General features: G+C 43.2%; 62 protein-coding genes (2 of these 62 cut by a window edge). 45 read left to right on the forward strand and 17 right to left on the reverse strand.

Going from position 1 to position 56,511, the window contains the following annotated elements:
* The 7 genes from ilvB to A5882_RS10050 all read left to right on the forward strand — a co-directional run.
* Nucleotides 1-239, forward strand: partial view of a biosynthetic-type acetolactate synthase large subunit gene (gene ilvB, locus A5882_RS10020; RefSeq protein WP_016613086.1) — the end only. It extends 1,462 nt beyond the left edge of the window; the window shows 239 of its 1,701 coding nt (coding positions 1,463-1,701); the start codon falls outside the window, past its left edge; the stop codon is at nt 237-239.
* Nucleotides 240-243: 4 nt separating this feature from the next.
* Nucleotides 244-720 (forward strand): acetolactate synthase small subunit, encoded by a 477-nt coding sequence (ilvN, locus tag A5882_RS10025; protein ID WP_005229349.1) that lies wholly within the window; start codon nt 244-246, stop codon nt 718-720.
* Between the two features lie 50 nt (nt 721-770).
* On the forward strand, nt 771-1,760 hold the full coding sequence (ilvC, locus tag A5882_RS10030) for a ketol-acid reductoisomerase (protein ID WP_008381047.1): 990 nt from the start codon (nt 771-773) through the stop codon (nt 1,758-1,760).
* A gap of 11 nt (nt 1,761-1,771) precedes the next feature.
* Nucleotides 1,772-3,025: a threonine ammonia-lyase IlvA gene (ilvA, locus tag A5882_RS10035; RefSeq protein WP_254908479.1), complete on the forward strand. Its 1,254-nt coding sequence runs from the start codon at nt 1,772-1,774 to the stop codon at nt 3,023-3,025.
* Between the two features lie 166 nt (nt 3,026-3,191).
* On the forward strand, nt 3,192-4,241 hold the full coding sequence (locus tag A5882_RS10040) for a hypothetical protein (RefSeq protein WP_016613088.1): 1,050 nt from the start codon (nt 3,192-3,194) through the stop codon (nt 4,239-4,241).
* Nucleotides 4,242-5,501, forward strand: a complete 1,260-nt coding sequence (locus A5882_RS10045) for a lipopolysaccharide assembly protein LapB (RefSeq protein ID WP_086372703.1) — start codon at nt 4,242-4,244, stop codon at nt 5,499-5,501. It abuts the gene before it with no gap.
* A 9-nt stretch (nt 5,502-5,510) separates the two neighbouring features.
* Complete coding sequence (locus tag A5882_RS10050; protein WP_034872191.1) at nt 5,511-6,068, forward strand: YpiB family protein; 558 nt, start codon at nt 5,511-5,513, stop codon at nt 6,066-6,068.
* Nucleotides 6,069-6,112: 44 nt separating this feature from the next.
* On the opposite strand, the gene A5882_RS10055 is transcribed toward A5882_RS10050, so the two are convergent.
* Nucleotides 6,113-7,018 carry a YitT family protein gene (locus tag A5882_RS10055; protein WP_005237068.1) on the reverse strand — a complete coding sequence of 302 codons (906 nt, stop codon included), beginning with the start codon at nt 7,016-7,018 and terminating at the stop codon, nt 6,113-6,115.
* A gap of 136 nt (nt 7,019-7,154) precedes the next feature.
* Between A5882_RS10055 and A5882_RS10060 the strand changes: the two genes are divergently transcribed.
* From A5882_RS10060 to A5882_RS10075, 4 genes are all read left to right on the forward strand, one after another.
* Nucleotides 7,155-7,505 (forward strand): nucleotide pyrophosphohydrolase, encoded by a 351-nt coding sequence (locus tag A5882_RS10060; protein WP_008381054.1) that lies wholly within the window; start codon nt 7,155-7,157, stop codon nt 7,503-7,505.
* Nucleotides 7,492-8,706 carry a CCA tRNA nucleotidyltransferase gene (locus A5882_RS10065; RefSeq protein ID WP_086372704.1) on the forward strand — a complete coding sequence of 405 codons (1,215 nt, stop codon included), beginning with the start codon at nt 7,492-7,494 and terminating at the stop codon, nt 8,704-8,706. Before A5882_RS10060 ends, A5882_RS10065 begins: the two co-directional genes overlap by 14 nt.
* Nucleotides 8,707-8,713: 7 nt before the next feature.
* A complete protein-coding gene (locus A5882_RS10070) occupies nt 8,714-9,082 on the forward strand; it encodes a thioesterase family protein (RefSeq protein ID WP_086372705.1) in 369 nt (122 codons plus the stop codon).
* A 67-nt stretch (nt 9,083-9,149) separates the two neighbouring features.
* Nucleotides 9,150-9,608 (forward strand): hypothetical protein, encoded by a 459-nt coding sequence (locus A5882_RS10075; RefSeq protein WP_008381061.1) that lies wholly within the window; start codon nt 9,150-9,152, stop codon nt 9,606-9,608.
* Between the two features lie 34 nt (nt 9,609-9,642).
* Here the strand turns inward: A5882_RS10075 and A5882_RS10080 are convergent, their stop codons facing one another.
* The 7 genes from A5882_RS10080 to A5882_RS10110 all read right to left on the reverse strand — a co-directional run bounded on the left by A5882_RS10080 (nt 9,643) and on the right by A5882_RS10110 (nt 14,471).
* On the reverse strand, nt 9,643-9,918 hold the full coding sequence (locus A5882_RS10080; RefSeq protein ID WP_008381063.1) for a hypothetical protein: 276 nt from the start codon (nt 9,916-9,918) through the stop codon (nt 9,643-9,645).
* A 143-nt stretch (nt 9,919-10,061) separates the two neighbouring features.
* Entirely contained in the window at nt 10,062-11,456 is a 1,395-nt protein-coding gene (locus A5882_RS10085; RefSeq protein WP_005237054.1) for a Y-family DNA polymerase, read from the reverse strand.
* Between the two features lie 254 nt (nt 11,457-11,710).
* A complete protein-coding gene (locus A5882_RS10090; RefSeq protein WP_061053912.1) occupies nt 11,711-12,097 on the reverse strand; it encodes a VOC family protein in 387 nt (128 codons plus the stop codon).
* 64 nt (nt 12,098-12,161) lie between these two features.
* The gene (gene fosX, locus A5882_RS10095; protein WP_008381069.1) at nt 12,162-12,572 is read right to left on the reverse strand and encodes a FosX/FosE/FosI family fosfomycin resistance hydrolase; all 411 of its coding nucleotides are present in this window, start codon (nt 12,570-12,572) and stop codon (nt 12,162-12,164) included.
* 70 nt (nt 12,573-12,642) lie between these two features.
* Nucleotides 12,643-12,894 (reverse strand): hypothetical protein, encoded by a 252-nt coding sequence (locus tag A5882_RS10100; protein WP_005237045.1) that lies wholly within the window; start codon nt 12,892-12,894, stop codon nt 12,643-12,645.
* Between the two features lie 330 nt (nt 12,895-13,224).
* Entirely contained in the window at nt 13,225-13,374 is a 150-nt protein-coding gene (gene rpmG / locus A5882_RS10105) for a 50S ribosomal protein L33 (RefSeq protein WP_005229384.1), read from the reverse strand.
* A 137-nt stretch (nt 13,375-13,511) separates the two neighbouring features.
* Nucleotides 13,512-14,471, reverse strand: a complete 960-nt coding sequence (locus A5882_RS10110) for an ABC transporter substrate-binding protein (protein WP_086372706.1) — start codon at nt 14,469-14,471, stop codon at nt 13,512-13,514.
* Nucleotides 14,472-14,673: 202 nt separating this feature from the next.
* On the opposite strand from A5882_RS10110, the gene A5882_RS10115 reads away from it, so the two are divergent.
* The 9 genes from A5882_RS10115 to A5882_RS10155 all read left to right on the forward strand — a co-directional run bounded on the left by A5882_RS10115 (nt 14,674) and on the right by A5882_RS10155 (nt 20,930).
* Nucleotides 14,674-15,465, forward strand: coding sequence for an ABC transporter ATP-binding protein (locus tag A5882_RS10115; RefSeq protein WP_005237041.1), 792 nt, complete (start codon nt 14,674-14,676; stop codon nt 15,463-15,465).
* Nucleotides 15,462-16,442, forward strand: coding sequence for an iron ABC transporter permease (locus A5882_RS10120; protein WP_005237040.1), 981 nt, complete (start codon nt 15,462-15,464; stop codon nt 16,440-16,442). The genes A5882_RS10115 and A5882_RS10120 overlap by 4 nt, the downstream gene beginning before the upstream one ends.
* Nucleotides 16,442-17,419: an iron ABC transporter permease gene (locus A5882_RS10125; RefSeq protein WP_086372707.1), complete on the forward strand. Its 978-nt coding sequence runs from the start codon at nt 16,442-16,444 to the stop codon at nt 17,417-17,419. Before A5882_RS10120 ends, A5882_RS10125 begins: the two co-directional genes overlap by 1 nt.
* A 90-nt stretch (nt 17,420-17,509) precedes the next feature.
* Complete coding sequence (locus A5882_RS10130; protein WP_086299630.1) at nt 17,510-18,049, forward strand: 5-formyltetrahydrofolate cyclo-ligase; 540 nt, start codon at nt 17,510-17,512, stop codon at nt 18,047-18,049.
* A 12-nt stretch (nt 18,050-18,061) separates the two neighbouring features.
* Entirely contained in the window at nt 18,062-18,730 is a 669-nt protein-coding gene (locus A5882_RS10135; protein ID WP_005237037.1) for a rhomboid family intramembrane serine protease, read from the forward strand.
* A 30-nt stretch (nt 18,731-18,760) separates the two neighbouring features.
* On the forward strand, nt 18,761-18,970 hold the full coding sequence (locus A5882_RS10140) for a YqgQ family protein (protein WP_005229394.1): 210 nt from the start codon (nt 18,761-18,763) through the stop codon (nt 18,968-18,970).
* Entirely contained in the window at nt 18,970-19,941 is a 972-nt protein-coding gene (locus tag A5882_RS10145) for an ROK family glucokinase (RefSeq protein ID WP_086372708.1), read from the forward strand. Before A5882_RS10140 ends, A5882_RS10145 begins: the two co-directional genes overlap by 1 nt.
* Nucleotides 19,942-20,023: 82 nt before the next feature.
* Nucleotides 20,024-20,425, forward strand: coding sequence for a rhodanese-like domain-containing protein (locus A5882_RS10150; RefSeq protein ID WP_005237036.1), 402 nt, complete (start codon nt 20,024-20,026; stop codon nt 20,423-20,425).
* A gap of 148 nt (nt 20,426-20,573) precedes the next feature.
* Nucleotides 20,574-20,930, forward strand: a complete 357-nt coding sequence (locus A5882_RS10155) for a DUF488 domain-containing protein (protein ID WP_016613158.1) — start codon at nt 20,574-20,576, stop codon at nt 20,928-20,930.
* Between the two features lie 55 nt (nt 20,931-20,985).
* On the opposite strand, the gene A5882_RS10160 is transcribed toward A5882_RS10155, so the two are convergent.
* Nucleotides 20,986-21,153: a DUF3042 family protein gene (locus A5882_RS10160; protein WP_017144401.1), complete on the reverse strand. Its 168-nt coding sequence runs from the start codon at nt 21,151-21,153 to the stop codon at nt 20,986-20,988.
* 150 nt (nt 21,154-21,303) lie between these two features.
* Between A5882_RS10160 and A5882_RS10165 the strand changes: the two genes are divergently transcribed.
* The 10 genes from A5882_RS10165 (at nt 21,304) to argS (ending at nt 32,239) form a co-directional block, all read left to right on the forward strand.
* Nucleotides 21,304-22,461 carry a galactokinase gene (locus A5882_RS10165; protein ID WP_008381089.1) on the forward strand — a complete coding sequence of 386 codons (1,158 nt, stop codon included), beginning with the start codon at nt 21,304-21,306 and terminating at the stop codon, nt 22,459-22,461.
* Between the two features lie 41 nt (nt 22,462-22,502).
* Nucleotides 22,503-23,501 (forward strand): UDP-glucose 4-epimerase GalE, encoded by a 999-nt coding sequence (gene galE, locus A5882_RS10170; RefSeq protein ID WP_081118772.1) that lies wholly within the window; start codon nt 22,503-22,505, stop codon nt 23,499-23,501.
* A gap of 3 nt (nt 23,502-23,504) precedes the next feature.
* Nucleotides 23,505-24,989 carry a UDP-glucose--hexose-1-phosphate uridylyltransferase gene (galT, locus tag A5882_RS10175; RefSeq protein WP_086299629.1) on the forward strand — a complete coding sequence of 495 codons (1,485 nt, stop codon included), beginning with the start codon at nt 23,505-23,507 and terminating at the stop codon, nt 24,987-24,989.
* Nucleotides 24,990-25,021: 32 nt separating this feature from the next.
* A complete protein-coding gene (locus A5882_RS10180) occupies nt 25,022-26,002 on the forward strand; it encodes a LacI family DNA-binding transcriptional regulator (protein ID WP_061053918.1) in 981 nt (326 codons plus the stop codon).
* A gap of 264 nt (nt 26,003-26,266) precedes the next feature.
* On the forward strand, nt 26,267-26,992 hold the full coding sequence (gene tsaB, locus A5882_RS10185; protein ID WP_005237009.1) for a tRNA (adenosine(37)-N6)-threonylcarbamoyltransferase complex dimerization subunit type 1 TsaB: 726 nt from the start codon (nt 26,267-26,269) through the stop codon (nt 26,990-26,992).
* The gene (gene rimI / locus A5882_RS10190; protein ID WP_005237007.1) at nt 26,976-27,518 is read left to right on the forward strand and encodes a ribosomal protein S18-alanine N-acetyltransferase; all 543 of its coding nucleotides are present in this window, start codon (nt 26,976-26,978) and stop codon (nt 27,516-27,518) included. Before tsaB ends, rimI (A5882_RS10190) begins: the two co-directional genes overlap by 17 nt.
* Nucleotides 27,511-27,984, forward strand: a complete 474-nt coding sequence (gene rimI / locus A5882_RS10195) for a ribosomal protein S18-alanine N-acetyltransferase (protein WP_016613163.1) — start codon at nt 27,511-27,513, stop codon at nt 27,982-27,984. Before rimI (A5882_RS10190) ends, rimI (A5882_RS10195) begins: the two co-directional genes overlap by 8 nt.
* Nucleotides 27,977-28,996 carry a tRNA (adenosine(37)-N6)-threonylcarbamoyltransferase complex transferase subunit TsaD gene (gene tsaD / locus A5882_RS10200; RefSeq protein ID WP_016621244.1) on the forward strand — a complete coding sequence of 340 codons (1,020 nt, stop codon included), beginning with the start codon at nt 27,977-27,979 and terminating at the stop codon, nt 28,994-28,996. Before rimI (A5882_RS10195) ends, tsaD begins: the two co-directional genes overlap by 8 nt.
* A 136-nt stretch (nt 28,997-29,132) precedes the next feature.
* Nucleotides 29,133-30,146: an ornithine carbamoyltransferase gene (gene argF / locus A5882_RS10205; RefSeq protein ID WP_005237003.1), complete on the forward strand. Its 1,014-nt coding sequence runs from the start codon at nt 29,133-29,135 to the stop codon at nt 30,144-30,146.
* 401 nt (nt 30,147-30,547) lie between these two features.
* A complete protein-coding gene (gene argS / locus A5882_RS10210) occupies nt 30,548-32,239 on the forward strand; it encodes an arginine--tRNA ligase (protein ID WP_005237000.1) in 1,692 nt (563 codons plus the stop codon).
* Nucleotides 32,240-32,324: 85 nt separating this feature from the next.
* Here the strand turns inward: argS and A5882_RS10215 are convergent, their stop codons facing one another.
* A complete protein-coding gene (locus tag A5882_RS10215; protein WP_016613165.1) occupies nt 32,325-32,795 on the reverse strand; it encodes an arginine repressor in 471 nt (156 codons plus the stop codon).
* Between the two features lie 300 nt (nt 32,796-33,095).
* Here A5882_RS10215 and rpsB point away from each other — a divergent pair, with 300 nt between their 5' ends.
* From rpsB to A5882_RS10260, 9 genes are all read left to right on the forward strand, one after another.
* Nucleotides 33,096-33,884, forward strand: coding sequence for a 30S ribosomal protein S2 (gene rpsB, locus A5882_RS10220; protein WP_005229426.1), 789 nt, complete (start codon nt 33,096-33,098; stop codon nt 33,882-33,884).
* A gap of 110 nt (nt 33,885-33,994) precedes the next feature.
* Nucleotides 33,995-34,876, forward strand: coding sequence for a translation elongation factor Ts (tsf, locus tag A5882_RS10225; protein WP_005229432.1), 882 nt, complete (start codon nt 33,995-33,997; stop codon nt 34,874-34,876).
* A 147-nt stretch (nt 34,877-35,023) separates the two neighbouring features.
* Nucleotides 35,024-35,746 carry a UMP kinase gene (gene pyrH / locus A5882_RS10230; protein WP_005229433.1) on the forward strand — a complete coding sequence of 241 codons (723 nt, stop codon included), beginning with the start codon at nt 35,024-35,026 and terminating at the stop codon, nt 35,744-35,746.
* Nucleotide 35,747: 1 nt separating this feature from the next.
* Nucleotides 35,748-36,305, forward strand: coding sequence for a ribosome recycling factor (gene frr, locus A5882_RS10235; RefSeq protein ID WP_005229434.1), 558 nt, complete (start codon nt 35,748-35,750; stop codon nt 36,303-36,305).
* Between the two features lie 191 nt (nt 36,306-36,496).
* Entirely contained in the window at nt 36,497-37,297 is an 801-nt protein-coding gene (locus A5882_RS10240; RefSeq protein ID WP_086299628.1) for an isoprenyl transferase, read from the forward strand.
* On the forward strand, nt 37,294-38,100 hold the full coding sequence (locus tag A5882_RS10245; protein WP_005236992.1) for a phosphatidate cytidylyltransferase: 807 nt from the start codon (nt 37,294-37,296) through the stop codon (nt 38,098-38,100). Before A5882_RS10240 ends, A5882_RS10245 begins: the two co-directional genes overlap by 4 nt.
* Before the next feature lie 150 nt (nt 38,101-38,250).
* Nucleotides 38,251-39,519, forward strand: coding sequence for an RIP metalloprotease RseP (gene rseP / locus A5882_RS10250; RefSeq protein ID WP_005236991.1), 1,269 nt, complete (start codon nt 38,251-38,253; stop codon nt 39,517-39,519).
* A 69-nt stretch (nt 39,520-39,588) separates the two neighbouring features.
* Nucleotides 39,589-41,298 (forward strand): proline--tRNA ligase, encoded by a 1,710-nt coding sequence (locus tag A5882_RS10255; protein ID WP_086372709.1) that lies wholly within the window; start codon nt 39,589-39,591, stop codon nt 41,296-41,298.
* A gap of 108 nt (nt 41,299-41,406) precedes the next feature.
* A complete protein-coding gene (locus A5882_RS10260; RefSeq protein WP_005236975.1) occupies nt 41,407-45,756 on the forward strand; it encodes a PolC-type DNA polymerase III in 4,350 nt (1,449 codons plus the stop codon).
* A gap of 285 nt (nt 45,757-46,041) precedes the next feature.
* Here A5882_RS10260 and A5882_RS10265 read toward each other — a convergent pair whose 3' ends face one another.
* The 3 genes from A5882_RS10265 to A5882_RS10275 form a co-directional block, all read right to left on the reverse strand.
* Entirely contained in the window at nt 46,042-46,983 is a 942-nt protein-coding gene (locus A5882_RS10265; RefSeq protein WP_086299626.1) for an AEC family transporter, read from the reverse strand.
* Nucleotides 46,984-47,092: 109 nt separating this feature from the next.
* On the reverse strand, nt 47,093-48,019 hold the full coding sequence (yidC, locus tag A5882_RS10270; protein WP_086299625.1) for a membrane protein insertase YidC: 927 nt from the start codon (nt 48,017-48,019) through the stop codon (nt 47,093-47,095).
* A gap of 124 nt (nt 48,020-48,143) precedes the next feature.
* Nucleotides 48,144-48,422 (reverse strand): acylphosphatase, encoded by a 279-nt coding sequence (locus A5882_RS10275; protein ID WP_005236969.1) that lies wholly within the window; start codon nt 48,420-48,422, stop codon nt 48,144-48,146.
* 95 nt (nt 48,423-48,517) lie between these two features.
* On the opposite strand from A5882_RS10275, the gene A5882_RS10280 reads away from it, so the two are divergent.
* Complete coding sequence (locus A5882_RS10280) at nt 48,518-49,279, forward strand: RNA methyltransferase (RefSeq protein WP_086299624.1); 762 nt, start codon at nt 48,518-48,520, stop codon at nt 49,277-49,279.
* A gap of 124 nt (nt 49,280-49,403) precedes the next feature.
* The gene (locus A5882_RS10285) at nt 49,404-49,913 is read left to right on the forward strand and encodes an HD domain-containing protein (RefSeq protein WP_005236965.1); all 510 of its coding nucleotides are present in this window, start codon (nt 49,404-49,406) and stop codon (nt 49,911-49,913) included.
* Between the two features lie 48 nt (nt 49,914-49,961).
* On the opposite strand, the gene A5882_RS10290 is transcribed toward A5882_RS10285, so the two are convergent.
* On the reverse strand, nt 49,962-51,161 hold the full coding sequence (locus A5882_RS10290; protein ID WP_016621250.1) for a YdcF family protein: 1,200 nt from the start codon (nt 51,159-51,161) through the stop codon (nt 49,962-49,964).
* 124 nt (nt 51,162-51,285) lie between these two features.
* Here A5882_RS10290 and A5882_RS10295 point away from each other — a divergent pair, with 124 nt between their 5' ends.
* The gene (locus tag A5882_RS10295; RefSeq protein WP_008381124.1) at nt 51,286-51,798 is read left to right on the forward strand and encodes a GyrI-like domain-containing protein; all 513 of its coding nucleotides are present in this window, start codon (nt 51,286-51,288) and stop codon (nt 51,796-51,798) included.
* Between the two features lie 57 nt (nt 51,799-51,855).
* Here A5882_RS10295 and A5882_RS10300 read toward each other — a convergent pair whose 3' ends face one another.
* The 3 genes from A5882_RS10300 to A5882_RS10305 form a co-directional block, all read right to left on the reverse strand.
* Nucleotides 51,856-53,190, reverse strand: a complete 1,335-nt coding sequence (locus tag A5882_RS10300; protein WP_016621251.1) for a serine hydrolase — start codon at nt 53,188-53,190, stop codon at nt 51,856-51,858.
* Nucleotides 53,191-53,431: 241 nt separating this feature from the next.
* The gene (locus A5882_RS19805; protein ID WP_008381128.1) at nt 53,432-53,596 is read right to left on the reverse strand and encodes a hypothetical protein; all 165 of its coding nucleotides are present in this window, start codon (nt 53,594-53,596) and stop codon (nt 53,432-53,434) included.
* Between the two features lie 214 nt (nt 53,597-53,810).
* Nucleotides 53,811-54,155 (reverse strand): DUF4828 domain-containing protein, encoded by a 345-nt coding sequence (locus A5882_RS10305; protein WP_008381130.1) that lies wholly within the window; start codon nt 54,153-54,155, stop codon nt 53,811-53,813.
* Nucleotides 54,156-54,337: 182 nt separating this feature from the next.
* Between A5882_RS10305 and sfsA the strand changes: the two genes are divergently transcribed.
* The 3 genes in view from sfsA to A5882_RS10320 are tightly spaced (at most 18 nt apart) and all read left to right on the forward strand, a layout consistent with a single transcriptional unit that may run on beyond the window.
* Entirely contained in the window at nt 54,338-55,063 is a 726-nt protein-coding gene (gene sfsA, locus A5882_RS10310; protein WP_016613175.1) for a DNA/RNA nuclease SfsA, read from the forward strand.
* A gap of 18 nt (nt 55,064-55,081) precedes the next feature.
* Nucleotides 55,082-56,083 (forward strand): Gfo/Idh/MocA family protein, encoded by a 1,002-nt coding sequence (locus A5882_RS10315; RefSeq protein ID WP_086372710.1) that lies wholly within the window; start codon nt 55,082-55,084, stop codon nt 56,081-56,083.
* A 14-nt stretch (nt 56,084-56,097) separates the two neighbouring features.
* Nucleotides 56,098-56,511, forward strand: partial view of a DEAD/DEAH box helicase gene (locus A5882_RS10320; RefSeq protein WP_086299621.1) — the 5' end (the start) only. It continues 861 nt past the right edge of the window; only the first 414 of its 1,275 coding nucleotides appear in the window; the start codon lies at nt 56,098-56,100; the stop codon falls past the right edge of the window.

Below are 56,511 nucleotides of genomic sequence, written 5' to 3' on the forward strand. Positions count from 1 at the left end.
TTCATGGCAAACGACGCTCTGCCTCTGTTTTTGCACAGCAACCTGATTTTGTTAAACTAGCACAAGCTTATGGCATCGAAGGCTGTCGGATCGATGAACCCACTCAGCTTTCTGCTATGCTAGCGGAAGCTTTTGCACATACGGGGCCGCAACTGATCGAAGTAATGGTCTCGCCCTCAGAGCATGTGTTGCCGATGATCCCACCGGGGAAAGCCAATCATGAAATGATGGGGGTCTAAGGGGATGAAACGGGTATTAGCAGCAATCGTCCATAATGAAGCAGGTGTTTTGAGCCGCATCACGAGTGTCTTAAACCGCCGGCAGGTCAATATCGAGAGTATTTCTGTCGGCACAACGGAACGGCCAGAGTTTTCACGAATGACGATCATTGTCAACGTGAACGATTTGGCAGAAACAGAACAAGTGACCAAGCATTTAAACAAACAAATAGATGTCTTGAAGGTTTCTGATATTACAGAAGTTCCTCATATCGAACGAGAACTGGTGCTGATCAAAGTCAATGCACCAACCACTAGCCGCTCGGAGATCCAAGCAGTGATTGATCCGTTTCGAGCGCACATTGTCGATGTCGCACTGAAAACGATCGTTGTGCAAGTTGCCGGTGATACGAAAAAGGTAGAAGCATGCATCGAAGTTTTGCGTCCCTACGGGATCAAACAGTTGGCACGAACGGGTGTCACTGGCTTTACAAGAGGGTAAGTGCAATTTTGAATTGCTTATAATAAAGAAAGAATTCGGAGGAAACAAGTATGGTAAAAGTATATTACAACGAGGAAGTTACAGATAATCTAGGAGACAAGAAGATTGCGATCGTCGGCTACGGCTCTCAAGGGCACGCTCATGCGCAAAATTTACGGGACACAGGTCATGAAGTCTTTATCGGCATTCGTGAAGGAAAGTCAGCAGAAGCTGCAAGAAACGACGGATTTGAAGTCTTTCCAGTAGCCGAAGCCACTCAAAAAGCGGACGTAGTCATGATCTTGGCACCCGATGAGATCCAAGGATCGTTGTATAAAAATGAGATCGAACCGAATCTTTCTGCCGGCAATGCATTAGCATTTGCGCATGGTTTTAATATTCATTTTGATGTGATCGCGCCGCCAGAAGAGGTGGATGTATTCCTAGTTGCGCCTAAAGGACCGGGCCATTTGGTGCGTCGAACCTTTACCGAAGGGTTTGCGGTGCCAGCCTTGTTTGCAGTCTATCAAGATGCGACTGGCAACGCACAAGCGACAGCTTTATCTTATGCAAAAGGCATTGGTGCCACACGGGTCGGCGTTTTGGAAACGACCTTTAAAGAAGAGACCGAGACCGATCTTTTCGGGGAACAAGCCGTACTTTGTGGCGGTTTGACCAGCATGATCGAAGCCGGCTTTGAAACATTGGTAGAAGCCGGGTACCAACCGGAATTGGCGTATTTTGAAGTTTGTCATGAATTGAAACTGATCGTTGACTTGATTTATGAAGGAGGATTCAAAAAAATGCGCCATTCGATCTCGAATACGGCAGAGTATGGCGACTACGTTTCCGGTGCTCGGGTGATCACCGCACAAGCCAAAGAAAACATGAAAGCCGTATTGACAGATATCCAAAATGGTCAATTCGCGAAAGGATTCATTGAAGACAATCAAAATGGCTTCCCTGAATTCTATAAAATGCGTGAAGAAAACGGCAACCATCAAATTGAAAAAGTCGGCAGCGAGTTACGGAAAATGATGCCGTTTGTTGCGAAAGATTAGAGGTGGCGCGTTTGTTGGTGACAGTTTCTGCAATCGAGCAAGCATATGAACGACTGCGGGGAGCAGTTAGTCATACACCGCTGCAGTATGATCGCTTTTTATCTGAAAAATACCAAGCGACGGTTTTGTTGAAGCGAGAGGACTTGCAAAAAGTCCGCTCCTTCAAATTACGAGGTGCCTACTATGCGATCACCCAGGCAGATCCTGTGCAGACCAGTCGTGGCGTCGTCTGTGCCAGTGCCGGAAATCATGCCCAAGGCGTTGCTTATACCTGCCAAGAACAGCAGATCCATGCGGTCATTTTCATGCCAACAACGACGCCGCAACAAAAAATCGCGCAAGTTCTCTTTTTCGGCGGCGACTACGTCAAAATCGAATTGGTGGGAGATACCTTTGATGCGGCGGCGCAGGCTGCCAAACAATTTGCAAAAGAAAAGCAAATGGCTTTCATTGCTCCTTTTGATGATCCCAATATTATCGCAGGACAAGGATCAGTAGCCGTGGAAATGTTGGCGGATGCTGAAAAAAAACAAGTATCGATCGATTTGGTGGTGGCTGCCATTGGTGGCGGTGGTTTGATCAGCGGGACCGCAGCCTATTTGAAAGAAAAGCAGCCAAATATAAAAGTTGTTGGAGCAGAACCTGTAGGGGCCGCCTCGATGCAAGCAGCCTTTGATCACCAAGGACCGGTGGCTTTAGAGCATATTGAAACCTTTGTCGATGGTGCGGCAGTCAAACAAGTCGGAGCTCAGACCTATGCCCATGCCAAACGCTATGTGGATCAATTGGTAACGGTGGAAGAAGGTGCAATCTGCCAAACGATTCTAGAATTATACAGCAAACAAGCGATCGTCGCTGAACCAGCTGGTGCCTTGAGCGTGGCAGCCCTGGATGAGATCAAAGAGCAAATCAAAGGCAAGACGGTCGTCTGTATTGTGAGTGGTGGTAACAATGATAGTTCCCGCATGGCAGAGATCGAAGAGAAATCACTGATTTATCAAGGATTGAAACATTATTTTATCGTCAATTTCCCACAACGTCCCGGTGCGTTGAAGGAATTTGTTAGCCATGTATTAGGGCCTGATGATGATATCACGAGGTTTGAATATACGAAAAAAATCAATCGTGGAACAGGACCAGTAATGCTGGGAATCTTGTTGAAACAAAAAAACGATCTACCCGCATTACTGTCACGAATTGAACAGTTTGATCAAGGCTACATCAACCTTCAGCAAAATCAATCACTTTACTCGCTTTTGGTTTAGAAAAAAACATGGTTTCCTTTGTAATACAGGAAACCATGTTTTTTGCTTTTTGGCATAGAATCATGGGACAAATCGGCGAAAATACTTCCTAATGGTTAGCGATTTAGTAGGTGTTTCAACGGCTTCTTGCTATAATAGTAAGTAGTAGCAACAAAGGAGTGAGCCGATGGAAGCTGTTTTTTACAGAAATGAGCAAGAAACCCAGATTTCTTACGGGGAAACATTGGCATCGGTCATGAAAGGACAGTCGATCGAGCCGCAGCAGGTGATCATTTTGACGAATCAGCGTTATTATGACCGCTTTTCAGAAAAAGTAACCCGCCTGTTTTTGCCGCGCGAGGTCAATTGGTATATTTGTACCAACCAAATGTATTGCAACAACTTTAGTGAATTTAAGGCCGCGATGGATTTCTTCGGTCGCTTTTCAAAGCAAGAGTCCTTGTTGATCGTCGGGTTTGGGAATGAAGGTGTATTGGCACTGAGCAGTTTTATCCATGCGACTTCGGTCCTATCGACACAGCTTTGGCTGATTCCCGTTTCCTTGCGGGCCTTAGCTAAAAGTGTGAAAGAAACAGCGATCGTTGTGAAAAAGCCAGATATCCCGATGCTGGAAAATCCTAATACACCCGAATTTGTTATTTACGATCAGACGATCGCAGAAAAACAGATCGATGGGAAATTGGTCGATTTTTTGACTCTGATTCGTTGTGGCGTGCTTGCCGATAGTGAGTTTTTAAAAGAGCTTTATCGAACCTATCCCAGTCATCAGGCGTTGATGAGACATTCGTTGGCTGCGTATACCGATCGGTTGATCCAACTATACCAGCAATCAGGCAGCGAATTGGAGGAGTTTGGCCAACTCTTTGCTGATGCTGCTTATCGAACGGAAAATGGGCACTTGCTGTCTGATGCGATGAAATTATTCTTTGGCTTTTTGTTTCATTTTATGTGGACCGTCCAGCAGCAGCAATTGACTGTCGATCTGCCCGTGTTCTGCCAATGGCTTGCCCGATTAGGCTTTCCCATCGAATTGCCCGAGTCTTTTTCATTAAGCGAATATTTCAGTCATGTACTAGAATTGCAGCAAAAAGAAAAAAAACTGTTATTTTTGGCAAAAGTTGGTACAATAGGGGGCAGAACGAAAATCGAGGAAAAAGATCTCGTCCAGACGATGGAGACTTATCAGCGATTAATCAATGAGATTCGAGGGGTTTAAATGGAAACATATAGTGAAAAAATGTTAAAAGCATTAGCCGCGGAAGAACTGGCTGAAGCACAATTGAATTTTAACGAAGCACTGCAAAAAGATGATGATGAGACACTTGGCGCTTTAGGCGATGAATTACTGCAGATCGGTTTTTTAGAAGAGGCGAAAACGTTATTTGAAACCTTGCAGCAGCGGCATCCTGAAAATGAAGCTTTGCTGCTTCCTTTAGCGGAAATTGCGATGGAAGAAGACCAGATTGAAACAGCCTTCACCTATATCGATCAAATACCACCAACGAGTGAAGCTTATCTGCAAGCCTTGTTATTGAGTGCGGATCTCTATCAACTGATCGGTATTCCGGAAGTCAGCGAAGCCAAATTAAAAGAAGCGCAAAGCCTTGTGCCAGAGGAACCCTTGATTCGTTTTGCCTTAGCTGAGTTAGCTTTTTCAACGGATCGCTATCAAGAAGCTGTTGACCTTTATCAAGGATTGCTGGAAGAAGATATTACGGATATTTCGGGGATTTCGATCGTTGAACGGACCGGAACTTCATTGAGTATGGCAGGTAAGTTTGAAGAGGCGTTGGAATATTTTGAAGCAAGCTTAGAAGACGAACAGACGGACGAGCGTCTCTTTCAAACGGCTTTAGTCTATTTGCAGCTGAAGGAAAATGAACAAGCGATTCGCTACTTGCAGCAGTTGCGGGTCATGAATCCCCAATACCGGGCCTTGTATCTTTATTTGGCTGAAGCATTGCAAGAAGAAGAACAGCTGGAAGAAGCGCAACGTGTGATCGAAGAAGGGATTCATGAAGATCCATATCAAGTGGATTTCTATCATTTTGCTGCCGAGAATGCTTACCGACTTCATGACAGTGAAGCAGCCGAGTCATTTTTACTTAAAGCACTGGAAACTGGTGAAAAAGAAGAGGATACATTACTGACTTTAAGTAATTTATACTTGAATGAAGAGCGTTGGCAAGAAGCGATCTTGGCGATCGAGCGAATGGAAGACAATGAACAGCCTCACGCTTTATGGAATCTAGCGCAAGCCTTCAATGCGTTAGAAGATTTTGACAAAGCAGCAAAATATTACGAAGAAGCCAATGCTGATTTGCACCATGAACCGGCGTTTATGAAGGAATATGGCATTTTCTTACGTGAAGAAGGGCGTTTACCTGAAGCTCTTCATTTGCTACAACATTATTTGGCACACGAACCAGGTGATTTAGAAGTACAGTCGATCGTGGAGGACTTATTAGAAAGATAGGTGAGAGAAATGAACATCAATGTACAAGAAAAGAAAAAGTTTCTTAATTGGTTAGTTTCGACCGTTTCCTTCAGCCGCCGAGAAGTCTCTTGGGTGTTAAACTATCTGGCGAACCATGAAGCGATCTTGACCAATGTTCATTTTGTAGAAGGGGCAGCCGCAGCCAAACGGGGCTTAAGTGTCCGCAGTACGGAAGTTGGAGGCGAACCCTTTGTCTTGAGTATCGAAGGACAGACCTTTTATGACATTGATCAGATTTTTCACGAGATTCGCATGAATTGGAAACAACCCTTGTATCTTGAATGTCTCTTTCCAGATTCTTGGTCGCAATCCTTTTATTTAGCAGTTTTAGAAGACAATCCTTATGAACGTTGGAACGACCACTTGGATCAAGAAATGACCCAACATGTTACCCAGTACCTTGAAAAAGAAGAAGCAAAAACCAAAATTGATACCTTGTATCGGCAGATCGATCTAGCATTGGAAAATGGGGATCGTGATGCCTTCTTAGAACTTTCCGATGAAGTAAATCGGCACTTGCTCCAACAAAAAGAAAAAAGCCGCTGACAAATAAAAAAGCAGTCCTTTAACCGGGACTGCTTTTTTAGTCTTTATTTTGTTTTAGAGACCGCTGCTTTGCGCTGTAAGAACCGTGACTTAGGTCTTAAGTAGGTAAAGCCTTCGCCTTCGACTTCATGGACATTGATGACAGAAACAAACGCTTGCGGATCAAAGTCATGAACAATGCGCTTGACTTCAGAAATCTCCCGTCCGCTGACCACCATATAAATGATTTGTTTCGATACTCTTGAGTAAGCCCCTTCGCCCTGTAAAAACGTGACACCGCGTTCCAATTCATCCATTAAAACAGGAGCTATCTCTTCGCTATGATTGCTGATCACTAAAATCCCTTTGGCTGAATAGCCGCCGTCTAAGATCGAATCGATCACACGAGTGAAGACATAAGAAAAAATCAAGGTATACATCATGCGGTTCAAATCTATATAGGTCAAAGAAAGCAACAGGACGAACACATCAAAGATCAAAAGCGACCGCCCGATCGTCACCCCAAAGTTTTTCTCTAAAATGCGCGCCAGTACATCGACGCCACCTGTTGTTCCACCGACTTTGTAGACGATCCCACTACCGATCCCTGCAATCAAACCAGCCAAGAGTGCGACGATCAGTAGATCATGCTGTAGATCGATCAACAGGGGAACACTCTGCCAAAATGCCAACCAAAAAGACAAACCAAATGTTCCTAAAATCGTATACACTAATGAGCGTCGACCAAGAATTTTGCCACCGATCAAAATGATCGGAATATTTAAGATCAATGTACTAATGGCAGGATTGATTCCCCATAAGGCTCGCAGGATCAAGGTGATCCCTGTCACACCGCCTTCTGCTAAGTCATTTGGGATATTTAAATAGACTAGACCGAAGCCATAAATACTCGTACCGAAAATAATCAAAACAATGTCGCGAATCGTTCGCCATGAAAAAAATGCCCGCATCCTGTTTCCTCCGTTATTCAACTTCCACAAGTATCAATGTAGCACGAAATCATTGAATGTACAACAAATCCTGAGGGGGCTCTATCTAGGCAGGCAGCCATTCTTTTGGTAAGATAAACGAGAAAGGGTGAAGAAGATGACAGATAAACGTTCCTTGGCATCGATGCAAGAAGAAGTCGACGCCTATATTCAACAATTTAAAACTGGCTATTTCAGCCCCCTCGCCCAAATGGCTCGTTTGACTGAAGAAGTTGGCGAATTGGCGCGAGAAGTAAATCACTATTACGGGGAAAAAAATAAAAAAAGCGATGAAGTTGAAAAGACCGTGGCAGAAGAACTGGGCGATGTACTCTTTGTGACGATGATCATGGCCAATTCACTAGACATCGACCTGACTGAAGTGTTTGAGGAAAATATGGCAAAATTCAATCAGCGGGATGCGTATCGTTTTGAAAGAAAAGATGGGAAAGTACATGAAGCTGACTAAACTACCAAAAGAATTTGCAGAAGCTGCGCCACTCCTAAAAAAAATCGAAGCCGCGGGCTATGAAGCATACTTCGTTGGCGGCAGCGTGCGGGATACGATTTTAGGCCAGCCGATCCATGATGTCGATATTGCTACCAGTGCATTTCCAGCCGAAATCAAGGCGCTTTTTCCTCGAACCATTGACATTGGTATTGAGCATGGGACGGTGCTGGTCTTGTGGGAACAGGCGCAATATGAGATTACCACCTTTCGAACTGAAGCCGCCTATCAGGATTATCGCAGACCTGACAAAGTTGATTTTGTCCGTTCCTTGAAAGAAGATCTAAAGCGGCGGGATTTTACCATCAATGCATTGGCACTTCAAGAAGATGGGGTCATCATTGATCTTTTCGATGGTCTTGCAGATATCGACAATCAGATTTTACGAGCAGTGGGTCACCCGCAGGAACGTTTCCATGAGGATGCCCTACGAATGATGCGGGGGCTGCGTTTTGTCAGTCAATTGGGCTTTGTTTTAGAAACAGAAACATTGGCTGCTATCCATGCGAATCATGCCTTGCTGGGGAAAATCTCTGTTGAACGGATCATGATTGAATTCGTGAAATTGCTGTTAGGCAATCATCGGAACCAAGCACTGCGGGCGCTAGTAGAAACCGAATGCTATATCTATTGCCCAGGCTTACGGGAATACGGTGAGGCGTTACTGCGGATGGCAGACCTGCCAGCGATCCCATTAGAAAACGAAACGACGGCTTGGGTATTGCTCATTGACCAAATCGGTTTAGCTCCTGAGGCAGTCCGCAGCTTTTTAAAAGCTTGGAAATGTTCGAATGACTGCATCCGCCAAGTACAAACGGTCTATCAAGCACTGCTAATGCGTCGAAACGGCGAATGGAACGATCTGCTGTTGTATCAGTTCGGTTTAGAAGCAACCTGTTTAGCTGAAGGATTATTGCGTTATGACAAGCTGCCCAATGATCCTGCAAAAATCAGTCAGCGCTATCAGCAGCTACCGATCCATTCACTGAAGGAGCTGGCGATCAATGGACGTGATTTACTGCAGACAGTTGATCGTTCTTCTGGTCCGTGGCTCAAAGAAGTCTTGGCCGCTGCCGAAGCTGCAGTCATCACACGAAAAATCCCTAATGAAAAAGAAGCACTATTGGCGTTTGCCCAAGCATATTTAGCGAAGGAGGAATAACTGAAGAATGGAAAGCAAAAAAGACTTTCTCGTTGACCTTCAAGACACTGCGGCTGTTTTGGGTTCTGGCGGTTTAGCGGTTTTAGCAACCCCTCGACTAGTCGCAATGGTGGAAAACACCTGTTGGGAAGCCCTTGAGCCTACTTTAGATAAAGGGTTTACCACCGTCGGTACAAAGTTTTCGATCGATCATTTGAAACCTTCACCAGTCGGAGCGACAATCACAGTTCTTATACAATGGAAAAAAGAACAAGGATTCCAGTTTGATTATCAGGTGACCGATGGGGCGCAACAACTCATTGCTAAAGGGACTCATCAACGAGCGGCGGTGGAAATCTCTCGGTTTATGAAAAAAGTCAACGAAAACCAAAGTTAATTTGTGTCCCAGTAGCGACTATGTGTTAGAATTAAAATGTATTATTAATAAAAAGGAGCGTTTTGTCATGGCTAGAGAAATGAAAGCTTTAAAATTTTATTTCCGTAATGGAGAAACATGGACGATCGAGCGCCGTTACATCGGTGACTTATGGATCAAACAAATCACGACCAGTTTTGGCCGTATCCACGGAAGCGAATTCGTTGAGATTCATCCATGTGCTGGGTTCAAAATTGAAATCTTCCAAGAAGGCGATCATGTGGCAACACATGACATCAACTTAGGCGGACTTGAATTAGGGATGTTTGCTCGTGCGTTGAAATATGAAGATATTGAACGGATGGAAATTCTTTACCGTAACGGTACACCGGATCTTGTTTATTTCCCATACAAGGACAAAGATACGGAAGGATTGGATAATGTATACCAATCAACAAAAATCAGTGAAAAAACGAAGAGTCTGTATATCGTGATCGACCCAAATCAAACGGTTGATGATGTTTATCAAGAACATTTCGAAGAATAAGAAAAACGCAGAACCAGTTGGTTCTGCGTTTTTTTTAGAATGTTTCTTGGAACATATCCGTATACTTTTTTAATAAAAGATAATCTTCGGCATATTCATCCTTTAAAACGATTGTATCGCCAAAGAAACTCTTACGAGCATGTTGAATGATCCGATGCTGAATATCTTTTTCCAGAAGGTAATCGATCTCAGACTGTTTCAGGTTTTGTGCAGCAGTCGCCCGATTCTTTTCTAAATATTGCAGCAAATCGTACTCAAGGTGTCCCGCACCATTGATGACTCGTTTGTATTCGATTTTGTCAATTTTCATCTGCTCACACTCCTTGCTATTAAAGTACCTTAGAAAGAAGTAAAGGGGGAGATGGGGGCCTCGAAATTACATAAATCTTTAAAAAATGGATCGTTTGTTAATGTTATCTTAAGATTTGTCATCGAAAAGGAAAGAAAAACGAGTCAAGTGCCGGTATTTTTTGAACCATCAGCAAACGGTTCTTTTTCTTTTTGCTGATGGACAGGTCCTATGTTGGCGATCCCATCTAGACCACCAGCGTGACCACCGACTAATTTGCTGCGTGCAATGGCACGAGCGCCTTCCATTCGGCTTGTGGCATGAACGATCGAAGTGAAGCCGTATTTCTCACGAATCTTATCGATGATCAAATCTAATTTACGCTGGCGTAATTGCGTTTCTGCTTGCTCAAAAAGATCCAGCTGGACATTTTCTGTATAAACCAATTTTGAATAGGTGATACCGATGTGGCGAACGACTTGCCCGGTATAAAATTTTCGAAAGAGAAATAGGCAATGAGCCACAAGCTTACGTGTATTGTCAGTTGGCGGGATTTTCATTTGTCGGGAAAAGCCAGAGGCAGTTTCACCAAAGGCTACGCCGATGTAAACATTGATACAAGCGGTCTGACAATGATGGCGGCGAATTCGAGCGGCAACTTGCTCCGCCATTTCCTTGATGACGATCTCGATTTCTTCTTGTAAATAATAATTGCGATGTAGGACCTGACTATTGCCGTAGCTTTTTTCCATGACCTGCGGTGTCGGTTCGGCTAAAATGGTGCGGTCAATGCCGTGAGCGTGATGGTAGAGTTGCTCACCAATGATTCCCATGCGACTGCGCAAAAGATCAGGACTGGCATGAGCCAATTGTTCAATAGATTCAATCCCCATCAAGTGAAGTCGTTTTTCTGTGCGTCGACCGATTCCCCAAAACTCAGTCATGGGGTTGATTTGCCAAACTTTTGTCGGGACATCTTCGTAGGTCCATTCGGCAATCAAGGAACGGTTGTGTTTGGATTCGTTATCTAAAGCTAGTTTTGCTAACAAAGGATTGTCACCAATACCGATGGTGACATACAATTTCGTTGTTTCGTAAATGTCTTTTTGAATTTGCTGGGCAATCAGCCAACGTTTTTCTTCGCGAGAAATCGTGTTATCAGGAATGAAAAGATCCAGTGTACGAGTCAGATCCATCATCGTTTCGTCGATTGAATAGAGCAGCAAATCATCTTGTCCAACATATTTGCGAAAGACATCATTGACTTTGGTGTTTTCTTTGATATAAAAACTCATACGTGGCGATGCTTTGTACAAATCGGGATGCGTCGGCAGATTGTCATTGCGGGTCACATTTGAAATTCCTAAAGCCGATTTTGCCTTTGGGGAAGCCGCTAAGATTAAGCCGTTTCCAGTATTGTCAGAATGAGACATGACGACCAGCATCGCTTGGATAGGGTCTAATCCGCGCGAGATGCATTCGACAGAAGCATAAAAACTTTTGACATCGATAAATAAGATATCGCGTTTTGGCTCGAGCGCATAATTAAAACCACCCATTTTTATCACTCCTTACCGAGATTATACGAACGTTTGTTCTTTTTTGTCAAGCGAACAGGAGCGGATGGGTGGATTTGTTTTTTTATAGAGAGATTATTTTTGGCTTATAATGATGGGAAACGTTGTTTTATAAGGGATACATTCATTTCAGGTTATCAGAATCCGATTGGACATAAAAACGTGATTTTGTCTTTTTACCCGAAGGTGTGATTAAAAAAACAGCCGATCCATTGGACCGACTGTCGTAGCTTAAATCAATTTTCGGCAGGTAGCATTGCAAACAAACTTAAGAGATTGCCGTCTATATCTTTGACGATGGCATAGCGTTGCCCCCAAAAGGCACACCAAGGTTCTTTGAAAGACTGATACCCGGCAGCTACGACTTTTGCATGAAGGGCATCAACCTCTTCAGGGGAATCACATAAAAAGGCTAATTCAATTGTGTCACCAACAGTCATTGGTGCATGTCCGTAGATCCCGGCAACCATCTGGCGGCTATTCAAAGAGATGCGAACCCCGTCGTTTGCTAATTCCATATAATCTTCTGAGTGCTGACCTAATGGCGTGAAGCCAAGTACTTGATAAAAAGCCAGTGCCTGTTCCATGTTTTTTGTGATAATACCAACCATATCTAGTTTCATTGTTTTCTTCCTTTCTTGTGGGAATTCTTTCCATAACAGTCAATGCAGTTGCTAGCAATGAAGATTACCTCGTTTCTGTCAGACGGTAATGGTGCAACCGTTCAGCCAACGTACCAGTATGTAGTTCAAACAAATGGTTGTCATCGTCGTAAAAGTAAATGGAAGCACCTTCGCCTTTGATACGAGAACGATCTTTTTCGATCTTCAATCCTAGTCCTTGGATGCGCGTAATCAAGGAATCGATTTGAGTTTGATCGATTTTAAAGGCAATATGGTTATACGTTTTCGGCAGCTTCTGGGAGGCATCCTCCATAACAGCAAGCCATAAGCCATCGATCAAAAAGAATTTTTCTGGGAAGTAAGAATGGGGCTGGTCTCGGCTATCATAAATTTCCTCTGCTTCAAACAATGTTTCCAACATCGTTGTCGTCTTTGCTAAATTCTGTACGATCAACGTGATATGGGAAATCTCCATCGCATCAACACTCCTTCGTTATGACGAAATAGGGGGAAGAGAAAAAATTAGTATCAAAATAAGCATTATGTTAGTGATTGTAAAATACCAATAGGAAGAGCAGAACATAAAACAGTGCATCAGTTGTGCAAGGAATAACTTTCTTCTTGTATTTTGTCCAAAAGAAGACATTTATTAAGAAGAGGATAATCACTGTCGGTAAGCTAAAGGTCCAAGCAGGGTGTTTAATGAAAATGAAAAGCATATTTCCAATAAGAGCAAAAAGAAAAGCGCCATAAAACAGACGATAGTTACTAGGTAGATACGTAAAATTGCCAAGCATGGGTTCACCTCCTATAGGCAGTATAGCATGAAAGGATCGACTGGCACTCAAAGTATATTGAAAGGACAGCTAGAAGAAAAAGCTAGTTCATGTTCTATGTGCCGCCTTTGTTGAACATTAGTTTCTTTTTTACATTATACATTAAAATTTATTTATACGTCGCTTCAAAGAAAAAGTTGGCTCAAAAGTTCAAAGCAAATAAGTGAAAATAGGGGAGTGGTTGTGTAAATAGGGAAATAAAAATGCAGCAGCTATCATTGCAAAATGTCTGAAAAAAAAGAAGTTCGCAAACGCCTTGGTTATCAGCGTTTGCGAACTTCTTAAATAGTATTATTTTGTTTCGCGGTGTAAAGTAACTTTTCTTTCACGTGGGCAATATTTTTTCTTTTCCAAACGATCAGGATTGTTACGTTTGTTTTTGTTTGATAAGTAGTTGCGTTCTTTACAAGAAGTGCACTCTAATGTGATGTTTACGCGCATGATTTTCCCCCCTAACGATACAAGAATCCTCTAAGAAATCTCTCAGACTAAAATATAATAGCATGTTTTGTGCGGGAATGCTAGCTTTTTCCTGAAATTTGTTAAGTAGTTTTACTTGACGAATTACTTGAAACGCATTAGTCCAATTTGCTCTGGATATCTTCGATCATTTTGGTATAGGCGATAGGACCGTTGTAGAGCCAGCTTGATTCAGGACCGAATTCCCATAAATGATTGTTTTTGACTGCATCAAGATTTTGCCAGACTTGTTCGCTGAAAAAATCAGCGCCTTTATCACTATTCACTAAAATCAAGTAATCGGCATCCAATTCTGCCAATTTTTCCAGAGAAACGGCAGACCAGTCAGCAGTGGCACTTTCACTGATTTCTGAAACAAGCGAGGGAACTTCAAAACCGAGTTCGTGATACAGCAGTTGACCACTTGATTTTGTTTCTGAAACCATGAAGACAGAATTATTGACCACCCATAAAACAGCAATCGACTTGCCTTGGATTTGATCAGCGTACGTTTCCTTGGTAGTAGCGACTAAGTCATCATAATCAGCTTCTACTTGGGCAGCTTCCTCTTCTTTGTGTAAGACCTTTGCGATATCTGTCAGACGTTCACGCCAGGTTACTTCCTCGCCATTTGTGACCACATAGGTCGGCGCGATCTTACTGTACTGATCATATTTGTCGCCTTCCACCATGGAATTGCTATCCATCAGCAGTAGGTCTGGCTCAAAGCTCAAGACATCTTCATAGGGCAGATCATAGTTGATTCTTGGCACATCTGCTAGTTTATCTTGCAAGTATGCTTGATCACTGTCATTGCCGACTGTCCATTGAGCAACCGGGGTTACCCCTAAAGCGACCAAATAATCTTCCAAGTAACTACCGATCACCCGTTGTGGGTTTTCGGGAACAGTGACTTCATTTCCCATCGCATCGGTAAAGGTTGTTGCTATTTCTGAAGAAGTAGTGGCTTTTCCACTGCTATCCGTTGAGTCATTATTCGTACCGCAAGCACCCAGTAGGATAAGGGAGCAGGCTGCTAGCAGGGTAAGCCAAGTACTTCTTTTTGACCATTGTTTCATAGAAAAACTTCCTCCTTTGTTAAAAGATGAGCACTTATCATTTTAATTGAGAATAATTCTCATTTGCTGATTGCTATTATTACGGAGAAACGCTGATTTGTCAATCTTATTTTTTTATTTCCTTTTTTTAGAACTATTGACGAATAGTAGGATTACATTCATAATTGATAAGCATTATCAATCAATTATTTTGGGGACGAATATGGCGAAATTACGAACAGTTGACTTGAGTGTCGGCTATCAAAAACAAAAAATTGTGCAAGATCTAACAATTGAGATTCCAGAAGGGAAAATCATCGGCTTGATTGGCCCGAACGGCAGTGGAAAATCGACATTTTTAAAGGCACTCGCCCGAATTTTACAGCCTTTGTCTGGTGAGGTCCTATTAGATACACAAAACCTCCAGAACATCAAAACCAAAGAAGTGGCTAAAAAGATTGCGCTGCTTTCACAAGTTAGCGATTCATCGATTGGCTTGACGATTCGCGAAATTGTTTCTTACGGTCGTTTCCCCTATCAAAAAGGACTGAATAGTCTATCGGAACAAGATCTTGCAGCGATCGACTGGTCTTTGCAAGCAACTGGTTTGACGGCACTAGCAGAAGAAGTGATCAGTACGCTGTCAGGGGGGCAAAAGCAGCGCGTATGGATCGCCATGGCACTGGCGCAAGATACGGATATCGTGATTTTAGATGAACCAACAACCTTTTTAGATCCTGCACATCAATTAGAAATTTTGCTCTTATTACAGCAAATCAATAAAACCTATGGGAAAACGATCATTATGTCGATTCATGACCTGAATCATGCGTCACGTTTTTCTGATTATATTTACGCATTAAAAGGTGGAGAGCTTTTGGTTTCCGGTACACCGGAAACGGTACTGACCAAAGAATGGCTGCAGCGTTTGTTTGAGATCGATGCCGTGTTAGGTACCTTTCCTAATAGTACAAAGCCGCTGGTCTTGACCTATGAGTTAGGAGCGCAGATATGAAAAAGTTTCCTTGGCTGCTGCTGCTTTTTAGTGGCTGCTTTATTATCTGTTTCTTTTTAGCGATCACTCAAGGAGCAGCGGACCTTTCTTTTGAAACGATCTGGGATGCCGTCTTTGCTTTTGATTATGAGAATCAGCTGCATCAAGTCTTGCGCAATATTCGGTTGCCGCGTGTTTTGGCTGCTTTTCTAGTAGGAAGTTGTTTTGCTGTTACAGGAGCCATCATGCAGGGGATTACGAGAAATCCCTTGGCAGATGGTGGTCTTTTAGGTGTCAATAGTGGGGCTGCCTTGGGACTAGCGATCGCATTTATCCTCTTTCCTAGTGTGCAACCGAGTCAAGCGGCGCTGTTTTCCTTTTTTGGTGCGTTTGCGGCAACTGGGCTGCTTTTTTTACTGACCAGATACGCCAAACTAGGCATGTCGCCCACGGGACTGATTTTGGCTGGTGTGGCATTAAGTTCTTTTTTCTCAGCCATTAGTCAAACTCTGTCATTGCAATTTGATTTAAACCAAGAGATAGCCTTTTGGTTTATCGGTGGTGCGGCGAATGTGACTTGGCAGCAACTGCGTTTTGTGGGCCCCATCTATCTGATCGCCATCGTTTTTGTGCTACGGCTAGGAAAAGCCCTCAATCTGTTAGCACTAGGAGATGACACCGTCATTTCATTAGGCAAGCACCCGCATCTGATTCGGGCATCTGCCTTACTGTTAGTCGTAGTTTTGGCGGGAATGGCGGTTTCGCTTGTAGGACCGGTCAGCTTTGTCGGCTTAATGGTTCCTCATGTCGTGCGGGGGATGGTGGGCAAAAACTACCAATTAATTTTGCCTTTGACGATCATTGGAGGTGGGACCCTAGTGATGGCCGCTGATCTGGCAGGTCGCTTGATCAATCCCCCTTTTGAGACACCCTTTGGGATACTGATGGCATTGATCGGTGTGCCTTTTCTATTGGTCAAGATACGGAGGGAAGACTGATGAAAAAAACACTCTTTGTTTTTTTTCTACTGGTGATGGCCGCTTTTTTAGGAAGTGTCATGGTGGGAAAAACAATCTTAACCTTTCAGACATTAGGGGCAATCTTTCAAGGTACGGCTTCTTCGAGTCAGGTACTGACGTTTACTGAGTTTCGACTACCACGGGCTTGTCTGGCGCTGATCGCCGGCGGTGCCTTTGGTTTTTCTGGTTTTGTCTTGCAGGGGGTGACGAGAAACGAGCTGGCTGATGCAAGTATCGTAGGAATCAACAATGGCGCGGGTCTCTTTGTAATGATCTACTTAGGGGTTTATACCCAAGGATCGCAGCTTTTACCTGTCGTTGGGATCTTCGGTGGCTTGTTGGCTGCTGTACTGGTCTATTTGATTGCCTATAAACACCGCCAATTGTTGTCGATGGAGCGAGTGCTGCTGGCGGGAATCGCCGTCAATGCAGGGTTGGCCGCGGCTACTTTACTTTTTACGGTGGAATTATCAAAAGACCGCTATCGCTTTGTAACAGCATGGCTTTCTGGATCTATCTGGGGAACCTCGTGGCAGCAAATTACCAGTCTGCTTCCTTGGGTCATCGTATTGTCTGTCGCAGCTTTCTGGACCGTACCTAAACTTAATCTGCTTGGTTTTGGTGAGGAACAGGCAATTAGCTTAGGGGTTTCTTTGACACGGTTGCGGACGTGGTTTTTAGTGATTGCGGTTGGTTTGGCTGCCAGTGCGGTTGGCTATACCGGTAATTTAGCCTTTGTGGGCTTATTGGCGCCTCATATCGCCAAGGGACTCATCGGCAGAGAATCTCGCAGTGCCTTTTTCTTAGCGGGAATGATCGGCAGTCTGCTGGTCTTAGTAAGTGATACGATCGGTCGTTTACTATTGACAAGCGGTGAGATCCCAGCTGGTATCATCATTTCTATCGTGGGGGCACCGTACTTTGTCTTTTTACTGATCCGGCGTAAAGAAGGATGAGCAGATAGTCATGATCTTGCCAAGAAATCTGCGATTCTAGTTTGCTATTTGGACACAGTTTTTGGTACTATTTCTGAGAGGAGTGATCCAATGGAAAAACCAGTCATTAGAGAGCACATGATCCAAACATTAAAAAAAATGCCGAGCAAACAAAAGCAGCAGAAAGAAACGGTGATTTTGCAGTTGCTGTTTTCTTCTCAGATTTGGCAAACGGCTAAGTCAGTAGGAGTGATCCGTTCGTTGCCATTTGAATTTGATACAGCGGCTATTTTTGCTAAAGGATTTGAACAAAACAAACGAATCGCAGTGCCGAAAGCACAACAAAAAAAATTGCAGTTTTATCATGTGGAGCCAGCAACGCGTTATGAAACGTCGGCATTTGGGGTTGAAGAGCCGATCAGTGAGCAAGAAGCCCATCACTTGGATTTACTCATTGTTCCCGGCTTGGCTTTTTCGAAAAAAGGCTATCGCATCGGCTTTGGCGGCGGCTATTATGATCGTTTCTTGTCAGCTTTTGATGGCAAGACCGTTTCTTTGGTCTTCGGAGAACAATTCAACGATCAATGGACACCAGATGTATTCGACATTCCAATCGATAAAATCTATACGGATTCGCTTATTCGCACGTAAAGGAGCACGTCAATGAATTCTCAAATGAAAAGATGGCTGAATCAGCCGATCTTCACGTATCTATTTTTAGCTATCCAAACTATTGTGTTTATCTTGGGTTATTTTAGTCCCTCTATTCAATCAGGCGGGGTGATGTTTGGTCCGTTTGTCGTCTATTTAAATGAATATTGGCGTTTCGTTACCCCAATCTTTCTGCATTTCGGGTTGGCACATTTTGCAATCAACTCTGTGATTCTCTATTATATGGGGCAACAAGTAGAAGCCATCTATGGTCATAGCCGTTTTTTTGCCTTGTATTTACTAAGCGGCATCATGGGCAATACCATGAGTTTTGCTTTCAACCAAATAGGGGTTCAATCAGCAGGCGCTAGTACTTCATTATTCGGGCTTTTCGGGGCATTTTTGATTTTAGGTTGGCATTTTAGAAATGATTACCGCATCCAAGCAATGGTACGGCAATTTGCCCTATTCGTTGGATTGAACCTGGTTTTTGGGGTGTTTGATCAAACGATTGATATGTGGGGACACATTGGCGGGATCCTCGGTGGGTTATTGTTAGGGAATCTTTTGGCATTGCCAAAGAACTATGGAAAATATTCGATCCACACCAGAATCCTCTCTGGCGGACTCTTTGTTTTCTTATTGGCTATTTTTGTGATATATGGTTTTAAAAAATATTAATTACTTGTATAATAAGCAGGAAGTGGTTAAATGGAAACGTTATATGACGTACAACAATTACTGAAACAATTTGGTGTTTACGTATATGTCGGCAAGCGGATCTACGATATAGAACTGATGCAAATCGAGTTGAAAAACTTTTATGACAGTCGCTTGATAGATCGGGATGTATATCTGACTGCCCGGCGAATTCTTACGCGGGAGCATCGAATTGAAGAAAGCCGGGAGGAAAACAAGTGATGGACAAAAAAATCATCGGAATTGATTTAGGCGGAACAACGGTGAAATTCGCTATTTTAACGAGCGAAGGCGAGATTCAGCAAAAATGGAGTATTGACACCAATATTCTTGATGAAGGCTCACATATCGTGCCAGAAATCGTGGCATCGATCAATCATCGCCTAGAATTATATGGCTTACAGCCGGAAGCATTTATCGGTATTGGTATGGGGACACCAGGAAGTGTCGACCGTGACAAAGGAACCGTCATAGGTGCCTACAATCTGAACTGGAAAACACTTCAGCCAGTCAAAGAACTGATTGAAAAAGGCACAAAAATCCCATTTGCCATCGATAACGATGCCAATGTAGCAGCTTTAGGTGAGCGTTGGAAAGGGGCAGGGGATAACAATCCTGATGTCATCTTTATCACACTAGGTACAGGTGTTGGCGGCGGTATCATCATGGAAGGGCAATTGCTTCATGGGGTTGCTGGTTGTGCCGGAGAAATCGGTCATATCACTGTTGATCCTGAAGGGTTCGAATGTACTTGCGGCAAACGTGGTTGTTTAGAAACGGTTTCTAGTGCGACGGGTGTTGTGCGAGTTGCTCGACAGTTGGCAGAAGAATATGCTGGCGACTCGGCATTGAAACAACAGCTGGACAATGGGGAAGATGTTTCAAGTAAAGATATTTTTGAAGCGGCTCAAGCAAACGATTCATTTGGCTTGATGGTCGTTGATAAAGTGTGCTTCTACCTTGGGTTGGCATGCGGAAACCTAGGAAACACATTAAATCCATCAAGTATCGTTTTAGGTGGAGGCGTATCGGCAGCCGGTGAATTTTTACGTGAACGGGTTGCTGCCTACTTTGCTCAATTTACCTTCCCACAGGTAACGGAAAGTACTGAAATCAAATTGGCCGAACTTGGGAATGATGCCGGTGTGATTGGGGCAGCATCATTAGCTTTGCGGTTTGCAGCAAAAGCATAGATGACAAGCTGCTAGGCAAGGATAGATTAAAGCAGCATAAATCAAAAAAGAATGTTTGTTACAATAGAGAGGAATAGAAGAAATGACACCAATTATGTGGCTAAACTTGGTTTTGGCATTAATAATCTTAGCAATCGCTTTGAACTGGGCGTATTTTCAAATTATGGGACGCCGTTCAGCAACGATCATCTCAGAAGATGAATTTAAAGCAGGAATGAAGAAAGCCCAAGTGATCGACGTTCGGGAAAAAAATGAATTTGACAGTGGGCATATTTTAGGGGCGCGTAATATTCCCTTTACGGTTTTAACCAATTCCTTCAGCGCATTTCGTAGAGATCAACCAATCTACTTATATGACACGCGTAAATCGTTGAGTATTCGCGCAGCAAATAAATTACGTAAAGAAGGCTTTACCAATGTCTATATCCTAAAAGAAGGGTATGAAGGTTGGAGCGGCAAGACGAAAAAGAAAAATAGTTTATAAAACAGAGAACTCAAGGCAAAAGAACACAAGCAAATTTGAATGAGTGACGAAACACCAAATGGAGTGTTTCAAGTAAGTCATTGTTCAATTTACATTGTGGGCTTTTGCCTTTATTTGAACTTAGGTCTATCGATAAGGAGAGTGTGCGTTGATCAAGCGAAAAAGAATTTATGAAGTGGCGGAAACGACAGATGGCTATCGAGTATTGGTGGATCGCATCTGGCCTAGAGGAATGAAAAAGGAGGCAGCCCAGATCGATCTATGGCTCAAAGCAGTCGCACCAAGTACTGAATTGCGCAAATGGTTTGGGCATGATCCTGAACGTTTTGATGCGTTTAAAGGCCGCTATCTACAAGAATTAGAGAAAGCGCCAGCTAAAGATGCCTTGGCACGGTTAAAAGCGTTGGTTGCTGAACAACAGACCGTGACCTTACTATACGGAGCGAAAAATGAAGAACAAAATCAAGCCGTGATTTTGCAGGACTTACTGGAGAAGGCAGAATGATTACCTAAAAGAGCCGCCAGCCTATTGAAGGCTGACGGCTCTTTGTAGCAAATGATTAGCGGGCAACGCTTTTACGCATCGCACGTTTCCGTTTTTCATCATGATCTGCTTGTTGTTCGTCAATTGGATCAATCACTTGTTTCTTGACCGTCATAACAACACTTGCAGCTGCAGCAACCGTTGCGACTGTTCCTACTAAAAATCCTGAAAGAAATCGTTTCATCATTAAACACCTCGCCTTTAGTTATAGGTTCATTATGAATGAAAACGGAAAAAATATCAAAAAAAATCACTTTTGGGATTGAAAACGCTTGAAATAATTTAGTAAATAATTTACAATAAGTTTACTAAAAAGAAAGTGGGAGTGAGAAAAATGGAGCAATTGCAACAGATATTTATTGATAAATTTGGAACAGCAGGCACAGGCATGTATTTTGCGCCAGGGAGAATCAACTTGATCGGTGAACACACAGATTACAATGGCGGTTATGTTTTCCCGGCGGCAATCACATTAGGGACGTATGCAGTAGCACGAAAACGTGAAGACCAGTTGATCCAACTCTATTCAGAGAATTTTCCAGAAAAAGGCGTGATCTCCTTTCAGTTAGATGAGCTAGATTACCGAAAAGAAGATGATTGGACAAACTATCCGAAAGGGGTCGTTCGTTTCCTAAAAGAAGCGGGGCAAGGGATCGATCGTGGCTTTGACATCGCTTTTTATGGCAACATTCCGAATGGCGCAGGTCTTTCTTCTTCGGCATCGATTGAATTGCTGACGGGGGTTTGTCTAAAAGATCTCTTTGATTTAACTTTGAAGACCTTGGACTTAGTTAAAATCGGCAAAAAAGTCGAAAATGAGTTTATTGGCGTTAACTCAGGGATCATGGATCAATTTGCGATCGGAATGGGTCAAAAAGACCATGCATTGCTTTTAGATACGAACACTTTAAATTATGAAGTCGTACCAGCGGCATTTGGTGATTATGTCGTAGCGATCATGAATACCAATAAGCGCCGCGAATTGGCTGATTCTAAATACAATGAACGACGTGCAGAATGTGAAGAAGCATTAGCTCGTTTGCAAAAATCATTAGCCGTTGATTCATTGGGTGCATTAGACGAAGCAACCTTTTTTGCAAATACAGCATTGATCGATGATCCACGCTTGATCAAACGGGCGAAACATGCAGTGACGGAAAACCAACGGACATTAAAAGCAAAAGCCGCTTTGACTGCTGGTGATCTTGAAGAATTCGGCCAGTTGTTAAATGCTTCGCATGCTTCATTGCGGGATGATTATGAAGTGACAGGGCGTGAACTAGATACATTAGTCGCAGCTGCTCAAGCGCATCCTGCTGTTTTAGGTGCGCGGATGACTGGTGCGGGCTTTGGCGGCTGCGGGATCGCATTGGTCAAAGCAAGTGAATGGGCTGATTTTGAAGCGTCCGTCAAAGCAACCTATTTAGCAGAAATCGGCTACGCAACCGACATTTATCAAGCAAGTATTGATGATGGTGCACGAAAACTGTAGAATAAGAAATGATGAAGGAATTTAGAAAGAAGGCTGAAAATATGGCGATTTTAGTATTAGGAGGAGCCGGCTATATCGGTTCTCATGCAGTCGATCAATTGATCGGACAAGGAAAACAAGTCGTTGTCGTTGACAATTTGCTGACAGGACATCGCCAAGCGATCCATCCAGCAGCAACCTTTTATGAAGGGGATATTCGCGACAAAGCATTTTTACAATCGGTATTTGAAAAAGAAACGATCGATGGCGTGATTCACTTTGCTGCTAGCTCTTTGGTGGGTGAATCCGTAGAAAAACCATTGAAATATTTCAACAATAATGTGTATGGGATGCAGGTCCTCTTAGAAGTGATGAAGGAACATCAAGTGAAACATATTGTCTTTTCTTCTACAGCAGCAACCTATGGGGAACCTGATCATAGTCCAATCACGGAAGAAACCCCAACAAATCCTAAAAATCCTTATGGCGAAAGCAAGTTGATCATGGAAAAAATGATGCGTTGGTGCGATGAAGCCTATGGTATGAAGTATGTCGCATTGCGTTATTTCAATGTGGCTGGCGCGAAGTCGGATGCTTCGATCGGTGAAGACCATGATCCAGAAACACACTTAGTACCGATCATCTTACAAGCTGCTTTAGGACAACGAAAAGAAGTCGCGATTTTTGGGGAGGATTACGATACTCCAGATGGGACTTGTGTTCGTGATTATGTCCATGTCGAAGATCTGATCGCTGCTCACCTGTTGGCATTAGAATATTTACAAAAAGGCAATGAGAGCAATGTCTTCAATTTAGGCAGCAATCATGGGTACTCTGTGAAAGAAATGGTGGAAGCGGCCCGCAATGTAACGAAAAAAGAGATCCCAGCCAGAGTGGCGCCTCGCCGTGCCGGTGATCCAAGTACCTTAGTGGCATCGAGTGAAAAAGCACGAAAGGTTTTAGGCTGGAAACCAGTCTATACCGACGTCGAAGCAATCATCGAGACTGCTTGGAATTGGCATGTCAGCCATCCAAATGGGTATCAAGGGCAGGAGGAATAACCAATGACGATCAGCCAAACAATCAGCGATTTCGTCACTTTAGCAATCAAGGCTGGCGGCTGGATGGAAATGGATCGTGTTTATTTGCAAAACCGAGTACTAGCTATGATCGGGGAAGCTGTTTTTGAGCCCAGCGAAATTCGTTCTGTTGCTCGTTCCTCGATTGAAATGATGGACGAACTGGTGGCATGTGCATTGAGCAATCAGCAAATTGGCGATTCTCACGCAGAAAGAGAAATCTTTGAAGCCCAGTTGATGGACTTTTTGACGCCACCACCTTCAGTAGTCAATGCTTTTTTTGCGCAACATTATGCCAATGATCCTAAAGAAGCGACGGATTATTTCTTTGAGCTGTGCCGTCAAAATGATTACATCAAGACTCGGGCTATCGCTAAAAATATCGTCTTTCCTGTTGATACGGAGTATGGGGAGATCGAGATCACGATCAATTTATCAAAACCTGAAAAAGATCCGAAGCAAATTGCCCAAGAAGGTACCGCTACTTCTGTAGATTATCCGAAATGTATGTTGTGTTTGGAAAATGAAGGCTACCAAGGAAGAGTCAATTACCCAGCGCGGACCAATCATCGGATCATTCGTATGAATTTGGATAATGAAGCGTGGGGCTTCCAATATTCTCCTTACGCCTATTACAATGAGCATTCGATTTTTCTTTCTTTAGACCATCGGCCTATGAAAATCAATTTGCAAACCTTCGCTCGCTTGTTGCAGATCATTGAAGTGATGCCGCATTATTTTGTCGGGTCCAATGCCGATCTGCCGATCGTTGGGGGTTCGATCTTGTCCCATGACCATTACCAAGGAGGGCGGCATACGTTTGCCATGGCAAAAGCGCCAATCGAACAACACTTTTCTTTGACTGGGTTTCCTGATGTCGCTGCGGGGATCGTGAAGTGGCCAATGTCGGTGATACGATTACAAGCGAAAAACAAACAAAAATTAGCCGCCGCTTGCCAATATGTGTTAGCCCAATGGCAACAGTACTCAGATCCAAGTGTTTCGATCCATGCTTTTTCAGAAGATGGGACGGCTCATCATACGGTGACACCGATCGCCCGCAAGCAAGGAGAGCTGTTTGAAATGGACTTAGTCTTGCGGGATAATAATGTTTCCAAAGAACATCCTGACGGCATTTTTCATCCACATCAAGAAGTGCAGCATATCAAAAAAGAAAATATCGGATTGATTGAAGTCATGGGTTTGGCAGTTCTCCCACCGCGTTTAGCTCCGGAACTAGAAGAAGTGACTGCTTATCTATTGGATCAGCCCAATCAGATCGCGGCTTACCATATACCGTGGGCAGATGCGATCAAAGCCCAGCACCCAGAATGCAATGCCGAAAACGTGTCGCAGATTTTGCGCAATGCATTAGGAGAAGTCTTTACGCAAGTATTGACGCATGCGGGCGTCTTTAAACGAGACCAGACAGGGCAAACGGCCTTTGCTCGCTTTATAGCTACTTTATAAAAAAGTTCCCCGCAAAAAAAGGAGGCTGGAAGATGGCAACGATCAAAGATATTGCACAACAGGCTGGCGTCTCGCCAGCCACTGTATCACGGGTGCTGAATTACGATTCAGAATTATCGGTCAGCTCTGAAACCAAAGAAAAAATTTTTAAAGCCGCAGAAGCACTCAATTACACAAAACATAAAAAAAAGAGTCAGCCAGAAACCAGTAGTATGCGCTTGATCCAATGGTTTGATACCGAGGAAGAATTAGCGGATCTTTACTATTTAGCGATCCGTATCGGGATTGAAAACAAAACCGAAGAATTAGGGATCCGTTTGCTGAAAGAACCCTATGAAGGATTGTCTGATACCGCCGTCGATGGAACGATCGCGCTAGGGAAATTCGATGATCACCAGATTCGTCAATTGAAAAAAAGCCAATCCAATTTGTTGATGGTCGATTTTGACGCATTGGCCCAGGGCGTCAATTCTCTGGTGGTGGACTTTCAACAAGCGGTCGATTTAGTGATCGATGACTTTATTGCAAAAGGCCACCAAAGGATCGGCTTGTTATCAGGCGTTGAGTTTACCAAGGACCATCACCAAGAAATCGAAGACCCTCGGCGCCGGATTTTTGAGGAACGGCTTCGTCGGTTGAAGTTGCACCACCCGCAATATCATCTTAGCGCACCGTTTACAGTAGAGGGCGGTTATGAGGCGATGAAAGAGTATTTGCAGCAAAACAAAGAGTTGCCAAGTGCCTTATTTTCTTCCAGTGATGCCTTAGCGATTGGCGCTATGCGTGCTTTGCAAGAAAAAAACATCAAGATTCCAGATGAGATCGCAATTATCGGCTTCAATGATGTCAGTGTCGCAAAGTACGTCTTTCCGACTCTGTCAACCATCAAAGTTCATACGGAATGGCTGGGGGAGCTGGCAGTGACGACCTTGCTGGATATCATTACGAATGCAGCACCCGTTCCTCGAAAAGTTACGATCGCAACGGAGCTGATTACGCGCCAATCTTCTTAGCAACCAGTTGAATCATCGGAGGATACCGTTACACACGTCAACTGAGTTTTAATGAAATAACAAAAAAATGAATATCGCCTTACCCGAACCTTTAAACAGCCCCGCTGGTTTGCAGCTGCAACCGCGCTTGCTTTTTTCAAAGGTTCGGGTATTGTTGTCCTATTGCTTTTTTTCTTAACACAGGCATCTTTTTGGAGACTTGGTTGGGCATTTGATTAGAATATGGTAGAATATGAGAGAGTTTTTTGAATGGGGAGAAGATAGATGAAAACATTAGCGATTGATACCTCAAACCAGACACTGGCGGTTGCGGTGGTCGATGGTCAAGAAGTGTTGGGACAAAGCCAGACGATGGCGATCAAAAACCACAGCACAGCATTGATGCCTGCCATCGATGGATTGATGCAAGCAGTGGGGATGGCCCCTAAAGAGCTGGAGCAAATCGTTGTTGCGAAAGGTCCTGGTTCGTATACGGGTTTGCGCATCGGTGTCACAACAGCAAAAACGCTGGCACAAACATTGAACATCCCGCTGATTGGTGTTTCTAGTTTGAAAGCAGTCGCTGCCAATTGCGTGGGCGTATCGCAAGTGATCGTCCCGTTGTTTGACGCTCGCCGTCAAAATGTCTACGCAGGTGCCTACCAATGGCATAATGGTACCTTAGAAACAAGGATCAAAGACCAGCATATCTCACTGTCTGAGTTATTGACCCAGCTAAAAGCAGTTGATGGTCAAGAAGTGCTATTTGTCGGCGCCGATACCGTCAAATTTAAAGACATGATCGAGGCGGAACTGCCGACAGCCCATATCAATCAAGTGTCGTTTTGGAATTACCCGAATGGCGTTGTTTTAGCTGCTATTGCGAAAGAAGAAGCGCCGGTGGCTTCGATCCATGATTTTGTACCGGACTATTTAAAATTAGTTGAAGCCGAAGAAAAATGGTTAGCCTCGCATGAACCGGGAGTGGATGCTTATGTTGAAAAAATTTAAAACGATGACGGGAAAGTTGGCTCTTTTCCGTCAGATTCAATATCCAGAGCGTAAAAAAGAGATACGAGGGGAAACGTATGTTGTTCGTGAATTAGTCGGTGATGACATTAAAGAGCTGCTGCAGGTGGAGCGTCTCGTGTATGCTGGGGAACTGCCTTGGACCAAGAGCGCCTTTTTGTCAGAACTTTATTCACGGGTCAAACATCTTTATTTGGGCATCTTGCATAATGAACGGATGATTGGGTTTATCGGGGTGCGGATTTTAGGCGCTGATGCCCATATCACCAATATCGCGATCATTCCTGATTATCAAGGAAAAGGGATCGGTTCTTTCTTGCTAGGAGAAATCGAACGTTATGCGAGGAAAAACAAATGCGACCGTTTGACATTAGAAGTTCGCCTGGGCAATCGTGATGCACAACGTTTGTATCGGACCCTCGGGTTTGTTTCACAGGCGATCAAAACGGCGTATTACACTGAAGGCAATGAAGACGCATTGGATATGGTGAAATTTTTAAATGACTAACGAACAAGCAGATCAAACGATCCCGACACCGCAAATGCTCTGGTCATTGGCGGATCAGAGCTATCCCTTTGGCTCGCCTTGGAATTTGCAGCAATTTCAGCAAGATTTGCAAAACAGCAACAGTCGCTATTTGTTTCGTTATGGAAAAACCAACCAAGAGCTGATTGGGTTTCTCTGTTTTCAGCAAGTGCTGGATGAAGCAGAGCTGTTTAATGTAGCGGTTTTACCAGCATATCAAGGGCATGGTTTGGCGAAAGAATTGTTGAAACAAATGGAATCGCTCGTGGAACAAACCGATGGTCGGCGGATCTATCTTGAAGTACGTGTGTCGAATTTACAAGCACAGGCCCTTTATTTGCGCATGGGCTATACGGTCATCGGTCGTAGAAAAAAATATTACAGTCATCCTGAAGAGGATGCGTTGATTATGGAAAAGAAAGTAGGCGGAAAAAAATCAAATGAATGAATTGATTTTAGCCATTGAAAGCAGTTGTGATGAAACCAGTGTGGCAGTGATTAAAAACGGCGACACCATTTTAAGTAACATTGTTGCTTCGCAGATCAAGAGCCACCAGCGCTTCGGCGGTGTCGTACCAGAAGTCGCTAGTCGTCACCATGTCGAACAGATTACTTTGTGCATCGACGAAGCATTGACCCAAGCCAACACACAACCAGAAGAATTATCAGCCGTGGCTGTCACCTATGGTCCAGGGTTGGTTGGGGCACTGTTGATTGGGCTTTCTGCAGCGAAAGCCTTTGCGTGGGCCCACAGCTTACCGCTGATTCCGGTCAATCACATGGCAGGACATATTTATGCAGCTCGCCTAGTGAAGCCATTGGTTTTTCCTTTAATGGCATTATTAGTCAGCGGCGGCCACACCGAATTGGTGTATATGGCAGAAGATGGCTCTTTTGAGATCATCGGAGAAACGAGAGATGATGCCGCTGGTGAAGCCTATGACAAAGTTGGTCGAGTTCTCGGTTTGCCTTATCCTAGTGGGAAAGAAATTGATCGCCTTGCACATCTAGGTAGTGATACGTATCACTTTCCTCGAGCAATGATGCAAGAAGATAATTTTGATTTTAGTTTCAGTGGCTTGAAGAGTTCCTTTATCAACTTTGTGCATAATGCACAGCAAAGAGAGGAAGCATTGTCAGTAGAAAATCTAGCAGCCAGTTTTCAAGCCAGCGTAGTCGAAGTATTGGTTCACAAAACAGTGCGGGCATGCCAAGCCTATCCGGTAAAACAACTGATCGTCGCTGGCGGGGTCGCCGCGAATCAAGGCTTGCGTGACGCTTTACAAAAAGCAATGCAGGAATTGCCGGAGGTAGAACTGTTGATTCCACCGTTGCGCCTTTGCGGAGATAATGCGGCCATGATTGGTGCCTATGCCCATGTTGCGTTGAAAAAGCAGCACCTAGCAGACCTTTCATTGAATGCTGATCCAAGTGTCAGCTTTGCCCATAGGATTTCTTAAGATGATTGCACCTAAGATCCGTTCTTAGGTGTTTTTTTTGTTTCATTTATGAGCAAACAGAAGATATAGTTGTATTATATTTCATTATTTGATATTCTGATGTATATTTATTAATTATTTGAGAGGCGGGTATGCAATGACATCAGTTTTTAAAGGACGCAGTTTTTTAGCAGAGAAAGATTTCACAAAAGAAGAACTGCAATATTTAATTGATTTTTCCCAGCACTTAAAAGGGATGAAAGCCAACAATCAACCACATCGCTACTTAGAAGGAAAAAATATTGCGCTTTTGTTTGAAAAGAATTCAACACGGACGCGAGCAGCCTTTACGGTTGCAGCGGTGGATTTGGGGGCGCATCCGGAATTTTTAGGGGCCAATGATATTCAGTTGGGGTCTAAAGAATCCGTTGAAGATACCGCCAAAGTATTCGGACGCATGTTTGACGGGATCGAGTTTCGCGGCTTTAGCCAACAGGTCGTCGAAGATCTGGCCAACTATTCAGGCGTGCCTGTTTGGAATGGCTTAACGGATGACTGGCATCCAACACAAATGATCGCTGACTTTTTAACCATTCAAGAAAACTTCGGTGAACTGACTGGCTTGACCATCGCATACTGTGGGGATGGGCGCAACAATGTCGCCAATTCTTTGTTAGTGACGAGTGCGATTTTAGGGGTCAATATTCATGTCGTCACCCCGAAGGCCTTGCAGCCAGAAGCAAACATTATCGAACAAGCACAAGCCTATGCTCAGCACTCTGGCGCAAAGATCCTGGTGACGGATGACGTGGATCAAGGTGTTTTAGGCGCTGATGTCGTGTATACCGATGTTTGGGTTTCAATGGGCGAAGAAGAAAAATTTCAAGAGCGGATCGAACAGCTGCTGCCTTATCAAGTAAACCAATCGTTGATGGAAAAAACGCAAAATGACCAAGTGATTTTTATGCACTGTTTACCGGCTTTTCATGATGAACAAACTATTTATGGCAAAAAAGCAGCGCAGGCGTATGGGATTTCTGAGATGGAAGTCACTGACGAGGTCTTTCGTAGCAAGTATGCTCGTCAATTTGATCAAGCCGAAAATCGTTTGCACTCAATCAAAGCGATCATGGCAGTGACTGCCGGGGATCTATTTATTCCTAAAGTATAAAAATAAAATTTTTGAAAAATGCCAGAATCTCGCTAGCCAAACAAACATTTCTTTGCTATACTTTCTGGGAAGTAAATAGCCTTGATTTGATGAAACAAGAGAAGTAGCGATTCGAGTATCAGTTAGCGAGTTCGGGGTGGTGGAAGCCGAATTGATCAGATTGTGAAACGCACTTGTGAGAATTTGCTAAGCAAACGGAATTCTGCCGTTATCAGAAAAAAGTGGGTCCGAAAAGGACAATCAGAGTGGTACCGCGGGAAATCTCGTCTCTAGTGCAAGTTATGCGCTAGAGGCTTTTTTGTTTTTATCAATCATTTCTTGCATGAAAAACATACAACTGTTTGCTTGCTTCAAACAACGTTTCATCAAAAAATGGGTTCAGTCATTATAGGAGGGATACTATGAATAACAAAGAAATCGTCGCACAAGCGATCCATCAAGTAGTAAAAGAAGATCTATCGATCGAACAAGTTCAGCAATTACTGGAAAATCCAAAGTCAGCCGACCATGGGGATGTGGCATTCCCAGCCTTCTCGCTAGCAAAAGTCTATCGGAAAGCGCCGCAGCAAATTGCCGCAGACTTAGCAGAAAAAATCGATCAAGCGTCTTTTGAAAAAATTGAAGTGGTCGGTCCGTATTTAAACTTCTTTATGGATAAAAAAGCAATCTCTGCCCATGTCTTAGAGCTGGTTCTCAAAGAAAAAAATCATTTTGGCGATCAAACCATCGGCAATCAGCAAGCAGTACCGATCGATATGTCTTCACCAAATATTGCCAAACCCATCTCAATGGGGCATTTGCGTTCCACTGTGATTGGTAACTCGATCGGCTTTATTTTAGAAAAAATCGGTTATCAGCCAATTCGCATCAACCATTTAGGCGACTGGGGCACACAATTTGGAAAATTGATCGTTGCCTATAAGAAGTGGGGGTCAGAAGAAGCGGTCAAAGCGGAACCAATCAACGAACTATTGCGTTTGTATGTTGATTTTCATGAAGCAGCCGAGACAGATAAGCAATTAGAAGATGATGCGAGAGCTTGGTTCAAGAAACTAGAAGATGGTGACCAAGAAGCAATGGATTTGTGGCAATGGTTCCGTGATGAATCATTAAAAGAATTCAATAAAATCTATGATATGTTGGAAGTTTCCTTTGATTCATTGAATGGCGAAGCTTTCTATAATGATAAAATGACAGAAGTCGTGGAATTATTAGAAGAAAAACACTTGCTAAAAGAAGACCAAGGGGCAGAAATCGTTGATTTGGCTGCCTATGACTTAAATCCGGCGTTGATCCGTAAGTCCGATGGTGCGACCCTTTACATCACACGGGATATGGCTGCAGCGCTTTACCGCAAACGGACCTACAATTTTGCAAAATCATTGTACGTGGTAGGGAATGAACAAAGTTATCACTTCAAACAATTAAAAGCTGTTTTGAAGGAAATGGGCTTTGAGTGGGCAGATGATATGACCCACGTACCATTTGGGTTGATCACCAAAGATGGGAAAAAACTGTCTACAAGAAAAGGCAAGATTGTTCTTTTGGAAGAAGTATTGAATGAAGCGATCGATTCAGCGAAAGAACAAATCACTGAAAAGAACCCAACACTTGAAAACAAAGAAGAAGTAGCAAAACAAGTCGGTGTCGGGGCAGTCGTTTTCCACGATTTGAAAAATGACCGTTTGAATAATTTCGACTTTACGCTAGAAGAAGTCGTCCGTTTTGAAGGAGAGACCGGACCATACGTGCAATACTCTCATGCCCGTGCCATGAGCATTCTTGAAAAAGCCAACTTTGATCCCGCTGCTGTCAGCAGTCTGGCGTTGGCAGACGCTGAGAGCTGGGAAGTTATCAAATTGATTCAGCGCTACCCAGAAACGGTCATGCAAGCGGCGGAAAAATATGAACCATCCGTCATTGCCAAACATGCCATCAAGTTGGCACAAGCCTTTAACAAGTATTATGCCAATGTCAAAATCTTAGCCGAAGATACGGAAAAAGACGCACGTCTGGCTCTGGTTTATGCAGTAACTACTCTATTGAAAGAAGATTTACGGTTGCTTGGTTTACATGCACCTGACAAAATGTAACAAAAAAAGCTGTGTCACTTGTTTCGACAAGGGCACAGCTTTTTTGTAGTGAAGAATGCAGCTAGATCCTATAGCTGTTTTTGCGCTATAAGACCGCGTGGTTTCTGATAAATTGATAAAAAGTTTCAGCGTCTTCGTCGCTGCGGGAAATCACCGCTACTGTATCAAAGCCCGCCAACGAGCAAACTTTTTCTGGCATGGTCACTTCATCGATCGCTGCCGAAAGCAAAGGCGCATTGTCCGCAACGGTATGGATTAAGGTCATGAATTGCACACGATCTACTTTAGTGACAACGTCTTCGATCATCTGTATCAAACGCTGCTCTTCTTCTTTTTCATCCTCAGAAGCTTGCATTCCTTGAAAAATGACAAACTTTGTCTGACCTGACTCATCGGGCACTTTCACGATTTTCAAATCACGAATATCGCGAGAAATAGTCGCTTGCGTGGCGGAGACGCCTTGGGCTTCCAATTGATGCAATAATTCTTCTTGCGTGCGTACAGTATGTTCAGTAATGATTTGTCTAATAAGTAAATGGCGATCAGCTTTTCGCATAGGTAAACTCCTTTAAGCATGATTGATTAAGTCAGCCTTATCATAGCAGATAACGCCGAAAAAACCTATATATTATAAGAAAAGATTTAGAGTGTTAAAAAAAGCTGGATCGCGAATCGTAGTTTTTCATTTGAATCAGTTGCATTTCTTTTTTAGCTACTGTATACTGTTTAAGGCGTGAGTTTTTCACGTCAATCCCACATCTTGTTCCATCTGCGAAGCGGTGCTGATCGATTCAGTTCTTCAAGGAGTAAAAGAGCAAGAGAGGAAAATAAAAAACCAAATTGGAGGAAACACAACATGGCAGTAATCTCAATGAAACAATTACTAGAAGCCGGCGTACACTTTGGTCACCAAACTCGTCGCTGGAACCCAAAAATGAAGAAATATATCTTCACAGAAAGAAACGGCATCTACATCATTGATTTGCAAAAAACAGTGAAATTAGTAGACGCAGCTTACGACTACATGAAAAATGTTGCTGAAGAAGGCGGCGTTGCATTGTTCGTAGGTACTAAAAAACAAGCACAAGAAGCAATCAAAGAAGAAGCAATCCGTTCAGGTCAATACTATGTTAACCATCGTTGGTTAGGTGGAACATTGACAAACTGGGAAACAATCCAAAAACGTGTTGCTCGTTTGAAACAAATCAACAAAATGGAAGAAGATGGTACATTTGCTGTTCTTCCTAAAAAAGAAGTCGTTGGCTTGAACAAAGAGCGCGAACGTCTTGAAAAATTCTTAGGCGGTATTGCTGATATGCCAAGAATTCCAGATGTAATGTACGTTGTTGACCCACGTAAAGAACGTATCGCGATCCAAGAAGCACGCAAATTAAATATCCCGATCGTAGCGATGGTCGATACAAACTGTGATCCAGACGAAATCGATGTTGTTATCCCATCAAATGATGACGCTATTCGTGCCGTTAAATTGATCACTGCGAAAATGGCAGATGCTTTCATCGAAGGTAACCAAGGCGAAGACCAAGTAGCAGAAGAAGATTTTGCTGCTGAATCAACAGAAAACGCAACTTCAATCGAAGAAATCGTTGATGTTGTCGAAGGCGACAACGCATCAGCTGAATAATAAATGATGGAGCTGTTTCAAAGGCTAGGCGCCAAGCCTCACTCTCCTTTGAAACAGCTTTTTTTAAAGACAAGCAATCTTGTTTAAAAACATTTAGGAGGAAACAAAAAATGGCAGAAGTAACAGCTAAATTAGTAAAAGAATTACGCGATATGACTGGTGTAGGAATGATGGACGCAAAACGTGCATTAGTTGAAGTAGAAGGCGACATCGAAAAAGCCGTTGACTTATTACGTGAAAAAGGTATGGCAAAAGCTGCGAAGAAAAACGACCGTATTGCTGCTGAAGGTTTAGCATCTGTAGCAATCAACGGCAACACAGCAGCAATCGTTGAAGTGAACTCAGAAACTGACTTCGTTTCTAAAAACGAAATGTTCCAAGACTTAGTAAAAGAAATCGCTGAAGTAATCGCAGCGAACAAACCAGCTGATATGGATGCTGCTTTAAAATTAGAAACCTCTAAAGGCACAATGGATGCTGCGTTGATCGAAGCAACACAAGTAATCGGAGAAAAAATCAGCTTCCGTCGTTTTGAAGTTGTTGAAAAAGATGACAATGCTGCTTTCGGCGGTTACCTACACATGGGCGGACGTATTGCGGTGTTGACTGTTCTTGAAGGAACAACTGACGAATCAGTTGCGAAAGATGTTGCAATGCACGTTGCAGCGATCAACCCTCGCTACGTGAACGAAGCACAAATCTCTCAAGAAGAATTGGATCATGAAAAACAAGTCTTGACAGAACAAGCATTGAACGAAGGCAAACCAGCGAACATCGTTGAAAAAATGGTTGAAGGACGCTTGAAGAAATTTAAAGCAGAAATCGCTTTGGTTGACCAACCATTCGTTAAAGACCCAGATATGACAGTTGAAAAATATGTTGCATCAAAAGGCGCAACTGTGAAATCTTTTGTCCGCTTTGAAGTCGGCGAAGGTATCGAAAAACGCGAAGACAACTTCGTTGAAGAAGTAATGAGCCAAGTGAAAAAATAATTCTGTTCCTCGAACAGATGGGAACGCATGGAAGTGCGCTCCCTTTTTTTAAGCAAAAACGGTTTTTGAAGAAATAGTGTAGATAATTTTCAACGAAAGAGCACCAATATGCTACAATAGTATTGGAGAATGTACGGAGGAATCATGATGGGCAAACCAAAATATCAACGTGTTGTATTAAAATTAAGTGGTGAAGCATTAGCGGGTGACGAAGGCTTTGGGATCAAACCACCGACCATCCAGGAGATCGTTAAAGAGATCAAGGAAGTCCACGAATTAGGTGTACAGATGGCGATCGTAGTCGGCGGCGGAAACATTTGGCGTGGACAAATCGGTGCGCAAATGGGGATGGAAAGAGCCCAAGCTGATTACATGGGCATGCTAGCGACTGTGATGAATGCTTTAGCATTACAAGATACACTAGAAAACGCTGGTGTACCAACGCGTGTCCAAACTTCAATCGAGATGCGTCAAATCGCTGAGCCTTATATTCGTCGTAGAGCAGAACGCCATTTAGAAAAAGGACGGGTCGTCATTTTTGCTGGCGGAACCGGGAATCCTTATTTCTCAACTGATACGACCGCAGCCTTACGGGCAGCTGAAATCAACGCCGATGTCATTTTGATGGCAAAAAACAATGTTGATGGCGTCTACTCAGCAGATCCTAAAACGGATCAAAGTGCTGTGAAATTTGAAGAATTGACTCATTTAGAAGTCATTTCCAAAGGATTGCAAGTAATGGATTCAACCGCAAGTTCATTAAGTATGGACAACGATATTCCATTAGTCGTATTCAACTTGAATGAGCATGGAAACATTCGCCGCGCCATTTTAGGTGAACATATTGGAACGACAGTAAGGGGGAAATAACATGGCTGACAAAATTTTAACAGAAGCAAAAGACAAAATGAAAAAAGCAGCAGAAAACTTGCAGCGGGAACTAGGACAAATCCGTGCTGGCCGCGCGAACGCGAGCATCTTAGACCGCGTAATGGTTACTTACTATGGTGTACCAACACCCTTGAACCAAATGGCTTCAATTACGATTCCAGAAGCAAGAATTTTGATGATCACACCTTTTGACAAAACAATGATCCAAGAAGTTGAAAAAGCCATCATGCAAAGTGATATTGGTATCACGCCTGCCAATGACGGAACAGTGATTCGTTTGGTGATTCCTCAATTAACGGAAGAACGCCGTAAAGAATTAGCAAAAGACGTGAAAAAAGAAGCTGAAAATGCGAAAATCGCCGTCCGTAACATTCGTCGGGATGCCATGGAAGCTTACAAGAAACAAGAAAAAGCTGGCGACATCACAGAAGATGATTTGCGGGAATCTGAAAAAGAAGTGCAGACTGCTACAGATAACAGCATCAAAGAAATCGATGCCATCGCAGCTGAAAAAGAACAAGAATTACTTGAAGTTTAAAAGGAATGACGAAGAGTCGCTTCAGCGGCTCTTTTTTTATGGGCGAAACTATCTCATGTACTTGAATATGACAGCTGTTTTTTTGTTTTTTCTTAATATGGAAATCTTTTCTTGGTTTTCATAGGCAAGAAATCTGATTATTGTTATAATGTAAAAGATGAATTTCAAGAATTGGAAGAGGAGCGAATACGATGCTGCGTTTTTTTCCACAAAAAGACAAATATATCAAAGAAGCGGCTGAACATGAATTTGATCCATCACTGCCGATTCCCCAACACATCGCGATCATTATGGATGGTAACGGCAGATGGGCGCAAAATCGGCGCTTGCCAAGAGTAGCTGGCCACAAAGAAGGCATGGAGACGGTAAAGAAAATCACGAAACACGCTTCACACTTAGGTGTGAAGGTATTGACGCTTTATGCATTTTCGACAGAGAATTGGAAACGGCCGAACGAGGAAGTAGACTTTTTGATGCAACTACCAGTCGACTTTTTCGACACCTTTGTTCCTGAGCTAATCAAAGAAAATGTTCAAGTCAAAGTGATGGGGTTCACGGATTCTTTACCCCTACACACGCAAGAAGCGGTCAAGCGAGCGATCGACCAAACCAAAGACAATACGGGAATGATCTTGAATTTTGCTTTGAATTATGGCAGCCGCGCAGAAATTTTGACAGCTGTCCAAGCGCTTTATGAAGAACTCTCGGCTTCCGGCGAAGTCCTACCAGAGCTCACGGAAGACATGCTGGGGACGCATTTGATGACTGGTTTTTTACCAAGCCCTTTGCGGGATCCTGAATTGGTGATTCGAACGAGTGGTGAGGAACGTGTCAGTAATTTCTTGTTATGGCAGATTGCATACAGCGAGTTATTCTTTACGAAGGCGCTCTGGCCTGATTTCGATGCTGCGTTATTAGAGGACGCAATTGGGAGCTTTCAACAACGAAACCGGCGTTTTGGCGGTTTGAAAACAGAGGAGGAAGAAGAGTGAGACAACGTGTAATCACTGCGGTCGTCGCATTAGCCTTTTTCCTGCCAATTATTTATGTTGGCGGTATTGCCGTCGAATTGCTGGCAGCAGCAATGGCAGGAATTGGTGTTTATGAATTATTTCGGATGAAAGGACTAGCTATTTTCAGTTTTGAAGGAATTCTTTCAATCCTCGGAGCGGTGATCTTAGTTTTGCCTCAAGAACGCTGGTTTTTCTTTTTGCCAGAGGGGACAGATAAAAGTGCCTTGTACTATCTGATCGTTCTTTTGTTACTAGGGATCGCGGTTATTTCGAAAAATACGTATACCATCGATGAAGCTGGGTTTCCGGTGATCGTTAGCTTATATACCGGTGTCGGGTTTGAACGTTTCTTGACGGCACGGTCAGCAACGGATGGATTAGTTGTTTTAGTTTTCGGGCTGTTTATCGTGTGGGCAACGGATATTGGGGCTTACATGGTGGGACGGCGTTACGGCCAACGAAAATTATGGCCGGAGATTTCTCCTAATAAAACCATCGAAGGGGCCCTAGGCGGGATTGCTGCTGCGGTGGTCGTAGCTGGTTTGTATCTATTAGCATTTCCTGGGAAAGATTATTTTGGACACGGTAGTGCCATCATGATTTTATTGACGGTCCTCTTTTCGATCGCTGGGCAATTTGGTGATTTAGTGGAATCCGCGATCAAACGTCACTATGGCGTGAAGGATTCAGGGAATATCCTGCCAGGTCACGGAGGAATCTTAGATCGCTTCGACAGCATGTTGTTTGTGTTTCCAATCATGTATTTATTCGGTGTCTTTTAGAAAATTTTTAAGAAGTGCAGGCTTGGCTTGCGCTTCTTTTTTTAAATTCTTGTTACAACGGGAATGTGAGTTCCTCAACGGGAACCGGTGTGATAAAATAAGGAAAGGCTGCCCTGAATGAGAGGGATGCTGTGAAAGAGAGGAACGAGCATGAAAACGATACTTGTATTTATCATTATCTTTTCCGTGGTGGTAGTGATTCACGAATTTGGACACTACTTCTTTGCAAAACGGGCAGGTATTTTAGTAAGAGAGTTTGCCATCGGTATGGGGCCTAAATTGTTCGCGCATCAAGCGAAAGATGGGACGACCTACACGATTCGGATGCTGCCATTAGGCGGGTATGTCCAAATGGCAGGCTGGGGCGAAGATGAGACCGAATTAACGCCTGGCATGCCAGTCTCCTTGGTTCAAGATGCAACTGGCAAAGTCACCAAAATCAATACAAGCAAAAAGATCCAATTGCCGCAAGCAATCCCCATGGAAGTGACCGACTTTGACTTGGAGGAGAAGTTGACGATCACTGGCTTCATCAACGGCAATGAACAAGAAGCGGTTACGTACGCTGTGGATCATGACGCAACGATCATTCATGAAGATGGCGTTGAAGTTCGGATCGCACCAAAAGACGTTCAATTCCAGTCTGCAAAGCTGTGGCAACGAATGCTGACGAATTTTGCAGGACCGATGAATAACTTTATTTTATCCTTGGTTTTATTCACTGGGTTGGTGTTTGCGCAAGGTGGTGTCGCGAATCAAGATGCAACCGTCGTGACAGGAATCGAAGCAGGAACCCCGGCAGCTGAAGCCGGGCTGCAAAATGGCGACGAAATCCTAGCAGTTGAAGGCGTCGATGTTTCCAACTGGTCAGAATTGACGACAGAGATCCAAAAGTACCCAGCTACTCAGATTACTCTAGAAGTCAAACGAGGAGCGGAAACACTTGATTTGACAGCAACTCCTGCGAGTCAAGAATCAGGGGAGACCACGATCGGTTTCTTAGGGATCACGGCTTCGTTAAAAACTGGGATCGGAGACATCTTACTGGGTGGCTTACAAACGACCATTGACAATTCGCTGGTTATTTTTAGAGCAGTCGGCAACTTGATCGCCCAACCAGATATCAATAAATTGGGCGGACCAGTAGCGATTTTCCAACTGTCTTCTCAAGCCGCATCGCAAGGTGTCACAACGGTGATCGCCATGATGGCGATGATTTCCATCAATTTGGGGATCTTTAATTTATTGCCGATTCCTGGATTAGATGGTGGGAAACTGGTTTTAAATATTTTAGAAGGTGTGCGAGGCAAGCCAATCAGTCAAGAAAAAGAAGGCATCATTACCCTGATTGGGTTTGGGTTTTTGATGCTGCTGATGGTTCTCGTTACCTGGAATGATATCCAACGTTTCTTCTTTTAAAAATAAGACGCACAAGCAAATCAATTATTGATCGGGTGAACATGATTTTTTGTAGCAAAGGAGAAAAAAATGAAACAGTCAAAATGTTTGATTCCGACATTGAGGGAAACCCCCAGCGATGCGGAGACGTTAAGTCATCAACTGTTAGTTAGGGCAGGGTATATTCGACAAGTGGCGGCAGGCATCTATGTCTACTTGCCATTAGCTCAAAGGGTGTTAGAAAAGATCAAACGGGTCATTCGTGAGGAGCTGGCAAAAATCGATGCCGTGGAGATGGCGATGCCTTCTTTGCTTCCGTATGAACCATGGAAGGAGTCTGGACGGGCCTCATTGTATGGTGAGTCTTTGTATCGGTTGACAGATCGAAACGAACGAGAGATCGTTTTAGGGCCCACTCACGAAGAGCCGTTCACGACATTGATCAAAAACGAGATCACGTCTTATAAGCGGCTGCCTTTGAGCTTATATCAGATCCAAACGAAATATCGGGACGAACAGCGGCCGCGTTTTGGATTGATTCGCAGCCGTGAATTTATCATGCAAGATGGCTATTCTTTTCACGCCGATGAAGCCAGCTTAGATCAAACCTATAATCGCTACGAAATGGCTTACCATGCCATATTGAAACGCTGTGGGATCGAGTATCGGGCAGTGGTCGGGGATAATGGCTTGATGGGTGGCCGAGATTCAAAAGAGTTTTTGGCATTGTCTGGAATCGGCGAAGAGCTGATCTGTTATTCGACTGAAAGCGACTATGTCGCCAATTGGAAACTAGCAACTAGTCAGTATATCGCTAAAAAATCTCATGAGACCTACTTAGAGTTACAAAAAGTCGTTCATAAAGAATCATTATCGTTAGAGGAACTGGCGAAAACACACGATACGGATTTGCAAAAAATCGTTCAAGTATTTTTGCTGCTCGTTGACGAGCAAGTCATTATGGTATTGCTTCGAGGTGATCACAGTCTCAATGAAACAAAAATCAAGCATTTTTTAGCGGCTGATCAAGTGAAGGTCCTGACTGCTGAAGAAGCCGAGTCCTATCTGATCAGTGACACACAACTTCGCAGCCCCATTGAGCTTGCTGATTCGATCCAATTGTATGCGGATCAGCATGTCCAAGATATGGCGAATCTGATCGTCCCAGCGGCAGAAAAACAGAGCTATTTTCTCAATGCAAATGTAGGCCGTGATTTTCAACCACTAGCCTTTGCCGATTTTCGCTTGGTTCAAGAAGGCGATCCTTCCCCAGATGGAAAAGGAACCTTAACCTTTACGCGAGGAATCGAAGTTGGGCATATCTTCAAGTTAGGAACCAAGTACAGCGAGGCCCAAGAAGCGACGGTTGTCGATGAAAATGGCGATGAACAACCAATCATCATGGGCTGTTATGGTCTGGGCGTTTCTCGGCTGCTTTCAACAATCGTCGAACAATACGGCAATGAGTTTGGGATCGATTGGCCCCAAGAAATTGCCCCATTTGATGTGCATATCATCCAAACGTCGATTGAAGATAGCTATCAAAATGCCTTAAGTGAAGAAGTAGAAGAAATGATGAACCAAGTCGGCTATCAAGTATTGGTGGATGACCGCAATGAACGTGCAGGGGTCAAATTTGCAGATGCCGATTTGATTGGTTGTCCGATTCGCTTGACCATCGGTAAAAAAGCCGTAGAAGGCATCGTGGAGATCAAAATCAAGCATACTGGCGCAACCGTTGAAGTGAGGAAAGAAGAAGTCGCTTCGACCTTGACGATTTTATTAGCCAACCAAGAATAAATCGGAACAAATGGTAGATCGAGAGAGGAATTCCTTTCTCGATTTTTTAATGAAAGTGAAGACAAAAAGAGGTATACTAGTGAGTACTGAGAAAAGGAGGATCTTCAATTGTCAAAAGAAAGAGAGACCTTTGAGATATTATTAGACCAAATTGCAGCTGCCCCAAATCTTCGGCAGCATCCATTGATGCAAACTGCCCAAATCAGACAAGTAACCGTGCATCGACAATCAAAAGCGTGGACGTTTTATTTCCAATTTGAACGTTTATTACCGGTGATGGTGTATCAATCCTTTAAACAACACATTGAACTAGCGTTTAAAGAGATCGCGGAAGTTCGCATTGTCATTGAAGCTCAAGATGGTTCCTTTGATGAGCAGTTCATTCAAGAATACTGGCCATTAGCGTTAGCCAATCAAAATTGTGATCGGCCGTTAGTTCATCAAGTGATTAAAAATCAAATGCCTATGATTCAAGAGAACAAAGTGATTTTACCCGTCAACAATGATGCGGTCATCACGATTTTGCAGCAACAGTACTTACCGATCATTGAGGAAAATTATGGGACTTTCGGGTTTCAAAAATTTCGGATCTTGCCGCAGCTAGACAAAGAACAGGCTGAGGCAGCCTTGAAAGAACTTGAAGCACGAAAAGAAGAACAAACGGCAGCCTTCCAATTGCAAGCCGCTGAGAACTTAATGGCCCACGAGCAACGCAAAAAAGAAGTCAAAACAGTCGAATTTGACGGACCAATTGCCTTGGGACGTAATATTCCTGCCGATGAACCTGTGACACCGATGATCAATATCATTGAGGAAGAACGCAGAGTTACGATCCAAGGGTATGTCTTTGATAAAGAAGTTCGAGAATTGCGTTCAAAACGGAAGATTTTGATTTTGAAAATCACCGACTATACGTCGTCGTTTAGTGTGAAAAAATTCTCCAATAATGAAAAAGATGAACAAGTCTTTGATGCCATTGCTAAAGGTAGTTGGGTCAAAGTGCGTGGTAGTGTTCAAGAAGATACTTTTATGCGAGATCTCGTTATGAATGCACAAGATTTGCTGGAAGTCAAACACGAGGCCCGCAAAGATTATGCACCTGAAGGCGAAAAACGGGTCGAACTTCACCTGCATTCAAATATGAGTACGATGGATGCAACCAACAATGTGGCAGACTTTGTCGCTCAAGCTGGCAAGTGGGGCCATAAGGCGATTGCGATCACCGATCATGGTGGCGCACAAGGGTTTCCTGATGCCCATCACGCCGGAGAAAAAGCCGGGGTAAAAATTCTTTACGGTGTGGAAGCCAATATCGTGGATGACGGGGTAGCGGTTGCCTATAATCCGAAGCCTGTCCCACTGACTGATGCCACTTATATCGTGTTTGACGTGGAGACCACCGGATTGTCTGCAGTGTACGACACCATCATTGAATTGGCCGCTGTGCGGATGCATAAAGGCAACGTGGAAGGCTCCTTTGATGAATTCATCGATCCTGGCCATCCTTTATCACGAACGACCGTAGAATTGACGGGGATCACCGATGAAATGGTTCGGGGGTCAAAATCGGAAGAAGAAGTCTTACGTTTGTTCCGTGAGTTTTCTGAAGGAGCCATTCTAGTTGCCCACAATGCGTCATTTGATATGGGCTTCTTAAATACAAGTTATCGAAAATACGGTATTCCAGAAGCAGAAAATCCCGTCATTGATACATTGGAACTCGCTCGTTATTTGTATCCAGAGTTTAAGCGATTCGGTTTAGGTGTCCTTTCCAAAAAATTCGGCGTTAGTTTGGAGCAACATCACCGAGCGATCTACGATGCCGAGGCAACCGGTCATTTAGCGTGGATCTTTGTCAAAGAAGCGATGGAAAAACATGACATGCTGCTGCACGAAGATTTGAACCGACACGTTGGGGGCGAGAACTCCTATAAAGCAGCTCGGCCTTTCCATGCCACGATCTTAGCCCGAACACAGGCGGGATTGAAGAATTTATTCAAGCTGATCTCGATGTCGAATGTGAAGTACTTCCATGATAAAGTCCCGCGGATCCCGCGCTCAGAATTGGTGAAATTGCGGGAAGGATTGTTAGTCGGAACCGCTTGTGATAAAGGGGAAGTCTTTGTCGCAATGATGCAAAAAGGGGTTGATGCAGCGCGGGAACTTGCTAAGTTTTATGACTATATCGAAGTCATGCCCAAAGCAGTTTATGCCCATCTCCTAGAAACGGAGCTCGTGAAAAGCGAAAAAGACCTAGAAGACATTATTCGGAATTTGATCCAAATGGGTGAAGAGTTAGGAAAAATCGTTGTTGCTACTGGGAATGCCCACTACCTGAACGAAGAAGATGCCATTTATCGTAAGGTCTTGATCAATTCGATGGGGGGCGCCAATCCCTTGAATCGACATAGTTTACCGGATGTACACTTCCGAACAACCGATGAGATGCTGACCGCTTTTCAGTTTTTAGGTCCGGAAGTAGCGAAAGAAATTGTGGTGACGAACCCAAATAAAATCGCTGATCTCTGTGAAAAAGTCATTCCGGTAAAAGATGATCTGTATACACCAAAGATTCCCGGATCTGAACAAGAGATCACCGACTTGAGTTACAACCGTGCCAAAGAGCTATACGGTGATCCATTACCAGAAATTGTGGAAAAACGTTTGAAAAAAGAGCTTGATTCGATCATTGGGAATGGGTTTTCCGTGATCTATTTGATCTCACAAAAACTGGTTCATAAAAGCAATCAAGACGGCTACTTAGTAGGGTCACGGGGATCAGTCGGTTCTAGTTTCGTAGCAACGATGACTGGGATCACTGAGGTCAATCCATTAGCCCCTCATTATTATTGTCCCGATTGCCAGTATTCTGAGTTTTACGAAGACGGCTCGTATGGTTCTGGTTATGATATGCCAGAGAAAAAATGTCCAAAATGCGGCACACGTCTGAACAAAGATGGCCATGATATTCCTTTTGAAACCTTCCTTGGTTTCCATGGCGATAAAGTCCCCGATATCGATTTGAACTTCTCTGGGGAATATCAGCCAGAGGCCCATAACTATACGAAAGTGCTCTTCGGCGAAGAATATGTCTATCGTGCCGGAACGATCGGTACAGTAGCCGATAAAACAGCCTTCGGTTTCGTAAAAGGCTTTGAGCGCGATCATAATCTCCATTATCGAGCAGCTGAAGTCGATCGATTGGCTAAGGGTGCAACTGGCGTCAAACGGACAACTGGTCAGCATCCGGGGGGAATCATCGTTATTCCAGACTATATGGATGTCTATGATTTCACGCCGATTCAATACCCAGCAGATGATCAAAATTCAGAATGGAAAACGACCCACTTTGATTTCCATTCCATTCATGACAATATTTTAAAACTGGATATCCTGGGACACGATGACCCAACGGTGATTCGGATGCTGCAGGATTTATCAGGAATCGATCCTAAAACGATCCCCACGGATGATCCGGAAGTGATGCGTATTTTTGGTGGTACGGACGTGCTAGGTGTGACTGAAGAGCAGATCTACTCAAAAACAGGTACATTAGGCATCCCAGAATTTGGGACCCGATTTGTGCGGGGGATGTTGGATCAAACCCATCCATCGACGTTTGCAGAGCTCTTGCAGATCTCTGGTCTTTCCCATGGTACCGATGTATGGTTGGGCAATGCCGAAGAACTGATTCGTCGCGGAGATGCCAGTCTAGCAGAAGTAATCGGCTGTCGGGATGATATCATGGTGTACTTGATCCATGCTGGCCTAGATGACGGGATGGCCTTTAAAATCATGGAGACGGTTCGTAAAGGGCAATGGAACAAGATCCCTGACGACTTGCGGGACACTTACTTGCAAGCGATGCGGGAGAACAATGTCCCTGAATGGTATATCGATTCTTGTTCGAAGATCAAGTACATGTTCCCGAAAGCCCATGCAGCGGCGTATGTTTTGATGGCGTTGCGGGTGGCTTACTTTAAAGTGTACTTCCCAATTCTCTATTACTGTGCTTATTTCTCTGTCCGGGCGGATGATTTTGATTTGATTGCCATGTCAAAAGGAAAAGACGCCGTAAAAGAACGGATGCAAGAAATCACTGACAAAGGATTGGATGCGTCAACGAAAGAAAAGAATCTGTTAACCGTTCTGGAGTTAGCCAATGAAATGTTAGAGCGCGGTTATGAATTTGGGATGATCGATCTGTATAAATCGGATGCGGAAAACTTCGTGATCGACGGAAAAAAATTGATCGCACCATTTCGAGCAGTGCCGAGTTTGGGACTAAACGTAGCGAAACAAATCGTGGAAGCACGGAAAAATGGTCCTTTCTTATCGAAAGAAGATCTCGCCAATCGCGGGAAAGTTTCTAAGACTTTGATTGAATACATGACGGATAACGGTGTTCTAAAAGATTTACCTGATGAAAATCAGTTGTCTTTGTTTGATATGTTGTAAACCACCGGCTGTTCACTTAAGATAAAAAATAAGCACATCATCATAATGGCTAGTATAGCTAGTTTCTGCATGATGTGCTTTTTTGTCTTGTTTGTGAAATCGATCTAAGCAGCCACAATCTGACGAAAATCAGTAAGATCGTGGTCTATTGTGGGAAATCATAGGGGCCAGCCTTGGTAGCGAATCAATCGAACCTTTACCATACAAAGAGGAGAAAAATACTCGTTACCGAAAGAAGCGAATGCCTTTGGTAACGAGTATTTTTCGACAAAGTTCGTTAAATAGCTAAAAAAAGAAAAAAAGCAAAACAGGCAAATACACCATGTACAGTAAGACGGAATAGCCTAGACATGAAGTTGCAAATTCTTCATCCCCTTGGTAGTTTCGTACAAGGATCGGGACAGAGTTTTGGACGGGCATAGAGGCTTGAATAATAAACACAGAAAGCATCAATTCAGGAACAGGGATGATTCTGCTTAACAGCCACACAACGAGGGGCGAAAGAACGAAACGACCAAACAAGACACCGACAATGTCTTTCGTCATTCGCAAATTTTTGAGTCCCCCAAAGTAGACGATGATTCCGATAATAAACATTGATAAGGGTGTCGTCAAATCTGCTAGATAGCTTCCAAGGCCATCAACAAATGAGGGCAGTGGTAAGGTGAATAGCATCCAGATCAAACCGATGATGAAACCAATCAAGGCTGGTGAAAAAATCTTTTTTAGCATGACCAATGGATGAAAGGAAATCCGGGCTTCACCAAAATCAGGATTGTCTTTTGCTAAATCAAAAATACCGATGGTCCAAAATAATGTCGTATTTACAATATAGTACAACAACACATAAGGAACGGCTTTTTCACCAAAAATAGCTAAATTGATCGGTAAGCCGATGAAGATCGTATTGGAAAAGGTAAACATGGCGGAAAATGCGCCTTGGTGTTTGGCTTCAACTTGCGCGAAACGTCGCCATAAATAACCAGCGAAGTAAGTGATCATCATGGAAAGTAATGGGATGATCATCCCCGAAACCAATGAAAGAAATTCATCTTTCGTAAAATTTTTAATAATCGTTAAAAACATATTGGCTGGTAATGAGACATTTAATACCAATTTTGAAAACGTATCGGCGGTTCGATTAGAAAACCATTGTTTGTAAGACAACCAATAACCGATAAACATGAGACTGAAAATGACAAAAATATTGATATATGCTTGAAACATGTGCTCACCTCTCATTTACTATAGCGAAAGGCAGAAGAAGAAGCAACTGATTCCCATTTGAAAACAACAAAAAACCAAACCACTCATTGAGCGATTTGGTCAAGAATTACTAACGTTGCTGCTTGCCTGCGTTACGACCTTTTCCACTAGGCTTTGTCGTGTTCAACGCTTTTTTGACAGCTTCTGTTTTTTCAGGAGTTACATCTTTGCGAGGCGTAACCACCGTTTTTGGCGGATTGGCTTTCATTTCTGCTTCGACTTGGGCACGAATTTTTGGTTTCATGATGACATTCGTGATAAATGTTTGGATACAACTGAAGACCCCACCGACTACCCAATAAAGTGTCACACCAGCTGGTGCACTCATTGACATGAAAACGATCATCAATGGAGAAACGATCAACATGGTTTTCATCGTTTTTTTCTGTTCTTCTGGAATCCCAATGGTTGAGATGTATCCTTGTGCCAGGTAGGAAATACCAGCAATCGCCACAAAGAGGATGCTTGGGTCACCTAATGATACGCCAAAGAACTCAGAGTTTTGGATTCCTTGTGTGTAACGGGCGGTGAAGTAGAGGGCAGAGAAGATCGGCATCTGAATCAGTAAAGGCAAACAACCGATACCGCCAAACATACTGACGTTGTTTTCAGAATAGATTTTTTGCATCTCCGCTTGCGCTTGCATTTGTTCTTCCCGAGTGGTTGCTTTCTTCAAATTGGCTTGCGCAATATCCACTTGAGGTTTCAGAAACTGCATTTTTTCACTTTGAATCATCGTTTTTCGAGACTGATGGATCCCTAATGGTAAGATAATGACGCGGACAACGATCGTTACGGCGATGATCGCCCAGCCGTAAGACCAGTTGAAGTTTTCAACGAGCATCGTGATCATATCACCTAAAGGTTTCACCAAAAAGCGATAAATCATTCCTGTTTCTTTCGGCGTACCATCAGCATTGGTACTGACACAGCCTGATAATGCTAATAACAGGCCAAATAATCCTGATGAAAGCAGCCATTTATTCATTTTAGACATTCTATTCTTCCTCTTCACAATAAATTTAGACCAAAATAACTATACTAAAAAAGACCGACTATTTCAATGTACAAAGAGAAATTCATTGAAAAATCAATCTTTCGACTTAGAAAACATTCAATTATCAATAATAGACTACATCAAAGCTAGTACGTTCTTTAATGGTATCGTCTGGTTGGATGTCGATTTGGTTCACTTTTCCAGCGGGAGAAGGAGAATCTTTCACTCCGGCAACAAAGGCATCGATGATTTTTTCATCTCCCATCGCTTCAATCGAAACAGAACCATCTGCCTCATTTTTTACAGATCCTGTGACCCCTAATTGATCGGCAAGCATTTTCGTGGTATAACGAAAGCCGACACCTTGGACACGCCCTTGAACATGGATTCGTAGTTTCTTCATGGACAATCCCTCCTCTGCTTATAATGATAGCGTTTTTTCAGTAAAAGAACAAGTTAGATCGATTGACTCATGCTATAATAAATCGAGGTGACCACATGAAAGAAATTCAATCGAAAAAAAATACCTTTATCAAGGAAATCAAAAAACTAACACAAAAAAAACACCGTACACAGACCAATACGTATTTGATCGATGGCTGGCATTTAGTGCAAGAAGCGCTGCAGGCCAAAGTACCTATCAAAGCGTTGTTGGTGACACCGCGAGGGTTAAGCGAAGCCAACGGGCAGCTCGATGATTATCAGGAAGAAAGCTATTTGATCACAGAGGAGATCGCAGCGATGCTTTCTGATTTACCAACACCACAAGGAATTTTTGCCGTGGTGGAAAAGCAAGAGCAAAACTTACAGACACTGACGGGTAATTGGTTGATTTTAGATAATGTGCAAGATCCCGGGAACGTTGGTACCATGATTCGAACAGCGGATGCTGTTGGATTTAGCGGGGTGTTTCTCGGCGAAGGAACAGCAGATCTTTACAGCACAAAAGTCTTGCGCAGCATGCAAGGAAGCAACTATCATTTACCGATTTTAGAAGGAGCGATCCCGCCATTTCTAAAGCAGCTACGCTCAGCTGGCGTGACGATTTATGGCACCGAATTAAATAAAGAAGCCGTTCCTTATACCGAGCTTCCTAAAGAACAAACAGCTGCCTTCATTTTAGGTAACGAGGGACAAGGGGTTCACCCAGAACTGTTGGCTTTGACTGACAAAAATGTGTATATTCCCATCTATGGTCAGGCGGAATCATTGAACGTCGCCATTGCAGCCGGAATTTTGATGTATTTTTCTGTCAGTTAGATTTTTAAGGAACTGTTAAACTATTTGAATCTATTGCACCTCACCTAGAATCTTCGATGAATAGGTGCTATACTTTGTCTTGTAACAATCAAGCAGATCAAAAAAAGGTGGCAGACAAAAATTTATGACAGAAAAATGGCAAGAAGATAGCGAATATATGTCTTACGTGGCTGACCTGTTAGAAACAGAAGCTGTAAAAAAATTAGCCAACTTTGTGCAGCATATGAACTCCACACGTTTGGAACATTCGATCAGCGTCTCTTATTATAGTTACAAATTGGCCAAGAAATGGGGCGGCGATGCTCGTGCAACAGCTCGTGCAGGACTCCTTCATGATTTATTCTACTATGACTGGCGTACCACAAAGTTTGATGAAGGTACCCATGCGTATATGCATCCACGAATTGCAGTAAAAAATGCTGAAAAAATCACTGAACTAAGTGATCTAGAAAAAGATATCATCTTGAAACATATGTGGGGAGCAACGATTGCGCCGCCACGTTATAAAGAAAGCTATATTGTCACAATGGTTGACAAATATTGTGCGATCAAAGAAGCATCAGAACCACTTACAGAAAGTATGAAAGAAAAATGGCAACAACGTTTCTGGAAGAAACATCGTACGATTCAATAAGAAAAAAGTTCTTCGAACCAGCCGGTTCAAAGAACTTTTTTTGTTTGCTTAGCCAAAAATAAGTTGGAGGATCGCTGCGCCTACATAAAGGATCAGTAAGGTGATCAATACCGTTAAGTGTCGTCTTTTGTGCATAAAAAGGATCGCTACGAATTCTCGTAAGAAGGCATTTGGTAAATAGTAAAAGGCGGTGGGTGCTCCGATACCATCCGCTTTAAGTTGTGCTTGATCTGCATAGAGACCGGCACGAAAAATATGGTAATTGTTGGAGGAAAAAATAACTTTGTAGCCATTTGGCTTTAAGGAATCCATGATTTCTTTCGAAAACTTCATGTTTTCATAAGTAGTCGTGGAATTTGTTTCTACTAAAATCTCTCCTTCGGGCACTCCTTGCGCAACTGCATATTCTTTCATCGCGACAGCTTCTGGCAGCTTTTCATCGCTTCCTTGGCCGCCTGACATCAGTAACCGAGGAGCGGTTTTTTTCGCTTTAAATTGCGCTTCGTAGAACGAGATTGCTTTATTGATACGCTTGGCCAATAAAGGGGAGACCGTGGTGCCATTCAAAAGACCTGCTCCTAAGACGATGATAAAATCTTGATTGTAACGAGGATGATTGAACTGATAAATGACTGAAATCGATAAAAAGTTCAAAAAGACCACAAATAGATACATCAGACTTAGGGGAACAACGCCGAATAAGGTTCGGATCCAATCCGGGAAAAAGTGCAAAAGGGTATCTGAAAATAATAAAACGGTCAAAACCACTGCTAAGATCAGGGTCAATAGATTGGCGATTGATCGCGACTCTCTTCGTAAAACAATAATGGAATTCCAGTAAAGAAAGACCACGAGAATGGCTAAGCCGAATAATAATACAGCAAAGAAGATCGCTAGCAAAACAGCCAATAGACCACCTACAAGAATATCTTGTGTTCGGTATAGATTAATGACTAGGTAGCCACCAAATGCTAAGACAAACAAATTAAAGAGCAAGCCATTTACGAGTCGGTGCTTGTTACGCCGATAAGAAAATAAAAAAAGGCCGGCGAAGGCAACTGGTATTAGAATAAAGAAACTGCCTGTCCGTAATTCTGAGACGGCTAAATAAATCAGCAGGGCTAAAATCGTCCAACAGCACTCAAAAAAGAAAATATCTGGCTCATCTTTATTCTTGCGCCACTTTTGAACGACGATCACACCCGTCAAATAGCTGATGGCAAAAATCAGCAATTGCGTAAAATCCATGTTTTTCACTCCTTTAACGATACACCTAGTATACCGAAAAATGACAAAAATTGCTTGTTGCTAAGGTCAAAGTTGCTGAATTTCTTGCAATTCGCTAAAATGAAGAAAAGAAGGAGGAAGGAACATGCAATTAGGTGAAGTGATTCGCGTTGAACGGCCCGCTTTTTATGTGATCGGAAAAGAAGGCAAGGGATTAGCGGAAGAAGGAGCTTCTTGGGTACCAGCGCTATGGGAACTTGCAACAAAGGATTTTGAAGAGATCGAATTTCTAGTGAGCGATCAAAAGGCAGAAGAACTGGAATTTTGGGGCTTAATGAGTGATGGCACCAATTGGTTAGAGCCTTGGCAAGAAACCGGCCGTTATTTGGCAGGCGTTCAAGTCCATACAGAAAATTTTCCTCCCGTCGGTTGGGTCCGTTGGGAAATGCCCGCAATGACCTATCTCGTTGTAAAAACGGATGAAAAAAACTTGACCATGATGACTGAAAAAATGTTGATGGAAGTTTTACCAGAAAATAACGTCCACTTGTCAGCAGCGATCCAAGAAAGATATCTTCCTCATTTTAAAGAAGGGGAAGTTGAATTGTTTTTCCCTGTTGAGCCTTTGGCAGCAGCAACGGTGGAAACGGTAGAATAAAAAAAATCTGTCCGAGAAGCAATCTTTGCTCAGGACAGATTTTTTCTTTGGTTTGGATTAAAAAAGATTCTCGAAAAAGGTAGACACACCGCGCCAAGCACGAACAAAGATGTTGGCTTTTTCTACCGTTTGTGTTGTGACCAATCCTGCAGTTTCGTCATGATCAGAAGCATCAATATAACCAAGCGTATCAGCTGGAATCGAAGCACTTACAGTACCGACTTCTGTGCCCTCAGTCAATGGCGCTTGCAGGGCAGAATCACGATAATGCTCATTAAAGTCAATGGTTGTTTCAAAGGCTGTTGCATCCATATCTCCACGTACCCATAAGGTCAAACCTTGATTTAAGGCAACGGGAACACTCAATTCTTTCCCATCTTTGACTGCCACCGTCTGTGTATCTTCTAACTGTGCATTTTCTGGTAGAATTTCTACTTGTTCCCAAGCATCGAAGGAGTAGTCCATCAACCGACCTGTTTCGATAAAACGTACGCTTGGATTTTCCGCATGACCATTGACGTTTAGCACGACGGTGATAATTCGTTGACCATCCTTGACGGCGGTTCCGACAAAGCAGGCGCCTGCCATATCTGTCGTACCAGTCTTAAGACCGTCAACACCATCTTTAGTATTCGTAAAACCTGGAAGCATCCAGTTCCAATTGACCATCTCGACAGGCGAATAGGAACCTTCGCCAAATTGTTTGGTGGAAAGACTTGTTACTTCTAAAACGTCTGGAAAGTCTTGCAGCAAATGGCGAGCAATCAGGGCGACATCTTTTGCGGATAGTTCGTTTTCGTCAGTGGAAGTTGACCCGGGATAGATATTGTCCCCTAAATAAGTATTGTTCAAGCCAGAAGCATTAACGATCTTTGCATCGGTAATGCCCCATGATTGCACTTTTTCTTGCATTTGATCAACAAAGGCACTTTCAGACCCAGCAATCAGCTCCGCGAGCGCTACGATTGCAGCATTTGCAGATTGGATATAACTGGCATCATACAAATCTTTTACTGTATAGGTAACGTCTTGATGCAAAGGGACATTCGATAAGTTTGGCGACACGCTGAGATTCGCGGCATAATCTGAAATAGGGACAGGATCATCCCAAGCGATGGTTCCTTGCTCTACTTGCTCAGCTACAAGGTAGAGACTGATGATCTTGGTGATGGAGGCGATGCCCATGGCGGTCTCACCATCTTGATCATACAACACTTTGCCTGTGTCAAAATCAATGGAGTAAGCGGCTTTTGCATCGACTGAAAAATCTTGGATCTCTTCGGCGCTCATAGCTGTATCATCAGCATACGAAACGACGGGTAAGCCGGCAGCAGCAAAGAGGATTGCCAAAGCAGCAACGATGGAATACCCGAACTTGGTTATTTTCTGCATATATGTAGTAGCTCCTTTAAAGTTGTATCTAAGCAAAAATTTTAACAAAGAGTATCCACCGTTGCAATACTCTAAGAGAAAACTTAGCATTTAATTGCGTAAGACCGATCCCTCAGTAGACAAACTGAGACGTTACGTGACTAAGGTTGTTTACTGTAAATAATAGCTAACAAAAAAACTTACCTTCCTATAAAATAGAAGGCAAGTTTTTGTGAATTGACATAGGATCAAACTGATTCACTTAGCGACGATTGGAATGGATTCTCGGGTTTTGGTTTTGGACTCTGACGGGAACTTTCACCGCCTTCGTTTCTTGTTGCATAGCCAATTTTGCTAAAAAGAATGTCCCAGCTAACAATGCAGCTAAAGCAAAGATGGAAAAGAGTGAAATAAAGGTCGTTAACATAAAAATCCCTTCTTTCTATTTAAAATAAATGTGGAAGGTAGGAATCGAACCTACACCTTAATCTATGAACGATCAAACATCACTCAACGGAACACCTTGTTCAACCACTTGTTAAGTTAATGATAGCATGGATTGCCAAGAAATGCTGATAAAAAGTCTGAGAATTGACCGAAGAAAATGTGAAGAAAACATGAACTTGGCTTTCTCAGCGATTTTAGATGATTTTTGTCAAAGAATAGTGGCAATCTTCTGCTTCATCATATAAAGTAATGACGGAGCCTTTTTGTTCAAGAACTAAATGATAGCCAAATGTGTCCAGTAAAACTAACCGCATCGGAGTCAATTCAACGATGGAAGCAGTCAAAGGCTTGCCTTCGATGGTCAATGAATAATCATTGGCTATTTCTATCGTGACATCTTCTTTTGTCTTGGAAGTAAAACGCCAATTACCAATGAAATTCTGGCGATTCTCATTTTTTTGTTTTTCTTTTCGCAACAGCAAGGAGCTGACCACGCCCGTTGCAAGAGATAAACCAATCAAAATAGACCTTTTCTTCATTTATACACGTCCTATCATTTACGATTCATCAAGTTGTGCCTTGTGGACAGGTGTCCACTTTTTCGCACTAGAAAATAATTGCCATAAGTATACCATGAGAAGGTAAAAAAGCATGGTACTTTAGTTTGAAGTTTAGAAGTTTTTATCAAAATATGCTATGATTCAAAAGAGCAGGTGAGAAAATGAATTATCCGAATACCCTTTTAGCCACGTTTCTCGTGCGAGACAACCGGTTCATTGCCCGATGTCTCGTTGACGGTCAAGAAGTAATCGTCCATGTAAAAAATACCGGACGAGGAAAAGAGCTCTTGCACAAAGGTGCGCTTGTTACCCTGCAATATTGGGACAATCCGAAACGCAAAACCAATTACGACTTGATCTCAGTCAAGAAACAAGACCAATGGATCAACATCGATAGTCAAGTACCGAATCGTTTAGGCTATGAAGGCCTCTTGGATGGCACGATCCAGTTGCCAAATATCAAAGGGAGAATCGCGCTTTTGCGAAGGGAAGTTGTCTATGGGACATCAAAATTCGACCTTTATTTTGAAACAGATGAACAAGAAAAAGGCTTTTTAGAAATCAAGGGAATGACCCTTGAAAACAAGCAAGTCGGTGCTTTTCCAGATGCACCAACCATTCGTGGCTTGAAACACGTCAATGAATTGATCCATGCCAAAGAAGCTGGCTATTATGCGGCGGTTTTGTTTATGATCCAATTTGAAGCGGTGCAAATCGCCACGATCCATCGACAGATGCAACCGGATCTGGCCACTAAAATCGCTGAAGCGCAAAGCAAGGGTGTCGAAGTGTTTGCCTATAATTGCCAAGTAAACCAAGGGATGATCACGGTCAAAGAACCAATCCCTTTTGATTTGAATGTCGTCTTTGACGACCCTAATCTATAGAAGAAAGAAGGAAAAAACATGATTCATTTAGGGATTATCGGCACAAATTGGATCACCGATCAATTTGTACAAGCAGCCCACGAAACCAAACGCTATCAATTGGTTGCCGTATACTCAAGAAAGTTAGCAACGGCACAACGTTTTGGAGAAAAATATGGGGATATCGAGTATGCGACCGATCTGGACACTTTTTTTGGCTTAGCTCATATGGACACGGTCTACATCGCGTCTCCGAATAGTTTGCACTTTGAACAAGCCAAGCAAGGTATTTTAGCAGAAAAAAATGTCATTGTGGAGAAGCCAGCCTTTTCAACGCCTGAGGAAATGGCGGAGATCATCGAATTGGCAAATCAGCAACAGGTATTATTCTTTGAAGCAGCTCGCAACATCCATGAAGCAAGTTTTTCTACTGTAGCCGAATTCTTACCGACACGCGGTGCCATTCTTGGGGCGAACTTTTCTTATATGAAATATTCGTCTCGTTATGACGCTGTACTAGCTGGGGAGGAACCAAATATTTTTTCTCCACATTTTTCTGGCGGTGCCTTAGCAGATTTGGGCGTCTATCCGATTTATGCGGCGGTCGCTTGGTTTGGCAAACCGCAAGATGTTCATTATTTTGCCCGTAAATTACCGACTGGTGTAGATGGTATCGGGACTGCAGTGTTGCGCTATGCTGACTTTGATGTCACAATCCAAACAGGAAAAATCGCTGATTCAGAGTTGCGTTCAGAAATCTATTTTGAAGACGGTACATTAGACCTAAATGCCGTCAATGCCATCGAAGAAGCCGCATTTTATGAGCGAAAAACAAAACAAACCCAGGCATTAGCAGTAAGTGCTTTAGAAAACCCGATGATCGAAGAAGCACAAGACTTTGCAGACATCATCGAAAACAAAAATGATCCCCAACAAGGACAACGGTATGAGGAATGGGTGGAACTTGCTCGCAGTGTCAATGAAACCATCGCTCTTATGCGTAAACAAGCAGGCATCATTTTTGATGCAGATAAAAAATAAGGAATGGAACATTTATGACAGTATTTGAATTGACACAATTGCCAGACATCTGGCAGGAAAAATGGCAGGCGGCAGGGTATCACGCACCGTCCTTGATACAAGAGAAAACCTTTGGCCCTTTAAAAGATGGTGAGTCTGTCATTGGAGTCTCACCGACCGGTTCTGGTAAAACTTTGGCGTACCTCTTGCCACTGTTAACAAAAGTCGAGGCAAAGCAAGGTAATCAGTTGCTGATTTTGACTTCTTCACAAGAATTAGCGATGCAAGTCACAGAAGTGGCCCGGGAATGGGCCCAAGCCATTGGTTTGACCGTTCTGCCGCTAATTGGTGGCGCAAGTACAAAACGCCAAGTGGAAAGACTGAAAGACAAGCCCGAGGTCTTGATTGGCACCCCAGGCCGAGTGTTAGAATTGATCAAAGCAAAAAAA

The organism is Enterococcus sp. 4E1_DIV0656 (assembly GCF_002140695.1).
In the GTDB taxonomy this organism is placed as follows: Bacteria; Bacillota; Bacilli; order Lactobacillales; family Enterococcaceae; genus Enterococcus_D; species Enterococcus_D entomosocium.

Excerpts from the sequence above, each read along its gene's own strand:
- ilvN (WP_005229349.1), top strand. The coding sequence starts at position 244 with ATGAAACGGGTATTAGCAGCAATCGTCCATAATGAAGCAGGTGTTTTG.
- ilvC (WP_008381047.1), top strand. The coding sequence starts at position 771 with ATGGTAAAAGTATATTACAACGAGGAAGTTACAGATAATCTAGGAGAC.
- A5882_RS10040 (WP_016613088.1), top strand. The coding sequence starts at position 3,192 with ATGGAAGCTGTTTTTTACAGAAATGAGCAAGAAACCCAGATTTCTTAC.
- A5882_RS10045 (WP_086372703.1), top strand. The coding sequence starts at position 4,242 with ATGGAAACATATAGTGAAAAAATGTTAAAAGCATTAGCCGCGGAAGAA.
- A5882_RS10050 (WP_034872191.1), top strand. The coding sequence starts at position 5,511 with ATGAACATCAATGTACAAGAAAAGAAAAAGTTTCTTAATTGGTTAGTT.
- A5882_RS10055 (WP_005237068.1), bottom strand. The coding sequence starts at position 7,018 with ATGCGGGCATTTTTTTCATGGCGAACGATTCGCGACATTGTTTTGATT.
- A5882_RS10060 (WP_008381054.1), top strand. The coding sequence starts at position 7,155 with ATGACAGATAAACGTTCCTTGGCATCGATGCAAGAAGAAGTCGACGCC.
- A5882_RS10065 (WP_086372704.1), top strand. The coding sequence starts at position 7,492 with ATGAAGCTGACTAAACTACCAAAAGAATTTGCAGAAGCTGCGCCACTC.
- A5882_RS10070 (WP_086372705.1), top strand. The coding sequence starts at position 8,714 with ATGGAAAGCAAAAAAGACTTTCTCGTTGACCTTCAAGACACTGCGGCT.
- A5882_RS10075 (WP_008381061.1), top strand. The coding sequence starts at position 9,150 with ATGGCTAGAGAAATGAAAGCTTTAAAATTTTATTTCCGTAATGGAGAA.
- A5882_RS10080 (WP_008381063.1), bottom strand. The coding sequence starts at position 9,918 with ATGAAAATTGACAAAATCGAATACAAACGAGTCATCAATGGTGCGGGA.
- A5882_RS10085 (WP_005237054.1), bottom strand. The coding sequence starts at position 11,456 with ATGGGTGGTTTTAATTATGCGCTCGAGCCAAAACGCGATATCTTATTT.
- A5882_RS10090 (WP_061053912.1), bottom strand. The coding sequence starts at position 12,097 with ATGAAACTAGATATGGTTGGTATTATCACAAAAAACATGGAACAGGCA.
- fosX (WP_008381069.1), bottom strand. The coding sequence starts at position 12,572 with ATGGAGATTTCCCATATCACGTTGATCGTACAGAATTTAGCAAAGACG.
- A5882_RS10100 (WP_005237045.1), bottom strand. The coding sequence starts at position 12,894 with ATGCTTGGCAATTTTACGTATCTACCTAGTAACTATCGTCTGTTTTAT.
- rpmG (WP_005229384.1), bottom strand. The coding sequence starts at position 13,374 with ATGCGCGTAAACATCACATTAGAGTGCACTTCTTGTAAAGAACGCAAC.
- A5882_RS10110 (WP_086372706.1), bottom strand. The coding sequence starts at position 14,471 with ATGAAACAATGGTCAAAAAGAAGTACTTGGCTTACCCTGCTAGCAGCC.
- A5882_RS10115 (WP_005237041.1), top strand. The coding sequence starts at position 14,674 with ATGGCGAAATTACGAACAGTTGACTTGAGTGTCGGCTATCAAAAACAA.
- A5882_RS10120 (WP_005237040.1), top strand. The coding sequence starts at position 15,462 with ATGAAAAAGTTTCCTTGGCTGCTGCTGCTTTTTAGTGGCTGCTTTATT.
- A5882_RS10125 (WP_086372707.1), top strand. The coding sequence starts at position 16,442 with ATGAAAAAAACACTCTTTGTTTTTTTTCTACTGGTGATGGCCGCTTTT.
- A5882_RS10130 (WP_086299630.1), top strand. The coding sequence starts at position 17,510 with ATGGAAAAACCAGTCATTAGAGAGCACATGATCCAAACATTAAAAAAA.
- A5882_RS10135 (WP_005237037.1), top strand. The coding sequence starts at position 18,062 with ATGAATTCTCAAATGAAAAGATGGCTGAATCAGCCGATCTTCACGTAT.
- A5882_RS10140 (WP_005229394.1), top strand. The coding sequence starts at position 18,761 with ATGGAAACGTTATATGACGTACAACAATTACTGAAACAATTTGGTGTT.
- A5882_RS10145 (WP_086372708.1), top strand. The coding sequence starts at position 18,970 with ATGGACAAAAAAATCATCGGAATTGATTTAGGCGGAACAACGGTGAAA.
- A5882_RS10150 (WP_005237036.1), top strand. The coding sequence starts at position 20,024 with ATGACACCAATTATGTGGCTAAACTTGGTTTTGGCATTAATAATCTTA.
- A5882_RS10160 (WP_017144401.1), bottom strand. The coding sequence starts at position 21,153 with ATGAAACGATTTCTTTCAGGATTTTTAGTAGGAACAGTCGCAACGGTT.
- A5882_RS10165 (WP_008381089.1), top strand. The coding sequence starts at position 21,304 with ATGGAGCAATTGCAACAGATATTTATTGATAAATTTGGAACAGCAGGC.
- galE (WP_081118772.1), top strand. The coding sequence starts at position 22,503 with ATGGCGATTTTAGTATTAGGAGGAGCCGGCTATATCGGTTCTCATGCA.
- galT (WP_086299629.1), top strand. The coding sequence starts at position 23,505 with ATGACGATCAGCCAAACAATCAGCGATTTCGTCACTTTAGCAATCAAG.
- A5882_RS10180 (WP_061053918.1), top strand. The coding sequence starts at position 25,022 with ATGGCAACGATCAAAGATATTGCACAACAGGCTGGCGTCTCGCCAGCC.
- tsaB (WP_005237009.1), top strand. The coding sequence starts at position 26,267 with ATGAAAACATTAGCGATTGATACCTCAAACCAGACACTGGCGGTTGCG.
- rimI (WP_005237007.1), top strand. The coding sequence starts at position 26,976 with ATGTTGAAAAAATTTAAAACGATGACGGGAAAGTTGGCTCTTTTCCGT.
- rimI (WP_016613163.1), top strand. The coding sequence starts at position 27,511 with ATGACTAACGAACAAGCAGATCAAACGATCCCGACACCGCAAATGCTC.
- tsaD (WP_016621244.1), top strand. The coding sequence starts at position 27,977 with ATGAATGAATTGATTTTAGCCATTGAAAGCAGTTGTGATGAAACCAGT.
- argF (WP_005237003.1), top strand. The coding sequence starts at position 29,133 with ATGACATCAGTTTTTAAAGGACGCAGTTTTTTAGCAGAGAAAGATTTC.
- argS (WP_005237000.1), top strand. The coding sequence starts at position 30,548 with ATGAATAACAAAGAAATCGTCGCACAAGCGATCCATCAAGTAGTAAAA.
- A5882_RS10215 (WP_016613165.1), bottom strand. The coding sequence starts at position 32,795 with ATGCGAAAAGCTGATCGCCATTTACTTATTAGACAAATCATTACTGAA.
- rpsB (WP_005229426.1), top strand. The coding sequence starts at position 33,096 with ATGGCAGTAATCTCAATGAAACAATTACTAGAAGCCGGCGTACACTTT.
- tsf (WP_005229432.1), top strand. The coding sequence starts at position 33,995 with ATGGCAGAAGTAACAGCTAAATTAGTAAAAGAATTACGCGATATGACT.
- pyrH (WP_005229433.1), top strand. The coding sequence starts at position 35,024 with ATGGGCAAACCAAAATATCAACGTGTTGTATTAAAATTAAGTGGTGAA.
- frr (WP_005229434.1), top strand. The coding sequence starts at position 35,748 with ATGGCTGACAAAATTTTAACAGAAGCAAAAGACAAAATGAAAAAAGCA.
- A5882_RS10240 (WP_086299628.1), top strand. The coding sequence starts at position 36,497 with ATGCTGCGTTTTTTTCCACAAAAAGACAAATATATCAAAGAAGCGGCT.
- rseP (WP_005236991.1), top strand. The coding sequence starts at position 38,251 with ATGAAAACGATACTTGTATTTATCATTATCTTTTCCGTGGTGGTAGTG.
- A5882_RS10255 (WP_086372709.1), top strand. The coding sequence starts at position 39,589 with ATGAAACAGTCAAAATGTTTGATTCCGACATTGAGGGAAACCCCCAGC.
- A5882_RS10265 (WP_086299626.1), bottom strand. The coding sequence starts at position 46,983 with ATGTTTCAAGCATATATCAATATTTTTGTCATTTTCAGTCTCATGTTT.
- yidC (WP_086299625.1), bottom strand. The coding sequence starts at position 48,019 with ATGTCTAAAATGAATAAATGGCTGCTTTCATCAGGATTATTTGGCCTG.
- A5882_RS10275 (WP_005236969.1), bottom strand. The coding sequence starts at position 48,422 with ATGAAGAAACTACGAATCCATGTTCAAGGGCGTGTCCAAGGTGTCGGC.
- A5882_RS10280 (WP_086299624.1), top strand. The coding sequence starts at position 48,518 with ATGAAAGAAATTCAATCGAAAAAAAATACCTTTATCAAGGAAATCAAA.
- A5882_RS10285 (WP_005236965.1), top strand. The coding sequence starts at position 49,404 with ATGACAGAAAAATGGCAAGAAGATAGCGAATATATGTCTTACGTGGCT.
- A5882_RS10290 (WP_016621250.1), bottom strand. The coding sequence starts at position 51,161 with ATGGATTTTACGCAATTGCTGATTTTTGCCATCAGCTATTTGACGGGT.
- A5882_RS10295 (WP_008381124.1), top strand. The coding sequence starts at position 51,286 with ATGCAATTAGGTGAAGTGATTCGCGTTGAACGGCCCGCTTTTTATGTG.
- A5882_RS10300 (WP_016621251.1), bottom strand. The coding sequence starts at position 53,190 with ATGCAGAAAATAACCAAGTTCGGGTATTCCATCGTTGCTGCTTTGGCA.
- A5882_RS19805 (WP_008381128.1), bottom strand. The coding sequence starts at position 53,596 with ATGTTAACGACCTTTATTTCACTCTTTTCCATCTTTGCTTTAGCTGCA.
- A5882_RS10305 (WP_008381130.1), bottom strand. The coding sequence starts at position 54,155 with ATGAAGAAAAGGTCTATTTTGATTGGTTTATCTCTTGCAACGGGCGTG.
- sfsA (WP_016613175.1), top strand. The coding sequence starts at position 54,338 with ATGAATTATCCGAATACCCTTTTAGCCACGTTTCTCGTGCGAGACAAC.
- A5882_RS10315 (WP_086372710.1), top strand. The coding sequence starts at position 55,082 with ATGATTCATTTAGGGATTATCGGCACAAATTGGATCACCGATCAATTT.